Annotated in this window: 51 protein-coding genes and 3 pseudogenes (1 of these 54 running past the window's edge); 41 read left to right on the forward strand and 13 right to left on the reverse strand. The window is 35.9% G+C overall.

Going from position 1 to position 57671, the window contains the following annotated elements:
* Positions 1 to 116 precede the first annotated feature (116 nt).
* The 5 genes from H3U49_RS01540 to H3U49_RS01560 all read left to right on the forward strand — a co-directional run bounded on the left by H3U49_RS01540 (position 117) and on the right by H3U49_RS01560 (position 6912).
* Entirely contained in the window at positions 117 to 1901 is a 1785-nt protein-coding gene (locus tag H3U49_RS01540; RefSeq protein ID WP_198179574.1) for an FAD-binding protein, read from the forward strand.
* 12 nt (positions 1902 to 1913) lie between these two features.
* Entirely contained in the window at positions 1914 to 3749 is a 1836-nt protein-coding gene (locus H3U49_RS01545; protein ID WP_198179127.1) for an FAD-binding protein, read from the forward strand.
* Between the two features lie 4 nt (positions 3750 to 3753).
* Positions 3754 to 5169 carry a DASS family sodium-coupled anion symporter gene (locus tag H3U49_RS01550; RefSeq protein ID WP_198179129.1) on the forward strand — a complete coding sequence of 472 codons (1416 nt, stop codon included), beginning with the start codon at positions 3754 to 3756 and terminating at the stop codon, positions 5167 to 5169.
* 126 nt (positions 5170 to 5295) lie between these two features.
* Complete coding sequence (locus H3U49_RS01555; RefSeq protein WP_198179131.1) at positions 5296 to 6261, forward strand: N(4)-(beta-N-acetylglucosaminyl)-L-asparaginase; 966 nt, start codon at positions 5296 to 5298, stop codon at positions 6259 to 6261.
* A gap of 15 nt (positions 6262 to 6276) precedes the next feature.
* Positions 6277 to 6912 carry a copper homeostasis protein CutC gene (locus H3U49_RS01560; RefSeq protein ID WP_198179133.1) on the forward strand — a complete coding sequence of 212 codons (636 nt, stop codon included), beginning with the start codon at positions 6277 to 6279 and terminating at the stop codon, positions 6910 to 6912.
* Positions 6913 to 7124: 212 nt separating this feature from the next.
* On the opposite strand, the gene H3U49_RS01565 is transcribed toward H3U49_RS01560, so the two are convergent.
* Positions 7125 to 8939, reverse strand: a complete 1815-nt coding sequence (locus H3U49_RS01565) for an FAD-dependent oxidoreductase (protein ID WP_198179135.1) — start codon at positions 8937 to 8939, stop codon at positions 7125 to 7127.
* 133 nt (positions 8940 to 9072) lie between these two features.
* On the opposite strand from H3U49_RS01565, the gene H3U49_RS01570 reads away from it, so the two are divergent.
* The 14 genes from H3U49_RS01570 to citX all read left to right on the forward strand — a co-directional run bounded on the left by H3U49_RS01570 (position 9073) and on the right by citX (position 25430).
* Positions 9073 to 9969, forward strand: coding sequence for a LysR family transcriptional regulator (locus H3U49_RS01570; RefSeq protein ID WP_198179137.1), 897 nt, complete (start codon positions 9073 to 9075; stop codon positions 9967 to 9969).
* Positions 9970 to 10340: 371 nt separating this feature from the next.
* Positions 10341 to 11732 (forward strand): branched-chain amino acid transport system II carrier protein, encoded by a 1392-nt coding sequence (gene brnQ / locus H3U49_RS01575; protein WP_198179139.1) that lies wholly within the window; start codon positions 10341 to 10343, stop codon positions 11730 to 11732.
* 104 nt (positions 11733 to 11836) lie between these two features.
* Entirely contained in the window at positions 11837 to 13870 is a 2034-nt protein-coding gene (locus tag H3U49_RS01580) for a copper-translocating P-type ATPase (protein WP_198179576.1), read from the forward strand.
* Between the two features lie 183 nt (positions 13871 to 14053).
* On the forward strand, positions 14054 to 15457 hold the full coding sequence (locus H3U49_RS01585; RefSeq protein ID WP_198179141.1) for a class II fumarate hydratase: 1404 nt from the start codon (positions 14054 to 14056) through the stop codon (positions 15455 to 15457).
* 28 nt (positions 15458 to 15485) lie between these two features.
* Positions 15486 to 16883, forward strand: coding sequence for a flavocytochrome c (locus H3U49_RS01590; protein WP_198179143.1), 1398 nt, complete (start codon positions 15486 to 15488; stop codon positions 16881 to 16883).
* 180 nt (positions 16884 to 17063) lie between these two features.
* Positions 17064 to 17993, forward strand: coding sequence for an L-lactate dehydrogenase (locus H3U49_RS01595; RefSeq protein ID WP_198179145.1), 930 nt, complete (start codon positions 17064 to 17066; stop codon positions 17991 to 17993).
* Between the two features lie 19 nt (positions 17994 to 18012).
* Positions 18013 to 18723 carry an RraA family protein gene (locus H3U49_RS01600; RefSeq protein ID WP_198179147.1) on the forward strand — a complete coding sequence of 237 codons (711 nt, stop codon included), beginning with the start codon at positions 18013 to 18015 and terminating at the stop codon, positions 18721 to 18723.
* Positions 18724 to 18728: 5 nt separating this feature from the next.
* Positions 18729 to 20195 (forward strand): DASS family sodium-coupled anion symporter, encoded by a 1467-nt coding sequence (locus tag H3U49_RS01605; RefSeq protein ID WP_198179149.1) that lies wholly within the window; start codon positions 18729 to 18731, stop codon positions 20193 to 20195.
* Positions 20196 to 20990: an alpha/beta fold hydrolase gene (locus H3U49_RS01610; RefSeq protein ID WP_198179151.1), complete on the forward strand. Its 795-nt coding sequence runs from the start codon at positions 20196 to 20198 to the stop codon at positions 20988 to 20990. It abuts the gene before it with no gap.
* Positions 20991 to 21011: 21 nt separating this feature from the next.
* Positions 21012 to 22067 carry a [citrate (pro-3S)-lyase] ligase gene (gene citC / locus H3U49_RS01615; RefSeq protein ID WP_198179153.1) on the forward strand — a complete coding sequence of 352 codons (1056 nt, stop codon included), beginning with the start codon at positions 21012 to 21014 and terminating at the stop codon, positions 22065 to 22067.
* Positions 22057 to 22353, forward strand: a complete 297-nt coding sequence (gene citD, locus H3U49_RS01620; protein ID WP_034979687.1) for a citrate lyase acyl carrier protein — start codon at positions 22057 to 22059, stop codon at positions 22351 to 22353. The genes citC and citD overlap by 11 nt, the downstream gene beginning before the upstream one ends.
* Positions 22354 to 23268 carry an aldolase/citrate lyase family protein gene (locus H3U49_RS01625; protein ID WP_109586341.1) on the forward strand — a complete coding sequence of 305 codons (915 nt, stop codon included), beginning with the start codon at positions 22354 to 22356 and terminating at the stop codon, positions 23266 to 23268.
* Positions 23258 to 24796 carry a citrate lyase subunit alpha gene (gene citF, locus H3U49_RS01630; RefSeq protein ID WP_305067085.1) on the forward strand — a complete coding sequence of 513 codons (1539 nt, stop codon included), beginning with the start codon at positions 23258 to 23260 and terminating at the stop codon, positions 24794 to 24796. Before H3U49_RS01625 ends, citF begins: the two co-directional genes overlap by 11 nt.
* An 85-nt stretch (positions 24797 to 24881) precedes the next feature.
* Entirely contained in the window at positions 24882 to 25430 is a 549-nt protein-coding gene (citX, locus tag H3U49_RS01635; protein ID WP_198179157.1) for a citrate lyase holo-[acyl-carrier protein] synthase, read from the forward strand.
* Positions 25431 to 25432: 2 nt separating this feature from the next.
* Here the strand turns inward: citX and H3U49_RS01640 are convergent, their stop codons facing one another.
* Both H3U49_RS01640 and ybaK read right to left on the reverse strand, forming a co-directional pair.
* Complete coding sequence (locus H3U49_RS01640; RefSeq protein WP_198179159.1) at positions 25433 to 26377, reverse strand: sugar-binding transcriptional regulator; 945 nt, start codon at positions 26375 to 26377, stop codon at positions 25433 to 25435.
* 125 nt (positions 26378 to 26502) lie between these two features.
* Complete coding sequence (ybaK, locus tag H3U49_RS01645) at positions 26503 to 27003, reverse strand: Cys-tRNA(Pro) deacylase (RefSeq protein WP_198179161.1); 501 nt, start codon at positions 27001 to 27003, stop codon at positions 26503 to 26505.
* A 62-nt stretch (positions 27004 to 27065) separates the two neighbouring features.
* Between ybaK and prmA the strand changes: the two genes are divergently transcribed.
* The 6 genes from prmA to H3U49_RS01675 all read left to right on the forward strand — a co-directional run bounded on the left by prmA (position 27066) and on the right by H3U49_RS01675 (position 35116).
* Positions 27066 to 28010, forward strand: coding sequence for a 50S ribosomal protein L11 methyltransferase (gene prmA, locus H3U49_RS01650; RefSeq protein WP_198179163.1), 945 nt, complete (start codon positions 27066 to 27068; stop codon positions 28008 to 28010).
* A 418-nt stretch (positions 28011 to 28428) separates the two neighbouring features.
* Positions 28429 to 30669, forward strand: coding sequence for a bifunctional (p)ppGpp synthetase/guanosine-3',5'-bis(diphosphate) 3'-pyrophosphohydrolase (locus tag H3U49_RS01655; RefSeq protein ID WP_198179164.1), 2241 nt, complete (start codon positions 28429 to 28431; stop codon positions 30667 to 30669).
* Positions 30669 to 31106, forward strand: a complete 438-nt coding sequence (dtd, locus tag H3U49_RS01660; protein ID WP_198179165.1) for a D-aminoacyl-tRNA deacylase — start codon at positions 30669 to 30671, stop codon at positions 31104 to 31106. The genes H3U49_RS01655 and dtd overlap by 1 nt, the downstream gene beginning before the upstream one ends.
* 271 nt (positions 31107 to 31377) lie before the next feature.
* The gene (gene hisS / locus H3U49_RS01665; RefSeq protein WP_198179166.1) at positions 31378 to 32664 is read left to right on the forward strand and encodes a histidine--tRNA ligase; all 1287 of its coding nucleotides are present in this window, start codon (positions 31378 to 31380) and stop codon (positions 32662 to 32664) included.
* A 2-nt stretch (positions 32665 to 32666) separates the two neighbouring features.
* Entirely contained in the window at positions 32667 to 34517 is a 1851-nt protein-coding gene (gene aspS / locus H3U49_RS01670; RefSeq protein ID WP_198179167.1) for an aspartate--tRNA ligase, read from the forward strand.
* 98 nt (positions 34518 to 34615) lie between these two features.
* Complete coding sequence (locus tag H3U49_RS01675; RefSeq protein WP_198179168.1) at positions 34616 to 35116, forward strand: NUDIX hydrolase; 501 nt, start codon at positions 34616 to 34618, stop codon at positions 35114 to 35116.
* 49 nt (positions 35117 to 35165) lie between these two features.
* Here the strand turns inward: H3U49_RS01675 and tpx are convergent, their stop codons facing one another.
* Entirely contained in the window at positions 35166 to 35660 is a 495-nt protein-coding gene (tpx, locus tag H3U49_RS01680; RefSeq protein WP_198179169.1) for a thiol peroxidase, read from the reverse strand.
* Positions 35661 to 35749: 89 nt separating this feature from the next.
* The gene (locus H3U49_RS01685; protein ID WP_198179170.1) at positions 35750 to 36934 is read right to left on the reverse strand and encodes a pyridoxal phosphate-dependent aminotransferase; all 1185 of its coding nucleotides are present in this window, start codon (positions 36932 to 36934) and stop codon (positions 35750 to 35752) included.
* A gap of 153 nt (positions 36935 to 37087) precedes the next feature.
* Here H3U49_RS01685 and msrB point away from each other — a divergent pair, with 153 nt between their 5' ends.
* Positions 37088 to 37519 (forward strand): peptide-methionine (R)-S-oxide reductase MsrB, encoded by a 432-nt coding sequence (msrB, locus tag H3U49_RS01690; protein ID WP_198179171.1) that lies wholly within the window; start codon positions 37088 to 37090, stop codon positions 37517 to 37519.
* Positions 37520 to 37574: 55 nt separating this feature from the next.
* On the opposite strand, the gene H3U49_RS01695 is transcribed toward msrB, so the two are convergent.
* The 3 genes from H3U49_RS01695 to H3U49_RS01705 form a co-directional block, all read right to left on the reverse strand.
* Positions 37575 to 38453, reverse strand: a complete 879-nt coding sequence (locus H3U49_RS01695; RefSeq protein ID WP_198179172.1) for a YitT family protein — start codon at positions 38451 to 38453, stop codon at positions 37575 to 37577.
* Between the two features lie 139 nt (positions 38454 to 38592).
* Entirely contained in the window at positions 38593 to 39135 is a 543-nt protein-coding gene (gene msrA, locus H3U49_RS01700; protein WP_198179173.1) for a peptide-methionine (S)-S-oxide reductase MsrA, read from the reverse strand.
* 62 nt (positions 39136 to 39197) lie between these two features.
* Positions 39198 to 40025: a pyruvate, water dikinase regulatory protein gene (locus tag H3U49_RS01705; protein WP_198179174.1), complete on the reverse strand. Its 828-nt coding sequence runs from the start codon at positions 40023 to 40025 to the stop codon at positions 39198 to 39200.
* Positions 40026 to 40201: 176 nt separating this feature from the next.
* On the opposite strand from H3U49_RS01705, the gene rpsU reads away from it, so the two are divergent.
* The 10 genes from rpsU to rpoD all read left to right on the forward strand — a co-directional run bounded on the left by rpsU (position 40202) and on the right by rpoD (position 50308).
* Positions 40202 to 40378 carry a 30S ribosomal protein S21 gene (rpsU, locus tag H3U49_RS01710; protein WP_009560161.1) on the forward strand — a complete coding sequence of 59 codons (177 nt, stop codon included), beginning with the start codon at positions 40202 to 40204 and terminating at the stop codon, positions 40376 to 40378.
* 138 nt (positions 40379 to 40516) lie between these two features.
* Positions 40517 to 40960, forward strand: coding sequence for a GatB/YqeY domain-containing protein (locus tag H3U49_RS01715; RefSeq protein ID WP_122052427.1), 444 nt, complete (start codon positions 40517 to 40519; stop codon positions 40958 to 40960).
* Positions 40961 to 40984: 24 nt separating this feature from the next.
* Positions 40985 to 41935: a PhoH family protein gene (locus H3U49_RS01720; protein WP_198179175.1), complete on the forward strand. Its 951-nt coding sequence runs from the start codon at positions 40985 to 40987 to the stop codon at positions 41933 to 41935.
* Positions 41936 to 41940: 5 nt separating this feature from the next.
* Positions 41941 to 42462 (forward strand): rRNA maturation RNase YbeY, encoded by a 522-nt coding sequence (gene ybeY, locus H3U49_RS01725; protein ID WP_198179177.1) that lies wholly within the window; start codon positions 41941 to 41943, stop codon positions 42460 to 42462.
* A 6-nt stretch (positions 42463 to 42468) separates the two neighbouring features.
* A complete protein-coding gene (gene era, locus H3U49_RS01730; RefSeq protein ID WP_198179179.1) occupies positions 42469 to 43377 on the forward strand; it encodes a GTPase Era in 909 nt (302 codons plus the stop codon).
* Positions 43377 to 44132, forward strand: coding sequence for a DNA repair protein RecO (gene recO, locus H3U49_RS01735; protein ID WP_198179181.1), 756 nt, complete (start codon positions 43377 to 43379; stop codon positions 44130 to 44132). Before era ends, recO begins: the two co-directional genes overlap by 1 nt.
* Before the next feature lie 241 nt (positions 44133 to 44373).
* Positions 44374 to 45291 (forward strand): glycine--tRNA ligase subunit alpha, encoded by a 918-nt coding sequence (gene glyQ, locus H3U49_RS01740; protein ID WP_198179183.1) that lies wholly within the window; start codon positions 44374 to 44376, stop codon positions 45289 to 45291.
* Positions 45284 to 47350 carry a glycine--tRNA ligase subunit beta gene (gene glyS, locus H3U49_RS01745; RefSeq protein ID WP_198179185.1) on the forward strand — a complete coding sequence of 689 codons (2067 nt, stop codon included), beginning with the start codon at positions 45284 to 45286 and terminating at the stop codon, positions 47348 to 47350. Before glyQ ends, glyS begins: the two co-directional genes overlap by 8 nt.
* 14 nt (positions 47351 to 47364) lie before the next feature.
* Positions 47365 to 49173 (forward strand): DNA primase, encoded by a 1809-nt coding sequence (gene dnaG / locus H3U49_RS01750; protein ID WP_198179187.1) that lies wholly within the window; start codon positions 47365 to 47367, stop codon positions 49171 to 49173.
* 13 nt (positions 49174 to 49186) lie between these two features.
* Positions 49187 to 50308 (forward strand): RNA polymerase sigma factor RpoD, encoded by a 1122-nt coding sequence (gene rpoD, locus H3U49_RS01755; protein ID WP_198179189.1) that lies wholly within the window; start codon positions 49187 to 49189, stop codon positions 50306 to 50308.
* A gap of 96 nt (positions 50309 to 50404) precedes the next feature.
* On the opposite strand, the pseudogene H3U49_RS09990 reads toward rpoD, so the two are convergent.
* From H3U49_RS09990 to H3U49_RS01770, 3 genes and pseudogenes are all read right to left on the reverse strand, one after another.
* Positions 50405 to 50572: pseudogene (locus H3U49_RS09990) on the reverse strand (transposase); the annotation flags it as partial.
* Between the two features lie 150 nt (positions 50573 to 50722).
* Entirely contained in the window at positions 50723 to 50902 is a 180-nt protein-coding gene (locus tag H3U49_RS01765; RefSeq protein WP_198179190.1) for a hypothetical protein, read from the reverse strand.
* A 170-nt stretch (positions 50903 to 51072) separates the two neighbouring features.
* Positions 51073 to 51249 (reverse strand): annotated as a pseudogene (locus H3U49_RS01770) (tyrosine-type recombinase/integrase); the annotation flags it as partial.
* Positions 51250 to 51269: 20 nt separating this feature from the next.
* Between H3U49_RS01770 and H3U49_RS09855 the strand changes: the two are divergent.
* Positions 51270 to 51449 (forward strand): annotated as a pseudogene (locus H3U49_RS09855) (IS30 family transposase); the annotation flags it as partial.
* Between the two features lie 96 nt (positions 51450 to 51545).
* On the opposite strand, the gene H3U49_RS01775 reads toward H3U49_RS09855, so the two are convergent.
* On the reverse strand, positions 51546 to 52187 hold the full coding sequence (locus tag H3U49_RS01775; protein WP_198179191.1) for a hypothetical protein: 642 nt from the start codon (positions 52185 to 52187) through the stop codon (positions 51546 to 51548).
* Positions 52188 to 52716: 529 nt separating this feature from the next.
* Positions 52717 to 53157 carry an 8-oxo-dGTP diphosphatase gene (locus tag H3U49_RS01780; RefSeq protein ID WP_198179192.1) on the reverse strand — a complete coding sequence of 147 codons (441 nt, stop codon included), beginning with the start codon at positions 53155 to 53157 and terminating at the stop codon, positions 52717 to 52719.
* A 180-nt stretch (positions 53158 to 53337) separates the two neighbouring features.
* Here H3U49_RS01780 and H3U49_RS01785 point away from each other — a divergent pair, with 180 nt between their 5' ends.
* The 4 genes from H3U49_RS01785 to pepT form a co-directional block, all read left to right on the forward strand.
* Positions 53338 to 54921: an ABC transporter ATP-binding protein gene (locus H3U49_RS01785; protein ID WP_198179193.1), complete on the forward strand. Its 1584-nt coding sequence runs from the start codon at positions 53338 to 53340 to the stop codon at positions 54919 to 54921.
* Positions 54922 to 54993: 72 nt separating this feature from the next.
* Positions 54994 to 55677, forward strand: coding sequence for a class I SAM-dependent methyltransferase (locus H3U49_RS01790; RefSeq protein WP_034979800.1), 684 nt, complete (start codon positions 54994 to 54996; stop codon positions 55675 to 55677).
* Complete coding sequence (locus H3U49_RS01795) at positions 55670 to 56467, forward strand: Nif3-like dinuclear metal center hexameric protein (protein ID WP_198179194.1); 798 nt, start codon at positions 55670 to 55672, stop codon at positions 56465 to 56467. The genes H3U49_RS01790 and H3U49_RS01795 overlap by 8 nt, the downstream gene beginning before the upstream one ends.
* A gap of 13 nt (positions 56468 to 56480) precedes the next feature.
* Positions 56481 to 57671: the 5' portion of a peptidase T gene (gene pepT, locus H3U49_RS01800; RefSeq protein ID WP_198179196.1), read on the forward strand. It continues 51 nt past the right edge of the window; 1191 of the gene's 1242 nt are visible here — the first part of the coding sequence; the start codon lies at positions 56481 to 56483; the stop codon falls past the right edge of the window.

Below are 57671 nucleotides of genomic sequence, written 5' to 3' on the forward strand. Positions count from 1 at the left end.
TAGCATTTTGTATTATGAAAATAAAATATTTTTTTAAAAAATTTAATTAGACTTAAAAAGATGGTCAAGATATATTTACGTTAAGAATAGTTTATAAGAAAGTGATGGTGAAAAATTTGATCTACGATTCAACTCTCAAATGGGACGCCGTTTACGACGTAATTGTAGTCGGATTCGGCGGAGCTGGAGCCGGTGCAGCAAGATTCGCAGCAGATAATAATGCGCACGTTCTGCTCATTGACTCAGCCCCTGAAGGTCATGAAGGTGGCAATACCAGGTATGCTGGTGGTGCTTTTGCTTGGAGCGATAATTTTGCTGATCTGCGTGAATATTATAAGCAAACTTATTATCCCTTTAAGTATGATCCAAAAGATTTAGACGCTTTTGTCAATAATGTTTTGAAGATGAAGGAGTACTCTCAAAAATATTTTGGCATTGAAGCACAATACACCGGCAGAAGACCTCAAGGAGAATATCCGGAATACAAGCATGCAGAAACTATGCGCTCACAAAGCATGACTGCTGGTATGTATAATGGCGGATTCTGGAAATTATTACGTAAAAAAGTTTACGAGCGTTTAGACAAAATTGATGTTTGGTTTGAAAGTCCTGCACAACATTTAATTCAGGACCCCAACACTAAAACCATTTTAGGTGTGCAAATTAAACATCAAGGTATAAATAGAAATGTGGCTGCCAGAAACGGTGTAGTTCTATCATGTGGTGGCTTTGAAAATAACCAAGATATGGTTCAAACATTTTTAGGTCAAGGTTCTTTAGCTCCAATTGGTACTTTATATAATCAAGGTAAAGGAATTGATTTAGCAGTTGAAGCTGGCGCTAGACTGTGGCATATGTCCAACTATGATTCACATGGTTTTTCTTTAAGAGAAGGTCAGCCAAGAGAAAAATTTGCTTACATGATCAACTGGAAGAGCTTGTTTAATGGCAGTATTTTCGTTGCTGGCGATGATGGCACCCGGTATTACCGTGAAGACGAAGAGGACCGTCATGGATACAAATATAACCACGGCAACTGGATTATGCAGCCTAATCAAAATCATCCACATATCATCATGGATCAAAGGCAATTTGAGCAACTAGCTAATGACGATTCAGATAAGGCTGAACAAATTAAGAGCCTGATCACCTATGCCATAAAAGCTGAAACTATTGCCGAATTAGCTGACAAGATTGCCGCACCAAAATTGGCTGAAGCTGTCAGTGATTTTAACTTTTTAGTTAATGAAAAAAAGCGCGATATGTTTTTAAATCGCAAAATTGAAACAATGCGTGCTTTTGGCGCAGGACCATATTATGCTATCCCAATTCGCCACAACATTCTGCACACGCATGGTGGCGCTCGTCGTAATGAAAATTGCGAAGTTTTGGACATGGAGAATAATGTTATTCCTCATTTATATGAAGCTGGTGAATTAGGAGATATTTTTGCTACCAAATATGTTGGTGCAAACAGTATTGCTGATTTGTTAATTTCTGGCAAAATTGCGGGAGAAAATGCTGCATGGCCAAAAAGAAAAATGGCTGAAGTTGATGTAGTTACAGGTGCTTCAGAAAACCCTGATCTAAAATCTGACGCTCATGCTTCTTCAACTGATTTTGAAGCTGGACCCAATCAGGGAATCGGAATTAGTGAAAATGGCATTAATGATGTTCCAATTGTAGTACGCGTCACGATGTCAGGTGATAAGATTTCTCAAATTGAAACACTGCAAGAAAAGGAAACTCCTTATTTGGGAGGCAAAGCAATTCCCGTTCTAACTAATGAAATGATTGAAAAGCAAACTACAGAGGTTGATGCGGTCAGTGGCGCAAGTACAACTAGTGCTGCTTTTAAAGAAGCGGTCAACCAAGCAATTGAGAACGCTGAAAAGCAGTAAAGAAGTGCAAAAATGAAAATCAACGAAAAAACTAAGTGGAATGGTGTGTATGATGTAGTCGTTTTAGGTTTCGGTGGAGCCGGAGGCACGGCAGCTCGTTTTGCGGCAGAAAATGGTGCTCAAGTCTTATTAGTTGACGCTGCTCCTTATGGTCATGAGGGTGGTAACACCCGTTATTCAGCACAGCATGTTGCTATGGCACATGATAGAAAGAAGATTGCTGAATATTATGAGCAGCTGGCAGCGCCATATAATTTTGATCAGAAAACAATGGCTGCTTATCTTGATGGCTTTGTTAATATGCCGCAATACTTTAAAAAGTATTTTGGTATTGATCCTTTTATCTGGTCACGTGATAATCAACCGGGTGACCATTTAGCAAAGAAAAAGAATTTATGTGAGTATCCTGAATATCGCGGCTCTGAAACCTTTGATTTTGCCCTGGTTCATAACCAAGACTTTGATGCTGAACTATGGAAAGTAATTCGTGCTCAAGTCGTCAAAAATGCTGCCAACATTGATGTCTGGCTTAATTCTAAAGCAGAGCATTTATTGCAGGACGAGGCAACTGGTGAAATAGCTGGAGTAACTATTAATCGTAACAAGAAACAATATTATATTCATGCTCGCAAAGGAGTAATTGTTGCTACAGGTGGCTTTGAAAATAATAAACAGATGCAGCAGGATTACCTGCACGTCACTAAATTAACCCCGCTGGGTACTCTCTATAATAAGGGTGATGGGATTAAAATGACTAGTGAAGTTGGAGCAAAAATGTGGCACATGAGCAATTATGAATCATTGGGCATCGTTCCCAGCTATGTAATTGCTGAAGGTGAAAATGAGCGTGGTCGGCAGGTTAGCGGCTGGCAAAATGTCAAATCAGGTGCAATTTTTGCGGTGGCAGACGACGGCACCCGCTTTATGCGCGAAGACGCTAAATTCAGACATGGTCATATAGCTGAACACGGGGACTATTTATTGCCTCACGCTTACGACAATGCATGGCTAGTCTTTGATAATCAGCAATATCAAAAGTTTGTCTTAGAACAAAAGCAAGGAAAGCTCAAGTACGGTAAGTTCTTTGACAAGGTTGTTAGTGCCGGTTCACTGACTGAATTAGCCCAAAAGATGAATGTACCAGCCGCAAATCTGGAAAATACTGTTTTGCAATTTAACGAGTTTGCCACTAACGGCAAGGATTTGGAATTTGGTCGTGCACCTGAGTCAATGACTAGTTTCGATTTAAAAGATGACGTCCATGCAGTTAAATTGGCTCCTGCAGTGCTTAATACCCAGGGTGGACCAGAACATGATGAGTTTGCCCGTGTACTTGATGTCAACAATCAATCAATCAAACGTCTCTACACAGCTGGTGAGCTTGGCGGAATGTGCGTCAATCGTTATCAGGGCGGTGGCAACTTAGCTGAATGCTTGATTTTTGGCAAAATTGCTGGAGAAAATGCTGCCAAGTTAGAGTCAATTGAGTATTCGATTAATTTAACGGGGAAGTTGCCGCGAATTAATGATCTTTTGGATGGTGAAAAGGACGATCAAATTGAGTTGGGACAAAATCAGTTTTTAGGATCTTCTGAAGCAGGTATTGGCGGCAGGATTTTGGTTCGTGTTACTTATTTTGATAATAAAATCAAAAAAATCGAAGTACTGGAAAATCATGAAACGGAAGGAATTGGAGCTGTAGCCATTGACCGTATACCCCAAGAAATGGTAAGCAATAATTCTACGGATGTTGATGCAGTTTCAGGAGCTTCTACCACAACTAATGCTTTAAAGGAAGCCGTGAATGTGGCGATTAAGAAAGCACAAAATAGCTCTAAAGGAGAATAAAGAAATGTTAGATAAAATACAATGGAAAAAGTGGGTTTTGCCACTAGCTATTGGCATTGGCTTATGGCTGTTAACTCCATTAAAACCAGCGGCAATTAACGTTCAAGCTTGGCATCTTTTCGCCATATTTATTGCAACTATAATTGCCTGTGTAACTAAACCATTACCAATGATGGCAACTACTATAATAGCGGTAGTGATTGCTACATTAACCGGTATTTTTAAGATGGAAGAAGTCACTGCCGGTTTTGGTAATTCCACGGCATGGATGGTCGCTATGTGTATGTTTATGGCGGCCGGCTTTATTAAATCAGGTCTTGGTAAAAGAATTGCCTACTTCTTTGTCAAAACTTTTGGCAAGAGAACTTTAGGTTTGGCTTATGCCTTATCGTTAGTGGAAACTGTTTTGGCAATCGGCATCCCAAGTAACAACGCTCGTGTTAACGGTATTATGTACCCAATTATTGATAATTTATCAAGAGAAATGGGTTCAGATCCTAAAAAAGGAACTGAGCGTGACATGGGTTCATTCCTGGTCTTTACAGAATACGAAGTTAACATCGTTACTTCCACAATGTTTCTAACTGGTTTAGCCGGTAACATGGTGGCATTAGGAATAGCAAAGACCCAAAACGTTACTATTTCCTGGATGCAATGGTTTGTAGCTGCAATCGTACCGGGCATAATTTCATTAATATTAGTACCTTTTATTCTATATAAAATTTACCCGCCTAAGATCAAAGAAACACCTAATGCTCATGCTTGGGCAGACAAAAAATTACAAGAATTAGGCAAAATGACAGCTGCAGAAAAAATTATGGGTGTGGTTTTTGTCCTGTCAGTTGCATTATGGCTAATAGGTTCTAAGTTTGGCATTGACGCTACTTTAGTCAGCTTTATTGCAGTTGCATTACTATTGGTATTTGGCGTCATCAATGTTAAGGATATTTTAGGTCAGAGTTTTGCTTGGAACATCTTAACTTGGCTTTCAATTATCATGTTGATGTCTCAAAAATTAATGACTTTGGGCTTTTTCCCTTGGTTCTCAAAGACTTTAGGTAGTGCACTTCATGGTATGAACTGGGTTTTAGTACTGGTAATCTTATTCTTGGTTTACTTCTACCTCCACTATTTATTCCCAAGTGTTTCTACACAAATTTCTGCTCTATATGCAGGATTTCTCTCGATTGCGATTGGTGCTGGAGTGCCACCTATGATGGCAGCGTTAATGCTAGCTCTGGACGGTTCTTTATACTTGTCAACTTCAAGCTATTCGGCAGGTCCTGCCGCTTTGCTTTCTTCAACAGGCTACGTTTCTAATAAAGATTGGTGGAAACTAAGCGCCATAATTGGTGTTGTACTTAACATTATCTGGTTAGTCGGCGGTCTGGTTTGGACTAAAGTTATCGGCATGTGGTAATCAAAAGGGCTTTGATCTTGACTCAAGGCCTTTTTGTTATTCTCTAAATTTTTAGCGTTAGGTAGTTGTTAGTTGAGCGGCTCTAGTTTAATATTATTACTATATTTAAGAAAAAGGACGAACAGAATGAAAAATTGGGCTGCAATATCTACTTGGAGTATGTCATATGATGGGCTGGTAAAGGCCGGTAATCTGCTTAAAAAAGGCGCAAATGCTGGTGATGCTGTTGAAAATTTGATTATGGAAGTAGAATCATATCCCTTATATAAATCTGTAGGTTATGGCGGTTTGCCGAATGAGAATGGTGTCGTCCAAATGGACGCGGCTTTTATGAATGGAGATACCTTGTCTCAAGGTTCAGTAGCAGCAATTGAAAATGTCAAACACGCTGTTTCAGTAGCTAGAAAGTTAAGTTTAAATAAGACTAACAGCTTTTTAGTAGGAGAAGGAGCTACAAAGTTTGCGATGAAAAATGGTTTTGAAATGACCAATATGCTGACAGAAAGAGCAAAGGCAATTTGGCAAGAAAAAGTCAAAGAGCAGGCTCAGCCTGGACTGCACCCTTATGATGGTCATGATACTGTTGGGGCAATAACACTTGATCAAAATAATTCAATGGCTGCAGCCACTTCAACTTCAGGTTTATTTATGAAAAAAGAGGGTCGCATTGGTGATTCGCCTTTGTCAGGGTCAGGTTTTTATGCAGATAGCAATATTGGTGCAGCTGCAGCCACTGGTTTAGGTGAAGATATAATGAAAGGGTGCCTTTCATATGAAATTGTGCGAAAAATGTCAGAAGGTATGTCTCCACAGCAAGCTTGTGATGCTGCGCTTTATCCTTTTTGCCATAATTTAAAACACCGCTATGGTCAGGTAGGAGAAATTTCTTTAATCGCCTTAAATAACAAAGGTGAATGGGGAGTAGCAACCAATGTTGAATTTCCATTTTGCGTTGCCTGTAATGACCAGGATGCAAAGATTTTAATGGCTAATCCTGGTAAAAACAATAAAACCCAAATTGAGCCTATATCGCAAACATGGCTGGATAATTATCAAAAAGAAATCAATGCTCCAGTCGGTGAAAAATTTTAAGAGATGGTTTTTTAGATGCTTAAAGAAGTATGTGTAGAGAATTTTACTAATATTCCGCATGTTATTGAAAATGGTGCTGACAGGATAGAATTGAACAACGACCTTTCATTAGGTGGAACTACACCAACATTTGGTGTCATAAAAAGGTCAATAATTTGTGCTAACAGGGTAAAAATTCCAGTAATTGTGATGATTAGACCTAGAGGCGGCAATTTTATTTATAATGAAGATGAAATTGCTATTATGGCTGATGATATGGCTGTTGCAGCTAAATTAGGCGCTCGAGGAGTTGCTTTTGGCTGTTTAACTGATCAGAATCAGTTAAATCGAGCTCAAATGGAACAGTTAATTGTTTTAGCTCATTCCTTAAATCTTACTGTGGTGATGCATATGGCTTTTGACCAAATATCTGAAACAAGACAAAGAGATGAACTAAACTGGCTAATTGAGCAAAAAGTAGCAAGGATTTTGACACATGGGGGAGATTTGAAATTTCCCATTGAAGCCACAATTACTCACCTTAAGCAGATCCTTGACTGGTCAAACGGAAGGATAGAAATTTTACCAGGTGGCGGTATTACGACTAAAAATAGGGATAAAATAGCTGAAGCATTGCATGTTAATCAACTTCATGGGTCAAAAATTGTCTAGATTGGCCCTGAGAAATAATAAAGTTTAATAGAGTATACTAAAGCACTCTGACCTGTGGTATAATTTTGGCGCATTTAAATTGGTCTCCGATCTATTTGAGCTTGGTAAATAATATCAAGTCTAAGACAAAATTTATACGAAAAAAGGCGTTGAATTCAACGTCTTTTTTGGTCTGGAAATACTTTTTTTCCAGACTTATTCTATAGATATTTTTAAAGATTTTGGATATATTTCTCTGCGTTTTTAGCTGCTTGGCGTCCTGAATTGACGTTGTGTGCACAGGCTGAACCACCTAAAGTTATTGTGTAAACATCTCTATACTGCATGGTTGAATCCATACCGGAAGCATATAAACCAGGAATTTTTTCAAAATCATTGTTTATGACTTCGAATTTTCTGTTAGAACCAATGCCTCCTAGACCAATCAAGTTGGAAGGATCTAATCGAGCAATATAATACGGGCCTTCTTTCATCGAAATAAGCATATCTTGATCTTTATTAAACTCTAGGTCTTTACCATTGTCACAAAACGAATTATAATCATTCACTGTTTTTACTAATACATCTGAAGGAAGATTTACTTTTTCAGCTAATTCTGCTATTGAATTTGCTTTAAATAATGAATTACCTTCGTTTTCTTTTAGTGCTTTAGCTAAAATTTCATCGGCTTTTGCAACATTCTGGGTTAGTTTGTCAAAAATTTCTTGTGTAAATATTTCATATGATACTTTGGTAGCTTTAATTGCCATTCTTTGATAAAGCAAATTATATTTTTTAACATTTTCATTTACAAAACGTCTACCATCTTGATTGACAAAAATTACTGGTCCTCCTGATGGCAAAGACATGAATCCGTTTATTGGATCTAGATACAAATGAACTCCTTCATGTGGGAAAGCTTGAATATAGTTCATCATGAATTCTGGTGATTCTTTTAGCATGTCTTTTGCACCGACTGACATAGCCATTTGATAACCATCACCAGTGTTGCTAGGCATTGAACAGTAATGAATATTCTTTGTTGACCAACCCTGTTGTTCCAAAAGATCAGGGTTATGACCAACACCTCCAGTATCCAATAGGGTTGCCTTTGCATTGATTTTTATATATCCATTTGGTGTTTTGGCATATACTCCTTTAATAGACCCGTTTTCTTCAATAATGCTCGTAGCTGATGTTTCCAGCAGAAATTTTACATTTAGCTCATCAGCCTTCTTTTTCATATAAGGTACGTATCCAACAGATGCAAAACCACCTTTAAACCAATGAAAAGTAGGAAACATGCAAGTACCATGATAATCGTCAACCTTTGTCAATTGCACTCCCAGATTAACCAGCCAATCGATATTAGCAGCAGAATTATTGATTAAATCAACCCAAAACGAACCATCAGCTCTATATTGTCCCAGTTCAGCTTCTTTGGCAATTATGTCTTCTTTTTCAGCGTGTATGCCCGCTGCTTGTTGCATTTTAGTATTAATTCCAAAAATACCTTCAACGCCGCCACCGTTTCCAGCTACAAAACCATTTTTGTCAATAACAATTGTATCCATTTTGAGTTGGCGAGCTTGAACTGCAGCAGCTAATCCAGATATGCCGGCACCGACAATTAAAAAGTCCGTACTATATTCTTTAATAATATGATTTGGCTTTTTTCGCCAAAATGAATAGCTATTATCTAAACGCTTTTTTGTGTTTACCTTTAGTGGTACAACTTTTTGATCAGCTTCAGTTTTAAAATCTTGGGGATTTCCTCCAGCTTGCTCAATTACCTTTTCGACTGCATCTAGTAAACCGTTAACTGAATGTGTTGCTCCTGAGATAGCATCAACTGATAAGCTCTGCTCATTTATAATTTCCTTAGGAATTTTTGTAAATACTGTTTCTTCCAAACTTCCTGGAATCATTGCTTTTTGAGTCTTAATTTTACTAATTTTGTTATTACTTATTTCTACCTTTATTGGCATTTGCTCATTTTCATATTCATGAGCAACAACTTGATAAGTACCTGATGTTAGATTTTTCACTTTAAATAACCCCTTTCAATAATCTATTTAAGCTAATATCTACAAAATTAAATATAACATTGTTCATTTGTTTACAAATAATCTAAAATATGATTGATTATCAGTTTCACTTATTAAAGAAAGAGAATAAAAAATGAATCTTGAACACTTAGAAGTATTCGTAAATTTAGCGGAGACTTTAAATTTTTCTCGAACGGCCATTGAAATGAACCTTTCACAATCAGCAGTATCACAAATAATTTCATCAATGGAAAAAGAGCTTGACTTTTTATTATTTAAAAGAAGCAGAAAGCAAGTGGATTTAACAGAGAGTGGCAAAGAGTTTTACTATTCTATAAAACCGCTATTAAGCGTTTATGATAAGTCGGTACAAAAGGCAAAATCAGCTGCAGCTAAAAAAAGAAATAATTTAACTATCGGTTATAGCGGAACGCCATATGAAATTTCAATATTACCAAAGATAATTAAATATTATGAAAGAACTCATAAAGAAAATGCCTTATCTATTTTTTTAGAAAATTACGCACACAATGAATTAAAAGACAGACTAATTAATGGTGATTGTGACATTATATTTACGATGCCGGATATCATAGCCAAAATGGAAAACGTTAAGTATATAAATCTAGTTACGGGGCAGTATTGTGTTAACTTTTATAAGCCTGTTTTTGATAAACAGAACTGCTTTAAAATTTCAGGATTAAGCAATTTTAGGTTAGTTTTTTCTGATAGTAAGTGGTGTCCACCGTCACAAAATGCTTTACAGAAATATATCATTGCCATGAATGAGAATGTTAATATTGCATATGCCAATAATATTTTAAGTGCTTATTTGATGGTTAAAGCAGGGCTGGGAATTGGCATTTGGGCAGATTTTGTCAATGCTTATCATGATGAAACAATTGTTAGTGTTCCTTTAAAATATGCTATTAAGCCCAATTATGGAATTGCTATGCTAAATTATGGTGAACCAATAAGTGCTAAACGTTTTGCCAATTGGCTCACACAAAACTTTTCAAATTTTTGTTGACATGAAATAAGACATTGATTAAAATGTTATTAATATTGATAAAGCGATGAAAAGATAAGTAAACTTGCAGGTAGCGTCAAAGAGAGTCCTGTAGCTGTGAATGGACCGTGATGGCAAGTTGAAAGTAACTTTGAGCTATGTAGTGAATGAAGTAGCTATAATTGGTGACACCCATTATCGTGTTAGCGTATCGCATATTTGCCGTACGTGAAGCGACTGCAGTTATTTTAAGTAACCAAAGCAGTAATTTAGGTGGTACCGTGCCAAAGCACCCTTGATTTATTTCAAGGGTGCTTTTTTATTCCCTTAATAATGACCAGAGTTTTTTATCAATTTTAATTTATGCTTTATTTCATTTAGGAGGAATTAGAATGAAAGAAAATGAACAGGATCTTAATACTAAACCATTATCATGGAAACAGTATTTAATAGTTGCATCATTGTTATTTGGATTGTTTTTTGGTGCTGGTAACTTAATTTTTCCAATTCATTTGGGGCAATTATCCGGGGCAAACTGGGGAATGGCTACATTTGGCTTTTTAGTAACTGCCGTTCTCTTACCTTTGCTTGCTGTTTTGGCAATAAGTGCCAGCCATGCCAAAGGCGTTTATGATATCGGCACTCCACTAGGAAATAAATTTGCCCTTGTTTTTATGGTACTAATTCACTTAACCTTAGGGCCCTTGTTTGCGACACCAAGAACAGCAAGCATTTCCTTTTCGGTTGGCTTGCAGCCAGTGCTGCCTAAAGCTGCCGCTAAACCTGCATTACTGATTTTTTCAGCAATATTTTTTATCTTAGCTTTTATTATTTCTTACGAGCAGTCGACAATTTTGGATAGTATTGGACGAATATTGAATCCTTTATTTTTATTATTATTGTTTTCTGTGTTTTTATTAGCTGCTATCTCACCGATGGGTGCTGCTAAAGATCAAACTGTTACTGCGGCTTATCAGAGTGCTTCCTTTTTTAACGGCTTTTTAGAGGGCTATAACACAATGGATGCTCTAGCAGGATTGGCCTTTGGATATACTATTGTTTCAGCTGTCAGGCAACTAGGAAAAACTTCAGCTAAAAGTAATGCAAAAGTTACTGCAAGAGCTGGGGTCTTGGCAACGGGTGCAATTGGAATTATTTATATTGGTTTAATCTGGCTAGGAGCAACAACACTAAATCATTTTAAAATTTCGCAAGAGGGTGGCACAGTTTTCAACCAAATTGTTACCTATTATCTGGGCGATTTTGGTCATGCTTTACTTGCCACACTAGTTACTCTTACTTGTTTAACAACTGCAGTTGGTCTAATAGCGGCTTTTGCTCAGGACTTTCATCGTAGTTTTAACAAAATAAGTTATCATGGCTGGTTGACTATCATGACTATTGTTTCCTTTATCACCGCTAATTTTGGCTTAGATACAATTATTTCCTGGTCAACGCCAATGCTCATGTTTTTATATCCAATTGCCATGGTTTTGATTATTTTGTCAATTTCTGGTTCTTTGTTCGACCGTGACGCAATCGTTTATTTTTGTGGGATACTTTTTACAATTGTACCGGCTATATTAGATATGATAGCTTCTTTTCCACCTATAATTAGTCACCAATCTTGGGCTTTACAGTTAAAAGCATTCCAACTAAAATTTTTGCCTTTTGCTGATATCGGTATGGATTGGGTTATTCCTGCGGTTATCGGCTTAGTTATCGGTTTGATTATTCATTTTATGAAAAAGCAAGGAGCAAAAGCTAATATCAATATATTCTAGCTATTTCAGTTAAATTTTTTGACAACCTCTATTTATAAAAGTAGATTAAAGAAAAGAGCAATCTTGAGTATTATAAATAGATGGGACTGAGTAATTTGAATAATATGAACATGAACCATAATGGAAATATGAATCACTCAATGGATAACACATCGTCAATGAATATGGGTGGTCAGGATATGATGATGCATGGCGGACATATGATGCATATGGGAAACCTGAAGAAAAAATTTTGGGTATCAGTCGTTTTATCCTTGCCAATCATATTTTTATCACCAGCAATGGGTGTACATTTACCATTCCAATTTTCTTTTTCCGGTTCAGAATGGGTAGTTGCACTTTTTGCTACAATTCTCTATTTTTATGGTGGACAACCATTTTTATCTGGTGCTTATTATGAAATTAAGGCTAAAAAGCCTGAAATGATGACACTGATTTCTTTAGGCATTACTACAGCATATATTTACAGTCTATATGCTTTTATTAAAAATGATTTATTAAACAGCAAAGTTCATGTCATGGATTTCTTCTGGGAATTAGCTACTTTAATTTTAATTATGTTACTAGGTCATCTGATTGAAATGAATTCGGTAATGAATGCCAATAGTTCAGTGCATGACTTAGCCAAACTTTTACCCGATAAGGTTCACGTACAACATAATGGTCAAACAATGGACATGGCAATAAACGATGTTCAAAAAGATGCAGTAATTCTAGTCAAAGCAGGAGAAAGTATTCCTCTTGATGGTGTCATTCTAAATGGTTCCAGTCAGGTTAATGAATCTTTGGTTACTGGTGAATCGCGCGAAGTAACGCGGCAAAAAGACGATAAGGTTATTGGGGGTTCAATTAACGGCTCTGGAACACTAACAGTTAAGGTTACTAATTCTGCTAATTCAGGCTTTTTAGCCAGTGTTAATAAACTAGTTCAGTCATCCCAGATGAATAAGTCTAAACTACAAAATTTGGCAGATCGGGTTTCCAGCTGGTTATTTTATGCAGCGCTAATTTTTGGTATTATTGCTTTACTCGTTTGGACAAGTTTACGTGGTATAGCTGATGGTCTCGAAAGAATGGTGACAGTGTTGGTAATAGCTTGTCCCCATGCTCTGGGTTTAGCTATTCCATTAGTAAATGCTAAAAGCACATCAATTGGTGCCCAAAATGGCTTACTAATTAGAAATCGTAATGTTATTAGCATTAGTTCTAAAATCAATTATTTGCTCTTAGATAAGACCGGAACTTTGACGCAAGGTAAGTTTCAGGTGCGCAAGTATAATACTTTAAGTAAATCCTACAATGCGGATGAAGTTATTAAACTAATTGCATCATTAGAACAAGATTCCAATCATCCGATTGCACAAAGCATTTTACAATTTACTAAGGAAAATAAGATTGAATTATATGCTTTATCCGACAGTAAAACATTGGCTGGAAAGGGCGTTTCAGGAACAATAAATGGACAAGAATATCAATTAGTAAATGAAAAAACTGCCAGAGAAATAGTTAAAAACTTTCCTCAGGTTGATTCCTTAAATTATACTTCAAGTTACTTGATTAAAGGCAATGAGCTTTTGGGCTATGTTGCCGTTGGTGATGAAATTAAAAAGAATGCAGCATCGTTAATTAAACAGATTAAGGCTCTCAACATTACACCGGTAATGTTGACTGGTGATAACGAAAAGGTAGCGCAAAACATTGCCCAGAAGTTAGGTATTACAGAAGTGCATTCTGGTCTGATGCCAGCAGATAAGCAAAAAATCGTAGCTACTTTGGAAAATCAAGGTAATAAGGTGATGATGGTCGGCGATGGCATTAATGATGCACCTAGTTTGGCCAAAGCCGACATTGGAGTTGCCATTGGAGCTGGAACAGATGTGGCGGTGGACTCTGCGGATGTCATTTTGGTTAATAGTGAACCTTTAGATATCATTAGTTTTTTAAAATTGGCCCAGCACACCCAAAGAAAAACAGTCCAAAATCTCTGGTGGGGAGCTGGCTACAATATTGTGGCTTTACCTCTAGCTGCCGGTATTCTGGCTCCTGTGGGAATTTTGCTTTCACCTGCAGTTGGAGCAATTCTAATGTCATTTTCTACTATAATAGTTGCTATTAATGCAGAAACTTTAAAAATATAATACTTTTGTTTGAGCACTCATAAGGAGTGCTTTTTATATTTTTTAATAAAGTTTAAATTTTTAAAATGATAGCCCTTTTATTTAAAAATATTGAAAAAAGTCTGGAAAAACTGTATTATGAATGAAAGAGTAATATAAAAGTTATTGTCAGAGAAATGTCAGCATTAAATAAGGAGACAGAACATGAGCAAAAAAGAATACCGTGTTGAAAGTGATACCATTGGCCCAGTAAAAATACCCAAAGAAGCTTTATGGGGACCCCAAACTGAACGCAGTCGCAATAATTTTCCTAGTGGCGAATTAATGCCTCTTGCAATTATCCGAGCATTTTTGCATTTGAAGAAAGCTGCAGCTGAATCAAATGTCGAAGTGGGGGATGAAACAGCTGATAAAGGTGCGGCAATTGAAGAAGCTATTGACCAGTTGTTAAAATTGAATGATAGCGAGCTTCGTAAAGATTTTCCGCTTCATGTCTTGCAAACAGGATCGGGAACCCAAAGTAATATGAACGTTAATGAAGTCGTTGCTAATTTAGCTAATAGACTTCATCCAGATTTAAACATTTTACCAAATGATGATGTCAATCGGGGACAATCTTCAAATGATACTTATCCTACTGCTATGAATATTGTAGCTGTTGAAGCACTGGATAAACTTGAACCGGCGGTACAACATCTTATTGATGAACTTAAAATTAAACAAAATAAATATTGGAAAACTGTCAAGGTAGGCCGTACTCACTTGCAAGATGCTACGCCTATTACTTTTGGTCAAGAAATTTCGGGCTATATTTCCGCGTTAAAGCACGACTTGAATTATATTCAAGAACTCAAGCCAACATTGTATGAACTGGCAATAGGAGGGACAGCTGTTGGTACAGGACTTAATGCTGCGCCTGGAATGACTGCCAAAATTGCCAGTAAATTGTCTCAAGTATATGGACATGATTTTAAAGTTAATACCAATAAGTTCTGGGGCCTAGCTCATCATTCTGGTTTAGACGTTGTTCATGGTGCTTTAAAAACTTTAGCTGCTGATATGTTTAAAATTGCTCAAGACATCAGGTTTTTGGCTTCTGGCCCAAGAGCTGGCTATCATGAGCTTAATATACCAGCTAATGAACCCGGGTCTTCAATTATGCCTGGTAAAGTCAACCCCACGCAAGCTGAAGCTGTAACCATGGCAGCCGCAAAAGTTTTTGGTAATGATACTACTATTACTTTTGCGTGTTCACAAGGCAATTTTGAAATGAATGTCTATAAAACAGTAATGATTACAGCTTTTCTTGATTCTTGTGATATTTTAACTGGTACTATTACGGGGTTTGCTGATAAAATGATTGCTGGCTTAACAGTTAATGCAGAGAAGATGGATGATCTGCTTGAAAGCTCATTAATGACAGTTACGGCATTATCGCCTCATATAGGTTACCATGCAGCTGCGAAAATTGCTCAAACTGCAGATAAGGAAGGAACCACTCTTAAGGAAGCAGCGCTTAAAAGTGGTAAATTAACCAAAGAAGAATATGATAAATGGATGGATTATATGGCGATGACCAATATATCACAAACTAATCCTGAAAAATAATTTTTTAACATTTTAGAGGAGAAATTAAATGGGAAAATTTGTTTTTAGGCCTAACGGCAGTGCAGAAATTAAAGACCGTTATGATGCAGTAATCGTTGGAGCCGGTGGCGCCGGTTTAACGGCCGCAATTCAAGCAAAAGAACTAGGCTTGAATGTCGCAGTTTTTGAAAAAAATGCTGACCTTGGTGGAAATACTAACAGGGCTTCATCGGGCATGAATGCTTCTGAGAGTCTGGTTCAGCTTAATGAAGGAATTATAGATAATAAGGAAGACTTTTACCAGGAAACTTTAAAGGGTGGAGGCAAACTAAATGACCGCGACCTTTTGAGATATTTTGTTGACCACTCTGCAGTAGCAATTGACTGGTTGATGAATCATGGCATCGAGTTAACAAATTTAACGATAACTGGTGGTATGAGTAAAAAAAGGGCTCACCGTCCTGCCTCAATGGCACCAGTTGGCAGTTATTTAGTAACAGGAGCTTTGAAGCAAATTCAAGAAAAAAATATTCCGGTTTTTAATAATTCTCGTGTAATTAGTTTATTACAAGATGAGCAGAAAAAAGTTGTAGGAATTGAAGTTGAAACTGATTCAGGAATTAAAAAGGTTCAAGCTACAGCAATTTTACTTGCCTCTGGTGGCTTTGGCTCTTCAAAAGATTTAATACAAAAATACCGTCCAGACCTGGCGAATTACAAAACAACTAATCAACCCGGAGCTACAGGTGATGGTTTAATGTTAGCTGCCAAAATAGACGCTCAATTAGAGCAAATGGAATTTATTCAGGTTCACCCTACTGCTCAAACAGATACTGATCACGTCTATTTAATAGGTGAAGGTTTACGTGGCGAAGGTGCAATTTTAGTTAATAAATCTGGTCAGAGATTTGTTAATGAGCTTAATACCCGAAAAATTGTATCGGATGCCATCACTGGTTTAGACGAAGATGGCGCATACCTCCTGTTCGACCAAACAATTCGTAATAATTTTACTGCTGTTGAATTTTATGATCACGTAGGATTAGTTAGCCAAGGTTCTTCTATTGAGAAGTTGGCGGAAAACATCGGTGTGAATAGTGATAACCTTAAGGAAACAATCGCAAAATGGAATGAGGCTGTGAAAAGCAAAAATGATAGTGAATTTCAGCGTACTACTGGGATGGATCGCACTATCAAGCAAGGTCCTTTTTTTGCTATTCATATTAATCCAGCTATTCATTATACTATGGGTGGAATTCATATAACTCCAAAAACTGAAGTTTTGGATTCAGACGGAAATATTATTTCAGGACTCTATGCCGCAGGAGAAGTTTCAGGAGGATTGCATGGCAATAATAGAATCGGAGGAAACTCAATTGCTGAAACAGTGGTATTTGGAAGGCAGGCCGGAATACAAATGGCAGAGTTTACTAGACAATATAAATAAATATTTAAAATGCTTAGAATTTCTAAGCATTTTTTATAATTTTAAAAATTAAAGTAATTTTATATTTTTAAAAAATTAAAATTTAAATTATTTATTTTAAATATTGAAAAACACTATAATAAATTTTATAATTATAAATGTAAAGGATTACATTTTTAAAAATTGAAAGGAAATGACGTTATGAATAAAAAGGTTTTACTAGTTGGTGATGGAGCAGTAGGTTCAACTTTTGCCAATGATTTATTACAACATACCAGAGTTGACGAGCTGGTTATTTGCGATGTGGTAAAAAAACGCCCACTGGGTGATTCAATGGACTTAGAGGATATACTGCCTTTTACCGGAGAATGTGATATTCATTCCGGAGAATACTCTGATGCAAAAGATGCTGATGTTGTTGTGATCACAGCTGGTGTTCCCCGCAAGCCGGGAGAAAGCCGTCTGGATCTGGTTAATAAAAACGTTAATATTTTAAAGAGTATTATTCAACCTGTAGTTGAATCTGGGTTTTCTGGCATTTTTGTTGTCTCTGCTAATCCAGTTGATATTTTAACAACGCTGACTCAGAAATTATCTGGTTTTCCTAAAAATAAAGTAATTGGAACGGGTACTTCCCTTGATTCAGCACGTTTAAAGGTTGACTTAGCCAGAAGACTACATGTTCCTGTTGCTGAAGTAAATTCAATGGTTTTAGGAGAACATGGTGATACTTCTTTTGAAAACTTTGATGAGTCAACAGTTAGTGGCAAGCCACTTAAAGATTTTGACGGTATTGACAACTCTGTGCTGGATCAAGTAGAATCAGGTATTCGTAAAAAGGGAGGAAAAATAATTGAAAATAAAGGTGCTACATTTTATGGCATTGCGATGATGTTGACCCAGATAGTTACTGCTATATTAACTAATCAATCAATTGCCTTGCCTTTATCAGCACCAATTAAAGGTGAATATGAAATTAAAAATGAGCTTTATCTAGGAACACCTACTGTAATAAATGGTGTTGGAATTAGTCAGGTGCTTGAGACTAAGCTTTCTGAAGCTGAAAAAACTAAGATGCTGAACTCTGCTTCCAAAATGCAGGAAGTACTAGATAATATTACTTTAGATTAACCAAAAGAAGGCATGACGAATGCAGGTTGGAAAAAGAATTTTTTTAAAAAGAAACCTTCCACAAAAAGAGGTAATAGATGCATACAAAAAATTGCCATCGTCAAATGTGGCTGATTGTATGAATAGAACAGGCGCAATGGCACCGAGAATTAAGCTTATGTCCAATCCTCATGAGGAAATGTGTGGGCCAGCTTTTACAGTTCATAATCGTCCAGGTGATAATCTGACCATTTATGCAGCTTTAAAATATTGTCATGAAGGCGATATCGTTGTCATTGACAATGAGAATGACAATACCAGGGCCGTTATTGGCGAAGTGATGATGACCTGGCTTCGCGACCAAAGACATATTGCTGGAGTCGTAGTTGATGGGCCAATACGTGACATAGATAGTTTGCGTGATTGGGACTTGCCCATTTATGCGGTTAGCACGACACCTGACGGCCCATATAAAGAGGGCCCAGGAGAAATAAATGTTCCAATTTCTTGTGGGAATGTGAGTGTTAATCCTGGTGACGTGATTTTAGGTGATGCAGATGGTGTTATAAAAATTGCTTTAGAAGAAGCAAGTGAATTACTTCCAGCTGTCCAGGATTTTCACAAAAAAGATGATGCCAAAGCAGCAAGTTTTCATGATGGCACAGGAAATATAAATTGGCTTGATGAAGAACTGAAGAATAAAAATTATGAAATTATCGACGATTTTTATCGCCCGGAAAATTACAGGTAATTAAAATGAAAACACTAGAAAAAGTTAATTACAAGGGATTTATCTTACCCCTGGCTGTTGGTGTTATACTCTGGTGCATCACGCCTTTGCGTCCTGCAGGTTTATCAGCTCCAGACTGGGAGATGTTTGCTATTTTCGTAGCAACTATCGTTGGATGTATCACTAAACCTTTGCCAATAGGCGGCACCACTTTAATCGGACTTATAGTAACGGTTTTAGTTGGTTTAGCCCCAATCAAGGACATTGCAGATCCTAAAACAGGTAAAGTAACAACAGGAATTCTCAGTGCCTTTAGTAATTCAGCTTCTTGGCTAATTGCTATGGCTTTCATCATGGCCTATGGTATTAGTAAAACTGGTTTGGGCAATCGAATAGCCTATTGGATGATTAAACGTTTCGGAAAGAAGTCCATTGGTATCGGCTATGCCATTACTGGATTGGAATTAGTTTTAGGAGCTTTGATTCCATCAAACAGTGCCAGAACTGGAGGAGTCGTTTGGCCGGTAACCGAATCAATATCTAAAGATTATGATTCATATCCTAATGATCCTTCCCGCAAGAAAATCGGTGCCTACCTCAGCTTTATGGCCTTTCATGCCAATATTCTTTCAACTGCCCTCTTTATTACCGGCGCGGCACCGAATATGGTTGCTTCACAAATGGCAGCACAGAAAAATTATAACATGACCTGGATTAGCTGGTTTTCAGCAGCTGTAGTTCCTGTTCTGGTTGCGACTATAGTTATTCCACTTGTAATTTATAAAATTTTTCCACCTGAAATAAAAGAAACACCTAATGCTGAAAAATGGGCTACTGATCATTTAAAGGACATGGGGCCAGTTACAAAACCAGAAAAAATTATGTCAATGGTGTTTTTACTAGCCATAATTTTATGGGTTTTATCTGGCGTTTTTGATATTCCTCAATTAGATTCAACTTTCGTTGCTTTTCTAGCGGTTGGTTTGTTGCTGTTAACTGGTGTTTTAACCATGAAAGACGCCTTAAACCAAACTGGTGCTTGGAATATTTTGATTTGGCTGTCAATTTTAATTTTTATGGCAAGTAAACTTATTTCATTTGGCTTTATTGACTGGTTCTCAAAGACTATTCAAACAAGTCTTCACGGCATCAGCTGGCAAATAGTATTAGTGGTTTTGGTAATATTGATGTTTTATACTCACTATTTCTTTGCTAGTGGAACCGCTCATATGACCGCCTTATATTTGCCATTCTTGTCAGTGGCAGTAGCTACTGGTGCTCCTTTGGGACTTTCTGCAATGCTGCTTGCATTTACAGGTGCTTTCAATGCTTCAACCACTCACTACGCCAATGGACCAGCTTCAATTTTAGCTACTACAGGTTACATTAAACAAGGTGAATGGTGGAAATACAACTTTATTTTAGGAATTATCTATTTACTGATTTTTGGTGTAATTGGAACTTTATGGATGAAAGTTATCGGAATCTGGTAAATGCTTAATGAGAAGAGTTTTATCACTAATGATAATATACGAATAGCATATTATGATACTGAAAAAGATAAACAGCCTGTATTGGCAGTTCCCGGTATAGGAAGCACCGCAATATTATGGGAAGAAGTTGCTAAACTCTTTGCATCTGATTATCGTTTTATTGTAATAGATCCGCGTAATCAGGGACGGTCACAAAGAACATTTAAAGGACAGCGTATCAGTCGTCATGCAGCTGATTTAGAGGAACTGATTACCAAGTTAAACTTGAAAGGAATTGTTGCTATTGGAAATTCAATGGGTGCAGCAAATATTTGGGCTTATGTTTCATTGTTTGGCTATGACAGACTAAAGGCAATTATCGATTTGGATCAGCCTCCTAAAATGATTCGTGATAGCTCTTGGCAATATGGCTTTAAAGATTTAACTTGGCAGAATTACCCGGATTATTTGAAGGCGGATCTTGGCAATGGCATTTATGCTCATATTAATTATGAGATGTTTAAAAAGGCCAAAATGGAAACTCAAAAATATCCATATAATGCTGAAGAGAATTATCTTTGTCGTGTAGATCATGCTGAGCAGGATTGGAGAGATGTTTTAATTAATTTAAAAATCCCAATGCTGGTTTTAGCAGGACAGAATTCTCCCTTTTTTGACTATCACTTCGCCTTTGCCATGGAAAAGTTAAATGCAATAATTAGCGCAAAAGTTATTAAAAATTGTGGACACTTAATTCAGGCTGAACAGCCTCCTAGCATGTATAAAGAAGTTACGAATTTCTTAAAAAAGATTTAACTCAAAGTGAGAATGAAACAAATGGATAAAACCGTAGAACTTTTTTTAACCTTGCCGGAAACCAAAAAAAGGTGGCAAAAATTCCTGATTAGTCAAGGAATTAATAATTTTAGCTCTCGTGAAGTTGCTGTGATTGATCATACAGTTGGCCTAATTGATGAAGATGGTCAGTTAGTAGGCACAGGTAGCATTGCTGGAAATGTTCTCAAATATATTGCGGTTTCAAATAATGAATCTGTTCAAGGAGCAAGATTTAATCAAATAGTTTCAGCACTACAAGAATATCTTTTTAGTCAAAGAATTTATCATTCGTTTGTATTCACTAAGTCAAAATATTCATCCAGTTTTTCTCATTTAAACTTTAAGGAACTAGCTCATACCGATGAGGCTGCTTTTTTAGAGAGTGGAACACCAAATATTCAGGATTTTTTGGCAAAAATTCCCATAATAAAAGACCAAAATCATAAAAAAGTTGCAGCAATTGTCATGAACGCTAATCCATTTACTTTAGGTCATCAAGGGCTGGTAAAACTTGCTAGTAGCGAGAATGATCTGGTATATGTGTTTGTTGTTGCTACGGATGCTTCGTTATTTAAAACGAATGAAAGAATGGAACTTGTAAAAAAAGGAACCTCTGAATACAAAAATGTGTTAGTAGTTAGTGGTGGAGACTATTTAGTTTCTCAATCAACTTTTCCGGCATACTTTTTAAAATCACCTGATGAACTGATCGCTACGCAAACAGAAATTGATGCATTAATTTTTAAAAATAAAATTGCACCGAAACTGGCAATAAAAAAGCGTTATTTAGGTACTGAACCATTTTCAAGAACAACTAATTTCTATAATCAAAGCTTAAAAAACACACTTAGTCCCAAAATTGACGTTGAAATTGTTAAGCGCTTTTGCAATAACGATCAAATAATTACAGCTACACGAGTCCGTCAGCTGATCAAAAGTAATAATTTAAAAGACATTTCAAATTTAGTTCCACCAACTACTTTTGATTTTATTAATAAAAACTATCAAATTTTACAAGAAAGAATAGAGAAAGGAATGAACATCAATGGAAATTAAGACTGTTGGAGTGGCAGGAACTTTAGAATCTTCAGATATTCAAATAATGGTATCAGCTGGTCAAAATGGCGTTGAAATTGATTTGGAATCCGAAGTAGCCAAATCTTACGGGGATCAGATCAAAAAAGTAATAACAGATGTACTTAAAAAATTCGGAATTGAAAATGCAAAGGTTAAAGCAACTGATAAAGGCGCTCTTGACTGCGTAATTGCTGCACGTACATTGGCTGCAGCTCAAAGAGCAACCGAAACTACTGATAAACCAAGATTGGAGGTACTACAATAAATGACTTACGTAAAAAATCGTTTGCGTCGAACTATGATGTTTGTGCCGGGGAATAATCCAGCTATGGTTAAGGATGCCGGTATCTATGGTGCTGACTCCATTATGTTAGATTTGGAAGATGCAGTTTCTCTAACTGAAAAAGATGCAGCGAGAATGTTAGTATTTAATGCCATTAAAACCGTTGATTTTGGTGGTGCAGAAGTAGTTGTCAGAATTAATGGTCAAGATACGCCTTTTTATGACGAAGATGTAAAGGCAATGGTTCGAGCAGGAGTCGATGTTATTCGTCTGCCAAAAACTGAATCAGCTGCAATGATTAAAAAATTAGTAGCTGATATGGAAAAGGCAGAAGAAGAATATGGCGTTGAAAAAGGTTCTATTGGCGTAATGGCTGCAATTGAAAGTGCTAAAGGTGTTCTTAATGCACCTGAAATTGCAACGGCCACACCATTAATGATGGGTTTGGCAGTTTCTGGCGAAGATTATACTGCTGATATGCACACTCACCGGTATCCTGACGGACGTGAACTTGAATTTGCTCGTAATATGGTTTTACAAGCTGCTAGAGCTGCAGATGTTTATGCCTTCGATACAGTTTTTTCAAATATGAACGACACCGAGGGATTTTACCGCGAGACAAAATATATTTATGAACTTGGGTATGATGGTAAGTCTTTGGTCAATCCACGGCAAATTCCAATGGTTAATAAAGTATTCAATCCTACTAAAGACGAAATTGAAAATGCACTTGCTGTGCAAAATGCAATTCAGGAAGCAAAAGCAAAAGGTTCTGGAGTAATTTCGATGAACGGTAAGATGGTTGACAAACCTGTAGTTGAAAAAGCTGATCGTGTTATTGAAACAGCAAAAGCTTCGAATTTAATTGATGAGGAGGGTAATTACATTGGAGAATAAAGTAAAGCGCAATTTGCCGGATGATTTGATGACTGATATGAATCTTAAACCATTTAAGTCTGTTGTAGTTGGCAATCCTGAAGTAAAGAGAGTTGCACCCAAAGTACAAGTTACCACCGGTGAATCAAAAGTGGTCGATTCTTTAGAAGAAGTTATCAAAAAGACGCTAAAAGATGGTATGACTATCTCGTTTCACCATCACTTTAGAAATGGCGATTTTGCTTTTAATAAAGTAATGGATTTAATTATTAAAATGGGTTATCAAAATCTGACTTTAGCTCCTTCTTCTTTGACTGGTGTTATGAATGACAAAGTAATTGAAGCAATTAAAAAGGGTGTCATTACCAATATTACTTCTTCTGGAATGAGAGGCAGCTTAGGAGATTTTGTTTCCCATGGTGGACTGAAGAATCCGGTAATTTTCCGTTCTCACGGCAATAGGGCTCGTTCAATTGAAGAAGGAGAAATCAAAATTGATGTTGCTTTTTTAGGTGTCCCCAATTCTGATCCCGCAGGAAATGCTAATGGTCAAGAAGGAGATGCTGTATTCGGTTCTTTAGGTTACGCATTGATTGACTCTCAATATGCGGATAAAGTAGTTTTATTGACAGACAACATTGTTGATTATCCAAATACTCCTGCTTCTATTAAACAAACTCAGGTCGATTACGTTGTTAAGGTTGATCAAATAGGTGATGCGGATAAAATTGGTTCAGGAGCGACTCGTTTTACTAAAGATCCAAAAGAGCTGAAGATTGCGCAAACCGTTAATCAGGTAATTACTAATTCACCTTATTATAAGCAAGGATTTTCTTTTCAGACAGGATCTGGCGGAGCTGCTCTTGCTGTGACCAGATATTTAAGAGAATCAATGTTAAAAGATGGCATCACAGCATCGTTTGCTCTAGGTGGCATTACCAAGCCCACAACCGACCTACTTGAGGAAGGCCTGGTCAAAAAAATTATGGATGTGCAGGATTTTGATAAAGGTGCTGCAGCATCAATGGCCAAGAATAAAAACCAACAAGAAATTGATGCCTCTTGGTATGCTGATCCTCACAACAAAGGGGCAGTAGTTAATAATTTAGATGTTGCTATTCTTTCGGCTTTACAGATTGATACAGATTTCAACGTTAACGTAATGACCGGTTCTGATGGTGTTATCCGTGGTGCTATTGGTGGTCACCAAGATGCAGCTGCAGCCAAAATGACTATTATTACTGCTCCATTGGTACGCGGACGAAATGCGACTGTTGTTCCAGCAGTTGAAACAGTTGTAACTCCTGGTGATTCAATTGATGTTTTGGTAACTGAAAGAGGAATTGCAATTAATCCACGTCGTAAGGATCTCATAGATGCTTTTGCCAAAGTGCCTGAACTTAATGTAGTTGATATTAAGGAACTTCAAAAAATGGCTCAACAACAAGTTGGAGTTCCAAAACCACTGGCATATACTGATCGGACTGTTGCTCTTATTCAGTATCGGGATGGCACAATTATCGATACAATTAAGCAAGTAAAAGACTAATTATTTATTTTAAAAAAAGTGTGAGAATGAGCTTTAACTTGTTCTCACATTTTTTGGCTATAATATAAAAAGAGGAGGATGTCAGATGTTAAAAACAATTTTTGCTGAAGGTAAGCCTCAGAGTATAGCTGAAGTACTGGAAAATAAAGATGAACGAGTTAAGCTTCAACAAGAAATTTTGCAAAAGTTTCCAGAGGCTACATTATTAGATGTTAAATTGAATATTCCCGGGCCTATTAAAAACAATTGTTATTTAGAAAAAATATTTGCCGAAGGTATTTTTGATTTAGAAAAAGTTTTTCAAAGCAATAATTTGCCTTTTATTCTCTATGAACATTGGGAAAAAGTAACGGGTCCAGAAAATTTTTACCTTGTTAATAGTAACTACAGAGTTGTAAAAGAAAAAGCAGTTGAATTTGAAGAACATCAAAAACTAAATCGACTTTTTGATGCTGATGTTTTGATTAATAAGCAAAAACAGGCTATATCCCGCAAAGAACTGGGTATGCCTGTTCGCAAATGTTTTTTATGTTCAAGACCTGCCAAAGAATGTGCTCGTTCAAGAAGACATTCAGTCTCAGAATTACAAAATTATATCACTAATTTGTACAGGCAGGAGATAACGTCTGATTAAAACTAAAGAGTGTCATTCTTATGCAAAACTCTTTCTGCTATTCCACTAGTAGTGATCAAGTGAGTTATTACGCCTGTCCTTAACGCTCCCAAAAGAGCATCTTCTTTAAAGCGATTTCTAACAATTACAAAGCGATCAGGAATTGCAAAAATATTAGAAAGGCTGATACCAGATATATGTGGCTCTATGGGACTATAAAAACGTCCTTTAATATCATAAGGCCTGCCAAAAACAATTCCTGCTAATTGATTTTTCTCTAATCCCGTAAATAGTTTGTCTGCATAATGATCCATAAAGAATTGACCTGATTCTAACGACTGGAATGTTCCGATACTTGCAAACACTAAGTCGAGTTGTGAAAAATATTTTTCTATGTATTCATAATATGGTTCTTTATGAACCTTTTTTACTAAAGTGGGATCGATCGCATAAAGAGGGGCAGGAAAAGTTAGACATTTTGCGCTGAACTTATTCGCAGCATGTTGAATTAATGGTAGTTTACGCTTGCTTGCATTAACCACTTGACCTAACAACTGCACAAAAGTCAAATCATCACGCGTTTCTGCTGAAAAATTATCAATAATGTCTCTTAAGAGAGTTCCCCAAGTTAAGCCGACAACATGAGCTGAATTAATATAATTCTGTATTTGTTTAGCTGCAAAGTTAACAATCATTTCATTATCTTGGTTTTTAGTCTCTTTATCTTCTAAAATATAGACTTCCTTTAAATCAAAAAATCTTTGAAATTCACGCTCAAGTTTTTGTGATCGTTTAGGGCTTTGATAAATACTAATTTTTACAATTCCCTTATCTTCGGCTTCTTCTATTGCCTTAGCTATCAGATAACGAGAGAGATTATACTTTTTCGAGATTTCTGCAATGTTCAGCTTGCTCAAAAAATAGTCATGTGCGATATTCGCAAGTTGTTCATCTGTTAACAATGTCATTTGCTTTTTCCTATTCTTTATACTTTTTATTTGTTTTAATTATATTAGAAAAAACGTTTTAATACTATAACTTAAGCAACTTTTTAGAAGAAAAATTTTCAGAAGACGAAATTTATATTCTGTTTTTATTCCAGTAAATCACAAAATTTTGCATGTGTAATTTTTTGCAAATCTTGAGGATCTAGAAACACGCTACGCCCGATTTTGCCACTGGAAACAGCAATTTCTTTTTCGCTGACCATGCTATTATCAAGAAAAATGGGAAAATGATGTTTAAAATAGATGCCGATGGGAGTATTTGCCCCATGTACATAACCGGTGGTTTTTTCTAAATCTTTTAAGGGTAACATTTCGCATTTTTTATTACCTGAATTTTTTGCTAATTTTTTCATGCTCAAATGCTCGGTTACTGGTATTACAGCTACTAAAGTAGGCGTATTATTTCCACAGCACACCAAAGTTTTATAGACCAAATGTTCATTCTCGTTTAAAATGGATGTATCCATTTTTGCCACACCACCCGAGTCTTCATGTGTAGCAAACTCTGCTTGCCGATATGAGATTTTATCCCTATCTAATATTTTTTCGACAAGCGTCTTTTCAATCTTATTTTTCTTTTTTGACATAATGATCACCTTTTTAATGATAGCATTGATAAAAGGGAAAATAAAAGGGAGTTAAAAAAATAATGAAATTGTTAATTATTAAAATAGAAACTAGTCATGAAGTTGAAGATGCATTAAATATATATAGTCAGGATGTACTGCACTGTTTGGGCACAGAAACGCGGAAGCGTTCAGACTTCGAACAAGCAGGTTGGGAATCTGATTCAACAATTGTTAAACTTGACGAAATAAAAGACTTACCTGAAGATTTGGAATTTTTAGCATATTTTGATATGGAACAAGATAAGGCAGAATTAGTTAAAAAGTACCAAAAAAAGTTGTCTGAATTAAAAAGCTATGGTTTGAAAATAGGCCAGGCTGAAGTGAGTGCCTCTTATATCAAAGATGAAGACTGGAATACAGTGTGGCAAAAATTTTATCATCCAATTGACTTTTCCAGGCACCTGGCTATAGTTCCTGAATGGGAACAATATAAGCCGGCTTTTAAAGACCAAAACATAATTAAACTTGATCCCGGTTTGGCATTTGGCACTGGTTCACATAAGACTACTCAACTAGCATTGTTAGGACTGGAACAGATTTTAATCAAGCCAGAGACTGTTTGTGATGTTGGCACTGGTTCTGGAATCTTAGCAATTGCTTCGTCTATTTTAGGAGCGAGATCAGTTTTAGCGACAGATATATCTGATGAGGCAATAACTGCTGCTAATGAGAATATATCTTTAAATAATTTAACTAATATAAAAGTGCAGAAAACGAACTTATTAAATAAAGTTAAAGATAAGTATGATATTATTGTAGCAAATATTTTGGCTGAAATTTTACTTGATTTAATTCCAGAGTTGGATGAGCACTTGACTTCTAACGGAAAAGTGATTTTTTCTGGAATAGATTGTGATCAGATAGAAAAAATCAAGAAAGCTTTGACTGCAAATGGATTCCAAATTATATTATCAATGCAACAAGGACGTTGGATTGGGTTAATTATTGAAAGAAAAGATAACTAAATAGAGTTATAATAGATAATTAAATTAGTAAGGAACTGACAAGTTGATTGATAAACTAAAAAATATTCCTTTTTTTAAAAAGTTAAATAGCTATAAAATTACACCTGTAATTAGCTGGAGTATGTTAGTCATGGTTTTGCCACTCATATTTAGCCTTTTTTCAATAAGGACTATTTATCGCGTGGGACTGTTATTTATAATGCTCAACAGCATAATCAGCTATCACATTGGCAAATTGATTAAAGCACTTAATTTAAGGCACTATTGGCTCTTGTTTATGCCAGGCTGTTTTTGCTTAATTGTTTTATTGAAATATGCTAATTATAACTTTTTGTTTGCGTTAATTTATCTCATTTTGGAAATATTTGGTTTAATGGATAATCAAATTTACGGTTAGTGCTAGAAGGGGCGATATTATATGTCAAAGTACATCGAAATGACACATGAACAGGTGATAGATACCTGTAAAAAATATATGAATGATGATCAAATTGCGTTTGTTGAAAAAGCATATAAATTTGCTGCAAATGCCCATAAAGACCAAAAAAGAGCCTCCGGACAGCCATATATCGTTCATCCCACCCAAGTTGCTGGTACTCTTGCAAAATTGAGTCTTGACCCTGATACAATTGCAGCAGGATTCTTACATGATACGGTAGAAGATACACCAGTTACCAATGATGATATCAAGGAAAAGTTTGGCAAAGATGTTGCTTTTATAGTTGATGGCGTTACTAAATTAAATAAATACCAGTATAAATCACACCAAGAATTTTTGGCTGAAAATCACAGAAAAATGTTAATTGCAATGGCAAAAGATATTCGAGTGATTATGGTCAAATTAGCTGACAGACTGCATAATATGCATACTTTAGAGCATTTGCGCCCTGATAAGCAGCGCCGAATTGCATCCGAGACTATGGATATTTATGCTCCCTTAGCTGACCGTTTGGGTATCGGAACAATTAAATGGGAACTCGAAGATATGAGTTTTCATTATTTGAACCCAAAAGCATATTACCGGATTGTTAATTTAATGAGTCTTAAACGCAGCCAAAGGGAAAAATATATCCAAGATGCAATCAAGACACTTAAGGAGAGTTTGGATAGTCTGGGCATTAAGTACGAAATATACGGTCGGCCAAAGCATATTTATTCTATTTATAAAAAAATGGTCAACAAGCATAAAGATTTTAATGAAATTTATGACTTGTTGGCAGTACGCGTAATTGTTAAAACAGTAAAAGACTGTTATGCAGTTTTAGGAGCAGTCCATACTAAGTGGAAACCGATGCCTGGCCGGTTCAAGGACTATATTGCTGTTCCTAAGGTCAACGGCTACCAGTCACTTCATACCACTATTATCGGTCCTGGGGGCAGACCCCTGGAAATACAAATCAGAACCGAACAAATGCATGAAGTTGCGGAATACGGTGTCGCTGCTCACTGGGCATATAAGAGAGGCAATTTTAAAGGTGTAGAGCAAACCAGTTCAAATGAAAAATTGGACATGGTACGTGAAATTTTAGAGTTAAAAGATGAAACATCAGACGCTGATGAATTCATGAAAAGCGTTAAAAGCGAAATCTTCTCTGATCGCGTTTATGTTTTTACTCCTAAAGGTGAAGTTTATGAACTGCCAAAAGGGTCAGTGACCTTGGATTTTGCTTATGAAATCCATACTCAAGTGGGTAGCCATGCGGTCGGAGCCAAAGTCAATGGTAAGTTAGTACCTCTTGATTATAAATTGAAAAATGGTGATGTCATCGAAATAATGACGCAGTCAAACGCAAGCCCATCACGCGACTGGGTCGATTTAGTTAAGACCTCGCGCGCACGAAACAAAATTCGCAGATACTTTAGAAATCTTGATCGTGACCATAGTATTGAGCAGGGCGAGCAAATGGTTGCCGACAAACTGCGTGAGCAAGGACTTTCACCCAAAGTATTTATGTCAAAAGAACATATTGAGCCACTATTGGAGCAAATAAATTATCACACAGCAGATGAAATGTATGCTTCAATTGGTTTTGGTGATCTCTCCGCGATTGGTGTGGTCAACAGATTAACTGCAGATATACGGCACGAGAATGAAAAGAAGAAACAAAAACAGCTTGAAGAAGAAATTCTGAATTCAGGACAAAAAGCAGTTTCGGAAAATCCACCAAGTAAAAAAGATTCTAAGGCAATGAAGATCAAGCACAAAAATGGTGTCATGATTCAGGGCATAAGTGACTTGATGCTTCATTTGGCCAAGTGTTGCAATCCAGTTCCAGGAGACGACATTGTCGGCTATGTTACTAAAGGCCGGGGCGTGACAATTCATCGAACAGACTGTCGCAATATAGTAAATAATGACGAAAGTAAGGGCAGGCTGATTGAAGTTCAATGGGAGAATGTTGCAGAAAACAGTGCCCAAGCATTTAATGCTAATATTGAAGTTTTCGGTTACAACCGGGGCAAATTACTCACTGATGTCATTACAAAGTTGAATACGTTAACCCCAAATATTAATAATATCTCAGGCAAAGTCAACGAAAATAATATTGCACATATATATGCTACAGTGGCGGTGAACAATTCAGCAAAACTAGATGATATTTTAACCAAGTTAAGAGATATACCAGATGTATATCAGACAAGGAGAGCTGATAATTAATGCGGATTGTAATCCAAAGAGTAAATCGAGCTAGTGTCAAAATTGCTGGAAATATAGTAGGACAGATCTCCAAGGGTTTGTTATTGCTGGTTGGGTTAAAAGAAGGCGATGAAGCCGATATTGTTAAAAAGGCAGCTGCTAAAATTGCCAAAATGCGTATCTTTGAAGATAAAAAGGGTAAAACTAATTTGGCAATTAAAGATGTTGGCGGACAAATATTAAGTGTTAGTCAGTTTACTTTACTAGCAGATACCAAAAAGGGTAATCGACCAAGTTTTATCAAAGCTATGAGGCCACCGAAATCAAAAGAGTTATGGGAACAATTTAATAAAGAATTGAAAAATTTAGGATTAACCGTAGCGACAGGTGAATTTGGTGCTGACATGCAGGTTGATTTAGAAAATGATGGACCTTTCACAATCGTGTTGGATCTGTAAATATCGTGCATAAATAGTACTACAGGTTGACTTTTAACTGTGAAAACTATATTCTAAAAAAGAATTATCAATGACAAAGACTGAAGTTTGGTATTTTTATTCAGAGACCGCCTATTTTTGGTGAAAAGGTGGAAAAAAACTAACTGTGACCCCTTTACCAGATAATAATCGCATCGCGAGCGTTATTCGCAGCAGGTAAAAGGTGGTACCGTGCTAAATCAGAGCGCCCTTGATTTATTCAAGGACGTTTTTTTATTAAAAGGATGATTAAATGAGAGTTCAAAGACCTAAAGGAACAGTTGACATTTTGCCAGATGAATCTGGTTCATGGGAAAAAGTCGAACAAATATTACGCGACTTTTTTAAAGGGGCAAATTACCGCGAGATTCGGACACCCAGTTTTGAAAACTACAATGTTTTTTCACGTTCGAGTGGTGAAACTTCTGATGTTGTTGAAAAAGAAATGTATGACTTTAATGATAAAGGCGGCAGACATATTGCTTTAAGGCCTGAAGGAACAGCGGGGGTAGTGCGAGCTTACGTTGAGGATAAACTTTATGCACCAGAAATTGTTAAGCCTTTAAATGTTTATTATATTGAATCGACATTTCGCTATGAAAGGCCCCAAGCAGGGCGTCAAAGAGAGTTTCACCAAATTGGCATTGAGAGTTTTGGTTCCGCAAATCCTTTGGCTGACGTGGAAACAATAGTTCTGGCTCATGATTTACTGGCCAAGCTAGGTGTGAAAAATTATGAATTGCATATCAATACATTAGGAAATTCACAAGTACGGCAAGATTATCATGATGCACTAGTTAATTATTTTAAACCAGTTAGAGACCAGCTTTCTGATGATTCAAAAAGACGGTTAGAAAAGAATCCTTTGCGTATTCTGGATTCCAAAGATGAACAGGATAAGCAATTTTTACCGAATGCACCTAAAATAGTTGATTATTTGGATCATGAATCAAAGGAAAATTTTGACCAAATTTTAAAGATGCTGGATCAATTAAAGATTAATTATGTGATCGATAATGATTTAGTTCGTGGACTGGACTACTATACTGGTGTAATTTTTGAATTCATGGTCGAAGATAAAAGCATTTGGGAATCTGCTTCAACAATTCTTGGCGGCGGTCGTTACGATAACTTAGTAGAGGAATTTGACGGACCAAGTACTCCAGCAGTTGGTTTTGGCATTGGAGAAGAACGCTTGATGCTGGTATTGCACAAACAAAATCCGGAACTTTTTGCAGATCAGGGCATTGATTTCTTTATAGCCAATATCGGTCAAGAAACAGAAGTAAAAACAGTTGAAATTGCACGTTTATTGCGTAAGCAAGGGCTGAAAGCTCAATATGATGTTGAGCAAAAAAAGTTAAAAGCTCAATTCAAAAAAGCGGATAGAGCAAAAGCAAAGTTCGTTATTACACTTGGCGGTAAAGAATTAGCTGACAAAGTTTTAAATGTTAAAAGACTTGCTGATGCTAAAACTTTTAAGTTTAGTTTTAATGATCTCGAAAATATGAATGCGGTAATGGAACAATTAAAGGAATAAAAATGAAAAAAATGGAAAAAAGAACTGACTATTGTGGCAATATCACTCAGGACTACCTTAATCGGGATGTAAATTTATATGGCTGGGTTCAGAGAGTGCGTAATCTGGGTAATTTGGTTTTTATCGATTTACGCGATCGTGAAGGCCTTGTCCAAGTAGTAGTTAACCATGATTCAGGTCAAGAATTAATGGCTATTGCAGATTCACTAGGAAATGAATATGTAATTCAAGTCAAAGGAAAAGTAGTCAAACGTTCAAGTATTAATCCTGATATGAAAACGGGAGAGGTCGAAGTTGAGGCTGAGGAAATAATCATTTTAAATGAGTCTAAGAACCCACCATTTGAAATTAAAGATGACGTTGAGGTTGCTGAACAAACCAGACTAAAGTATCGCTATTTGGATTTGCGTAGACCAAACTTACAAAATGCTATCATTTTACGGTCAAAAATATTACGAGCCACACACGAATTTTTTGATCAAAATGGTTTCATTGACATTGAAACACCAATTTTAGGAAAGTCTTCACCTGAAGGTGCACGTGATTATCTAGTTCCATCCAGAATTTATCCTGGCAGTTTTTACGCTCTGCCACAATCTCCCCAATTATTCAAGCAATTATTAATGGGAGCGGGCTTTGATAAATATTACCAGTTAGCTAGATGCTTTAGGGATGAAGACTTGCGGGGTGACAGACAGCCTGAGTTTACGCAGATTGATATGGAAACCTCTTTTACTGATGAGCAGCAAGTACAGGACTACACAGAAGGCTTGCTCAAGAAAATCATGAAAGACGTAATGGGAATTGATCTAAGAACTCCAATTGACCGCATTTCTTGGACAGATTCAATGAATAATTACGGAACAGATAAGCCAGACACCCGTTTCGGCATGTTAATTCATGATCTAAGTGCAATCTTTAAAGATAGTTCTTTTAAAGTGTTCTCTAATGCCATTGCAGATGGTGGTTTTGTTAAAGGGATTGCAGTTAAAGATGGTGCTCAAAGATACTCTCGCAAACAAATTGAGAAAAAGCAGGACTATATTAAGCGTTATCACGCAAAAGGTTTGGCTTGGGTCAAATTTGAAGATAGTGAATTCTCCGGTCCCGTTTCTCGTTTCTTAACTGATGAAAATAAAGCTGCTTTAATTAATGAATTTAACTTGCAAGGCGGCGAATTAGTCGTATTTATTGCTGACAAATGGAAAGTTTGCTGCGACTCACTTGACCATTTGCGTCGTGAATTCGCTAAAGAAACAAATATTATTCCAAAACATGTATTCAACTTTGTGTGGGTGGTTGATTGGCCATTATTTGAATATGATGAAGGATTCGGTAGATGGATTGCAGCACACCATCCATTCACTATGCCCGATGATGAAGGTATTAAATTATTGGATACTGAGCCGCACAAGGCTCATGCTCGCAGCTATGATATAGTTATGAACGGTGATGAATTGGGTGGAGGTTCAATACGTATTCACAAGCGTTCAATTCAGGAAAAAATGTTTAAGGCCCTTGGTTTTACCAAAAAACGTGCTTATGAACAGTTTGGCTACCTTCTTGAAGCTTTGGATATGGGCTTTCCACCACATGCAGGACTTGCTATCGGGCTTGACCGTTTTGCAATGCTGCTTGCTGAAAAAGATAATATCCGTGATGTATTGGCATTCCCGAAAAATGCCAATGCTTCAGAACCAATGATGCACGCGCCTGCTCCTGTATCTGAACAGCAATTAACTGATTTGGGTATTGAGGTCGAAGATAAGTATCAAGACGACGTAGCTAAAATTGAGGCAAACTTGAAAGCACAAGCCGAAAAAGATGCTGCACAAAATACCACTTGGGATTAAAGAGAAGACAAATATCAAAATAGCATGAAGAATTATGGTCTTCATGCTATTTTGTTCACTTATTGTTTAAAAAATGACCTGAATTAGGAGGAAATCATATGACTGACAGGTTTCATCGAGCCTTTGGCTGTTATGGCATTATTGGTGATCAACAAAATCTAGTTGTAATCAAAAAAGAGGGTGGACCTTATATAAATCGCTACGACTTACCAGGAGGTAGTTTAGAAGACGGGGAATCATTAAACCGTGCAGTTATGCGTGAAGTAAATGAAGAAACAGGTCTAATAGTTCAAGATTACAGGCAAATTGGTGTTACTTCATTTAAATACCCTTGGGATTACAAACAATGGCATTTGAATCAACATATTTGTGTTTTTTATGAAATAAAGAAAGCAGTTGGCAAGGTTCAAGGAGAAGTTAAACAATTTACCGGTCAAGACTCATTAGGAGCAGTCACGATACCATTAGCAAAAATAAGTATTGCAAACTCTTCGCCTTTGGTAGTTAAAGCCAAGGAATTTTTATTAAACCCAGACAAATTTGATTTAGCAGATCAAACATTTGATAAGTGGACTGTACTTGATAAACCTGTTTTTTAAAGAAAAAAAGCGGTTAAGGAAATCATTTCCTTAACCGCTTTTAACTGGTTTATTTTAAATTTTGTAAAAAATCTAAAGCCTTATCATAATTAGGCTCGTTAGTTAATTCCTGAATAAGTTCTTGATACAAAACTTTTTTATCTGCATCAACGATCCAAACGCTCCTGGAATCTAATTTATTAGCTTCAATATATAAACCCATACTTTTACCAAAATCAAAAGAATCATCTGACAAAAGTTTCATTTTAGAAACGCCTTCTGCTGCACACCAGTTTTTTTGCTCTTCTGGAGTATTGGTAGAAATAGTATAGAAATTGATACCGTTAAACTTATCAACTTCACCATTAAACTTTTTAGTAGAAATACTGCAGACACTGGTATTAATATTAGGTACCACACTGATTAAAGTAGGCTTGTCAACTAATTTTTCCATTGAAACAACAGAACCGTCTGCCTGTTTTACCTTGAAACTTGGCAATTGTTCGCCCACTTTTGGTGGTTCACCATTCGTTGACAGAGGTTCATTTTTCATTGTTACTTGCATAATCTTAACCCTTTCTCTTGTTAAAAATATAAACGACTACTCTTTAAATTTTAAACTACTAGAGTTGAAAATCCCAAGAAATTAGCTTTTTAGTTATTATTAGTATAATCAGTTATGCGCTTGATAGCCTCTTTGAGCTTCTCTTCAGAAGATGCATATGAAAAGCGAACATACCCATGACCACCTGCACCAAAAAAACTGCCAGGGGTTACTCCAACTTTGGCTTTTTCAGCTAAATCTTTGGCAAAGGCGACATCGTCACAGCCGAATTTAGTTGGTATTTTAGCAAAAATATAAAAAGCTCCTTCTGGTGTAGCCATAGTATAGCCATTCTTCTTTAGACCATCTTGAAGAAGATACAAACGCTTTTGGTATTTTTCCCTGGCTTCAATATAGTCTTGATCACCGTGTTCTAATGCCTCTGATGCCGCAATCTGAACATTATCAGTTACAGAAGAAATCAAAAATGAATGTATTTTGATCATTGATTTCATTAGCTCGGCAGGCCCCGCGATATAACCAATTCTCCAACCTGTCATTGCAACGCTTTTTGATAACCCTGATAACAAAACAGTTCTTTCCGGAATAATCTGTGTCAGAGAGTAATGCTTTTTTTCACCGTAAATTAATTCCGCATAAATTTCATCACTTACTGCAAATATATCATATTTAGTGATAACCTCTGCTAACTCTTGTAAGTTTTGCTTTGAGTATACTCGACCTGTTGGGTTAGAGGGGTCAGTAATGATAACAGCTTTTGCTCCCTTGCCTTCATTTTCAAGTGTTTCAGTCAGTTTTTTGGCTGTCAAAAGAAAATTATCCGCAGAAGTATCAACTTGTACAGGTATACCACCAGCCATTTTTATAATACCAAAATAAACTTCCCAAACCGGAGTAGGAACAATGATTTTCTCTCCCGGATTTAGCAAAGCCATGGCGGCAATATTTAGTCCCTCTGAGACACCTACAATAGCACAAATTTCACTTTTAGGATCATAGCTTACACCCAAACTCTTTTTTAAATATTTGCTGACGGAGCTTAAGTATTTTTCCTTACCAGCTTCTGGAGCATAATGGGAGTCGTTACTATTAATATCATCAATTGCCGCTCGTTTTATATGCTCAGGAGTATTTAAATCAGGCTCACCAATTGTTAATTTTATTATCCCGGGAATTTGAGAAATTTTTTGACTAAAAGATCTGATTTCAGAATTAGGCAAGTTTCTAATTCTAGAATTTATTTTTGCAGATAAGTTTTTTGCTAAATGTGGCATAATAAGATCCTTCCTATTTTTCTTGAAACCATATTATAACCCAGCCTGACCATAAATAAAATTAAGAAAAAGTATTATTTTAGTGAGTTTATAGTTAGTCCATGCTATTTATTTTTGTTATATTGAATATATCAAGTAAGGAGTGTGTGATTTATGGATCAAAATGAAAAAAATAAGAGATTGAAGCAGTTAACTCCGGATCAGTACCAAGTGACTCAGCAAGCTGCAACTGATTATCCATTCAAAGGCAAATACGATGATTTCTATCAAAAAGGAATTTATGTTGATATTGTATCAGGTGAACCATTATTTTCGAGTGAAGACAAATATGATGCAGGGTGTGGCTGGCCAAGTTTTACACGACCTATTAAAAAATTAGTCTACCACCGTGATCAGTCTCATAATATGGAGAGAACAGAAGTCAAAAGTCCTGATGGTGACTCTCATTTAGGACACGTTTTTGATGATGGGCCATCAGATAAAGGGGGACTTAGATATTGCATTAATTCTTCGGCTTTAGAGTTCATCCCTTATGAGCAATTAGAGCAAAAAGGTTATGGAGAATATAAAAAGCTCTTTAAATAATAAAAATTATGTAAAAAAGAACATGGCACTTAGTCATGTTCTTTTTGAGTTCTTATTAAACTATTTCTTGTTCCTTAAAACTGCCGTAAACCCGTTCTACTTCTGTTACACTCATAAAAGCGTAAGGGTCGCTTTTTTTAACAATATGTAATATGTCATACATATCATAGCGGTCAATCACAGTGATCAGTACTTTTTTCTCATTATGACTGTAAGCCCCTTCAACATCATGGAAAATTGTAATGCCGCGGTGCATTTTTTCCTGAATGCCATCAATAATAGCATGAGGTTGTTCAGTAACAATAGTCACCTGCAGCTTTTGGTGTTGAGTATAAACAGCATCTATTACGCGGCCGTTGATAAAAATTGTCAGAGCAGAGTATAATGCACGTGTCCATCCAAAAGCAAATCCAGCAGCAGCTATAATTATCAAATTTATTAAAATACTGATTTTACCGTAACTCGTCCCTGTTTTTCTTTGAATGACAATGCCTATGATGTCAAGTCCACCTGTAGATATACCGTTCTTAAGCGCAAAACCTGTTCCCAGGCCATTGATCATACCACCAAAAATTGCACAGACAAGTGGATCCAGATGCATGTTTAGTGGTTGAACTACCCGCATCATAATTGATCCCAGTATGACCGTAATGATGGTAAAAAACGTAAATTTATGTCCAATCTTTATCCAGGCAAGCAAAAGCAGAGGCAAGTTCAATACGAAATACAAAGCAGAAGTTGATAGAGTAACGGGTAAAAAGCGCTCACTCATGGTATTAATTAATTGGGCAAAACCGGTTATTCCTGAGGAATACATGTGTCCTGGAGTCCAAAAGAAGTTTAGAGCTACAGCTACGGCTAGCGAATAGAAAAATGAGGCAGAAATTTTAGAGAGTAGGTTATACCGTCGATTGAATGCGTCAAGCTGATCCATTATTTAATTATTCCTTTGCGAAAAATTGCTAATTAAAAATAATAAATACTAGCTTCTATATAAAAATAAAAACTAGTATTTTTCTTAAGTATACTAACACATTTCCGTGAAATTTAAAGAGTTTTTAATCTATCTTCGACTAATTTTGCCAATGTTTTTTGATGAAATCTTCTCTACCACCAGATTCTTCAAGACTATAACGTAGGGGATTTTTTTTGTAAAAATCCTGATGATAATCTTCAGCAGGATAAAATGGCTTGGCTGGTTCAATTTTTGTAACTATTGGATCATCAAACCTGCCACTATTTTGGAGAGCTGTTTTTGACTTTTCCGCAGCTTCTTTTTGAGCAGGAGAATTGTAAAAAATTACGGGACGATAGTTATCTCCGCGATCTTGAAATTGTCCTGAAGCATCTGTTGGATCAGTTACTTGCCAATAATAGTTAAGCAAGTTTTCATAAGGCATAACCTCGGGATCATAAGTGATTTCGACAGCCTCAGTATGTCTTGTCGTTCCTGTACATACTTGTTCATAGGTTGGGTTGGGCACATGTCCACCGGTATAACCCGAAATTACTTTTTTAATTCCAGGTAGGGAATCAAACGGTTTAACCATGCACCAAAAACAACCTCCTGCAAATATTGCAGTATCTAAATTAGCCATTTTTTCATTTTTACTCATTTATTACACCTCTTTAATTTTTATTTAAACATAAATACCATAATTAGATGCCTTATTTGCTTTTAGCTTTGAACACCTAAATGATTCATAATAATTGCTGCAGTCTCTTCGATCGAGCGGTGAGCAACGTTTATTACAAAACAACCGAGTTGATCATAAAGCTTTTGGGCTGAATCCAATTCTTTTTTTATGGCATCGATATTAGAGTAAGAGGTATCGGGATTTAGACCATAAGAAATCATTCTTTCACGTCTGATTTCATTTAAGACAGAGAGGTCATTTGTCAAACCAATAATTTTTTTAGGATCAATTTGATAAATTTCTTTAGGAATATGGGTATCAGGTACCAAAGGTAAATTAGCTACTTTTAAATTTTTGTTTGCTAAAAAAAGCGACAAGGGGGTTTTGGATGTTCTTGAAACTCCTAAAAGTACCACATCGGCTTCTAAAAAGCCCTTGGGATCTTTACCATCGTCATACATAACTGCAAATTCCATGGCTGAAATGCGATCAAAATATTTTTGATTCATTTTATGTTGGGCACCAATTCTTTGTTGCGGCTTAAGACCAGTCAATTTTTGAATCGATTCGATTGCTGGTGATAAAATATCCACACTTTGAATATGATGTTCTCTAACAAAACGAATAACCGGAATCTGCATTTCATCTTTTACCAAGCTATAAATAAGCAGTAAATTTTGATATTGTATTATTTCTGCAAAAGTATCTTCTAATTTCTCTTTATTAATAATGAATGGATATCTCCTGTAATTAATCTGCGCATCAGGAAACTGGGCGGCTGCGGCAACAGCATTGTTAAAAGCAGTATCACCGGCAGAATCTGAAATTATTATTATGTTAACTTCTTTTTTTGGTGTTTCTTCAGCCATTATTTACTCCTTTTTTTCTTTAATTATACAATTTAACCAAAATCATTAACAGATTAAGTTTTTCCTGTGAAAAATTTGAAAAATATTGTTCGTTTGTATTGACCCACCGGTGATGTTTGATATAATTTAGTTAAATGTATGACGGTAACGTCAAGAAATGGAAGGAGGGATCACATATGGCCAAGACAGTCGTTCACGAAAACGAGTCTATTGATGATGCTCTTCGTCGTTTTAAACGTTCCGTTTCTAGAAGTGGTACTTTACAGGAATACCGCAAGCGCGAGTTTTATGAAAAACCTAGCGTTCGTAGGAAGCTGAAATCCGAAGCTGCTCGGAAACGCAGACATTATTAATTTAAAAGCGACTTTTATCAAGCTGATAGAAGTCGTTTTTTATTAACAATAATTAAAGTTTAATGATTTATTTAATTTAAACTAGGGTGTAAATTTGTTATAATTTAGCTAGATTTTGTGAAGAAAGAGGGAATTCATTTGAGTTTATCTGAGCAAATAATGTCAGATATGAAAGAAGCGATGAAAGCTCGTGACAAAGTTAGACTGAACACTGTGCGCATGATAAAATCCGCATTGATGAATGAAAAAATTAAAGCTGGTCACGATTTAACCGCCGAAGAAGAACTGACGGTCCTTAGCCGAGAAAAAAAGCAGCGTGAAGAATCAATTGCAGAATTTACCAAGGCTGATCGTAAAGACCTGGCAGATGAAACTAAACAGGAACTAGCGATTGTTGAAAGCTATTTGCCTAAGCAAATGACCCCTGAAGAGCTCGATCAAGCTGTTTCTTCAGCAATTGCAGAAGTGAATGCTCAAGGTAAGTCAGATTTTGGAAAAGTAATGAAAGTATTAATGCCTAAAATCAAAGGTAAAGCTGATGGCAAAGAAGCTTCTGCAGTCGTGCGCAAACAACTGAATTAGGCATAAGAAAAGGAGCAGAGTTATTTGGCCCAAACCAATTTTATTCCTAAAAATCCTGAGAATATCCAGAAATTAGTTGGTATTAACGATAACAATTTAAGCCTTTTATCTACCGGTTATAATGCTAGTGTAGTTGATACTGGCAATAGTATAGCTATTCAAGGTAATGACAATGACATCCAAAAAGTTTCAGCTGTCCTGAAAGCTTTAGACAACGTTGTTAATGCTAATATTAACATTGGTCCAGCTGACGTTGTTAGTGCGATGAAAATGGCAGATAAAGGAACAACAGAATATTTTCCTGATCTATATAAAAAGATTTTGATTCGGGATGCTAAAGGCAAGCCGATTAGAGTCAAAAATATGGGGCAGAAAAAATATGTCGAAGCCATTGAAAAAAATGATGTTGTATTTGGGATCGGTCCTGCTGGTACCGGTAAGACATTTATTGCCGTTGTTTGTGCTGTTGCTGCTTTTAAAAAGGGCGAAGTATCCAGGATTATTTTGACTAGGCCTGCAGTTGAAGCTGGAGAGTCACTGGGATTTTTACCTGGTGATCTCAAAGAAAAAGTTGATCCTTACTTAAGGCCCATTTATGATTCGCTTTATGCAATTTTAGGCAACAATACTACCGATCATTTAATGGAACGCGGTGTTATTGAGGTCGCTCCATTGGCGTACATGCGTGGACGTACATTGGATGATGCGTTTGTTATCCTTGATGAAGCACAAAATACTACTGACGCGCAGATGAAAATGTTTTTAACCAGGCTTGGCTTTAATTCGAAAATGATCGTTAATGGTGATATGACGCAGGTTGATCTTCCCGGTAAACAACGCAGTGGTTTAATAGATGCTGAACGTATTTTGAAGAAAATTGAACAAATTAAATTTATTTGGTTTTCAGCTAATGATGTTGTTCGCCACCCAGTTGTTGCTAAAATTATTAATGCCTACGAAAAGGAAGAAAAATAGATTTAATGGATTCAATAGACATTACTTTTAATGATGAAGTTGGTTTTCTTGACAATGAAAAACGTGATTGGCAAAAGTGGATTACCAATCTCCTTTTGCTTGCTAAAAAGGAAATAAATAAAAAGAACGACTTGGAAATGAGTATTAACTTTATTAATGAAAAACGCAGTAATGAAATTAATAAAAAATATCGCGGTAAAGATAGGCCAACTGATGTAATTTCTTTTGCTATTGAAGATGGGGAAGATCAAATTGATTTTAGCACATTTGATAATCCTGAATTCATTGAAGATATTGGTGACTTATTTATGTGTCCCAGCGTTATTATGCGACACAGTAAGGAATATGGTACCGGTTGGGACCGTGAATTTGGTTATACTCTAGTCCATGGCTTTTTGCATCTTAGCGGGTATGATCATATTGAACCAGGCGAAGCAAAAACCATGTTTAAAATACAAGGAAAGGTATTAGAAAAATATGGATTGCCCTTGTATCCCGATCAGTTAGATGAAGGCAGAGGTAAATAGTAAATAATGGTAGAAGAGAAGAAAATTAAGTCAGGCTTTGTTGCTCTGCTAGGAAGACCGAATGTTGGTAAGTCTACGCTCATGAATTATTTAGTGGGTCAAAAGGTAGCCATTACTTCTAGCAAACCGCAAACTACCCGTAATAAAATCTCTGGAATTTTAACAACTGGTGATATGCAGGCGATTTTTATTGATACTCCCGGTATATTTAAGCCGCACCTAGATTTAGATGATTACATGGATAAAGCCAGCTTGTCTAGCTTGAACGATGTTGATCTCATTTTGTTTATGGTTGAACCAGAAAAAATGGGCAAGGGTGATGCTTACATAGCAGAGTTATTGCAAAAAGCGACGGTTCCAGTTTTACTTCTAATTAATAAGGTAGATACAGTTAATCCCAACGAGCTTTTACCAATAATTGATCAATATCGTAAGCTAAACATTTTTAGGGAGTTTTTACCAGTTTCGGCAACTCAGGGAATTGGAATTAGTGATTTATTTCAGGTTTTACACCAGTATTTGCCTGAAGGGCCCAAGTATTATGGCACTGATCAAATTACGGATCGACCAGAATACTTTATGGTTGCAGAATTAATTCGTGAACAAATTTTAAAGCTTACAGCTGAAGAGGTGCCCCATGCTACCGCTGTTTGGGTGGAACAAATGAATAAGCATGAAAACAATAAATTGCAGATTGAAGCAACAATTTATGTTGAAAAAAATGGGCAAAAAGGCATAATTATTGGCAAAGGCGGTAAGATGCTCAAGCAAATTGGTATCAATTCCAGACTCCAAATAGAAGATTTATTAGGTGAAAAAGTTAATTTGCATCTTTGGGTAAAAGTACAGCACAATTGGCGTTCTGACCCGCAATTTTTAAGAAGAATAGGTTATAATCCAAAGGATCTAGCCTAATGGTTCGTGAACTCGAGGAAGTTAATGGCATAATTTTTAAAAGACAAAAGTATCATGAGGCTGATTTGCTGGCTAAAATTATGACTGAAAAAAATGGCATAATCACATTGCTTGCTCGTGGTGCACTAAAAGCAAAGTCTAAATTAGGTGCATCATTGCTTAATTTCTCTTATGGAACTTATGTCATTTATTCTTCTGGCCATGGCTTGAGTACTTTAAGGACATACAAAAATGTAAAACAATTTGATGGATTATATGACGATTTAATTAAAAATGCTTACGCTTCTTTTATTCTTGACCTGATAGATCACGCATTTATTGAATATCAAAATTTAGGCAGGTATTACGATCTAGCAAATTTTGCTTTGCAAAAAATTAACTCTGGTACTGATCCTGAAATGATAACTCAGATAGTACAAATGCAATTGTTAGCAGCTTACGGAGTAGAGCCAGAACTGAGAAGCTGTGTGATCTGTGGAGAAAAGCAGGGAGAGTTTGATTATTCAATCAGAAAAGGCGGTATTTTATGCAGTAAGCATTTTTATGCTGATCCAGCTCGTTTACATTTGAAACCAAAAGAAACAGCTGTTTTGAGAACTATTTTTTTACTCCCCTTTAACAGATTAGGTGATATTAAAATTAATTCTATTACCAAAAAAGCTACGCGCAGAGCTATTGATCGTATTTATCAGGAAACGATTGATCTCAATCTCAAAACTAAAAAGTTTTTGGATGAGCTGAAATTAACTGACTAGCTCTTCTGATTGAATACTTTTTATGATAAAATAATAATATGTATTAGCTATAATGAGGATAAAAAAGTACCAGTTAAGCGAGTGTTGAAGGTGAAAGAGCACCTGGGAAAAGGCACCTCTAGCTAAATTAATTAAGAGCAGGAACTATTTCCTGAATTAGGGTGGAACCGCGACTAAATCTCGTCCCTATGCATGTTTTGCATAGGCTTTTTTTATGGTCTTATGCAGGAAGGAAATATAAATGGCAAAGAAAAAATTAACTATTCAAGATATGATTTTTAAATTAGAAAAGTTTTGGTCTTCTAAAGGATGCATGGTAATGCCTTCTTATGATGTTGAAAAGGGTGCAGGAACTATGAGTCCTTATACTTTTTTGCGTGCTGTTGGACCGGAGCCCTGGGCAGCTTGTTATGTAGAGCCTTCAAGACGTCCAGCTGACGGCAGATATGGGGAAAATCCTAATCGTTTGTTTCAACACCATCAATTCCAAGTAGTAATTAAGCCAGCACCAGAAAATATTCAGCAGTATTATTTGGATAGTTTGAAGGAACTTGGGATAAATCCTTTAGAGCATGATATTCGCTTTGTCGAAGACAACTGGGAAAATCCTTCGATGGGCTGCGCTGGTGTTGGTTGGGAAGTTTGGCTTGATGGCATGGAAGTAAGTCAATTTACATACTTTCAAACTGTCGGCGAACTCGATGTTAAGCCAACAATGAGTGAAATAACTTATGGTGTTGAACGACTAGCTTCTTATATACAGGATGTTAATTCTGTTTTTGACCTTGAATGGGGAGATGGGGTTCTTTATCGCGACATATTTAAAGAAGCTGAGTATGAGAACTCTAAATATGCTTTTGAAGAATCAAACCAGGAAGATCTCTTAAAGTTTTTTGACACTTATGAAAGAACAGCCCAGGAATTAATTGGACTTAATTTGGTGCAGCCTGCTTATGACTATATTTTGAAATGTTCACATACTTTCAATTTGCTCGATGCTCGTGGAGCTGTATCAGTTACTGAAAGAGCAGGATATTTGGCCAGAATTAGAAATATGGCACATGAAGTAGCTGTATGTTTTGTAAAAGAACGTGAAAAAAGAGGTTTTCCTTTGTTAAAAAATGCAGAAGATAAGAAGGCAGGACTAGAAAATGGCTAAAGATTATTTATTTGAAATTGGTACTGAAGAAATGCCGGCCCATGTCGTTGAAAGGAGTGTTAAGCAGTTAGCTGAAAAAACCAGCAAGTTTCTTAAAGAAAACGGACTCAAATTTAAAAGCATTAAAACATTTTCAACACCTCGAAGGCTAACTATTTTAGTAGAGGAGCTTTCTGAAAAACAGGCCGATATTGATGAAATAAAAAAGGGGCCTGCCAAAAAAATTGCACTGGATCAGGATAAAAATTGGACTAGAGCTGCTCAAGGATTTGCTCGTGGTCAAGGAATGACTACTGATGATATTTATTTTGAGGAATTAAAAGGTACTGAATATGCTTATGTGCATGTTCAAAAAGAAGGTAAAAAAGCCACTGATATTCTTTTAGGTATGAGCGACATTGTCAAAGCTATGACTTTTCCAACCAAGATGCGGTGGGATTCTCATGATTTTGAGTTTGTTCGCCCTATTCATTGGCTAGTCTCACTTTATGGCAATGAAGTAGTACCAGTCAAAATTTTAGATATCACAGCTGGACGAAAAACTGAAGGTCATCGTTTTTTAGGAGACAGTGTTGTTCTAGCTAACTCTAGTGACTATGAAGATGCCTTAAAAGATCAGTTTGTAATTGTTGACTCAACAAAACGTCGCACAATGATAGTTGATCAAATGAACAAATTGGTTAAAAAGAATAATTGGCAAATTAAGCCAGATAAAAGTTTACTTGAAGAAGTAACAAATTTGGTTGAATATCCTACAGTTTTCACCGGCTCTTTTGACAAAAAATATCTGGAAATGCCTAAAGAAGTTTTAATAACATCCATGAAGGACAATCAACGTTACTTTGAAGTTTATGATCAAGATGATAAATTAATCAATCATTTTATAGCTGTACGAAATGGTAATAAAGACTATTTGGAAAATGTTGTTTCAGGTAATGAAAAAGTGCTAGTAGCACGGCTTGATGACGCGCAATTCTTTTACGATGAAGACCGTAAATACCCTCTGAGCCATTTTGTTCAAAAACTGGATAATGTTTCGTTTCACGATAAAATTGGATCAATGTCAGAAAAGATGAAACGCGTTCGGATTATAGGTGACTTCTTGGCTAACAAATGGCAACTAAATGACCAAGTGGTCAAAGATTTTGATCGTGCCAGTCAGCTTTACAAGTTTGATTTAGTTACCCAAATGGTGGGAGAATTTGCTGAACTTCAAGGAGTAATGGGAAAGCACTATGCCAAATTAGCGGGTGAAAAGGATGATGTTGCCGATGCCATTGAAGAGCATTACATGCCAACTACCTCTGAAGGAGAATTACCTCAAACAACGGTAGGTTCATTATTATCCGTTGCTGATAAATTAGATACTATTATTACTTTCTTTGCTGCTGGTATGATTCCTACTTCTTCAAATGATCCCTATGCACTTCGTCGCTATGCCTACGGCATCGTGCGCATTTTATTGAATCAAAAATGGTCATTACCATTTAACGAATTTCTACCGGAAATTGTTTCAGCTCTTGAAAATAAAACACCAGCTAAACTGCCTAAAAAAGCTGAACAGGAAGAGGAAATTTCATCCTTTATTCGTGATCGCATTAAACAGTATTTACAGAAAAATAACTATAAATATGACATCATTGATGCGGTTCTGGCTTCAAGTCAACAAGATCCCATCCAAATTTTGGCTGCAGCAAAAGTTTTGCAATTACATCATGATGATGATAAATTCAAACCAGTTGTTGAAAGCTTAATCAGAATAAATAATATTTTGCAAAAAGCTAAGTACAAGGGCCAAAACATAGTAAAAACGGAATTGTTTGAAAACGATACTGAAACTGAACTTGCTGATGGAGTTAGCAGCTTGAGCAAAGTTAATGATCTCTCAAAACTTTATGATGGCTTTGTAAAGCTGCAACCTATCATTGATGTTTACTTTGAGACAAATATGATTATGGATAAGAATGAAGCTATTAAAAATAACCGTTTAGCACAGCTTAATGGGATAGCACAACTTGCAAAACGGCTCGGTGATCTAAGCAAATTAGTTATTAAATAAAAGTAGGTGGAAAGATGGCTGGTCTTATACCTGAAGATACAATTGCTAAAGTTCGTAATAATGTCAATATTGTCAATGTCATAAGTCAGTATGTTTCACTTGAAAAGAAGGGCAAAGATTTTGTCGGTCTCTGTCCTTTTCATGAAGAAAAAACGCCTTCATTTACCGTTAGCGAAGGAAAACAATTTTTTAAGTGCTTTGGTTGCGGTAAAGGTGGCAATGTTTTTTCATTTCTGATGTATAAGGAAAATTTAACTTTTCCGGAAAGTGTTCAAAAAGTAGCTGATTTTGCTCATATTGATATTGGAGAATATTCCAGTCAAAAGCCAAAATTTTCTAATGTACTTATCAAAATAAATGAAGAAGCAGCCGACTTTTATCACAGAGTACTAATTTCTACTAACGCAGGAAAACCAGGGTATAGTTACGCAGAAAAACGTGGCCTTAATCAAGACATAATTAATCATTTCCGGATTGGTTATGCTCCCAAACAAAATAATTTACTTTTAACTTACCTTCGGGGACAAGATTTTAAAGATGAGGATCTGATCAAAAGCGGTCTGTTTGTTCAATCGCAAAATGGAGAATTATTCGATCGTTTTAGGGAAAGGTTAATGTTTCCGCTTAGTAACGAAGGAGACTATGTCGTTGGTTTTTCTGGCAGAAGGCTTTCTAATGATAAAACGGAAGCTAAATATATTAATAGTCCAGAAACCGAAATATTTACCAAATCAAAGACTCTGTTCCATTTTGCGGAAGCAAAAAAGGAAGCTCGAAGTGAAAAGCATTTAATTTTGTATGAAGGCTATATGGATGTAATTGCAGCATATAAAGCCGGAATAAAGTCTGGCATTGCTTCAATGGGGACCAGTTTGACAGATCAACAAGTATATATGTTACGCAGGATTACTAAAAATATCATTATCAATTATGACGGCGATGATCCGGGAATACATGCTGAAGAACGAGCAACTAGAATGTTTAATCAAGTTGGGGGCTTTAACTTAGGAATTGTTGTTTTGCCTGAAAAACTTGATCCTGATGAATATGTCAAAAAATATGGTGCTGCAAAATACCAAGACGAAGTCAAAGGTGCGTTGACACCGACAGATTTTTTCCTTAAAAGTCTAAAGCAGAAATACAATCTGGCAAATGATAGAGAGAAATTGGCTTACTTGGATGAGGCTATGAAAGAAATAGCTCAGTTATCAAATCCAGTTGAACAAGATTTATATTTGAACAAAATTGCCAAAGAACAAGGTGTGGCGCAAGATTCACTGAAAGTGAACTTGACAAAATACCGCAGGCAGCAAAACAAAGCAAAGAGGCATCAAGGCTATCCAGCTTCGAAAGAGCATGAGTCCTTTAATAGTTATGCTAATGCACCTATAGCTAAGGTTCAAAAAGAGGAGGTCAGCGATCCTATTCAAACACGCTTATTATATTTATTTATTCATTCAAAGCATGCTCAAGAATATTTACTTTCCCATCAATTTTTATTTCCAGATTCCAAATTTCAAAGATTAGCGGAATTATGGTTAAATTTTAGTGAAAATCAAGAAAATCCGACAGTTAATAGTTTCTTAGATTTTATTCCCAGCGAACTTCAAGGTATAATAGTTAATGCTGAAATGACAAACATGCCCCAGGATTTTTCAGACCGCGAAATTGATGAGCAAATAAACGCATTAAATATGCGCAAGATTAATATTAAACTGCAACATTTAATGAATGATTTACAAGACGCAAAACGAAAAACTGACACAGACGAAATATTAGATATTACTCGCAAAATTTTGCAGTTAAAAAGAATTCAGGGTTAAAGGGGGGCTTATTGTGGCAGATAAGGAAAAAGCAGCTAGCAACGAAAAATTGTCTTTAGACAAGATGGTTAAAAAGGTTGTTAAAGATGTTAAAAAAGATAAATCTATTACGGAAAAGGACTTTGTTGCTCAATTGATAAAGCCCTATAAACTACAGGGAAAAGCAGTTGACCAATTAGTTCAAGAATTTGAGGATAACGGCATCAGTATTGTTGATGAAAAAGGTAACCCATCGAGATTAGCCTTGAAAAAGCAAAAAGATGTTGAAAAAGCTGAATTAAAAGATATGTCAGCACCTTCAAGCGTTAGGATGAATGATCCGGTCAGAATGTATCTGAAAGAAATAGGTCGGGTACCCCTACTGAATGCAGATCAGGAAATTTCTTTAGCAAAAAGGATTGAAAAAGGTGATGAAGAAGCTAAGCAGGAGCTGGCAGAAGCTAACTTGCGTTTAGTTGTTTCTATTGCCAAACGTTATGTAGGTCGTGGGATGTCTTTTCTTGATCTCATTCAAGAAGGAAATATGGGGCTGATGAAAGCTGTAGACAAATTTGATTACAGCCTGGGTTTCAAGTTTTCAACTTATGCAACTTGGTGGATCAGGCAGGCAATAACTCGTGCGATTGCGGACCAGGCTAGAACCATTAGAATTCCAGTTCACATGGTAGAAACTATTAATAAGTTAATCAGGATTCAAAGACAATTACTGCAAGACTTAGGACGTGAACCAACTCCAGAAGAAATAGGAGCAGAAATGGACATGCCTACGTCTAAAGTTCGTGATATCTTAAAGATAGCTCAAGAGCCGGTTTCCTTGGAAACTCCAATAGGTGAAGAAGATGATTCACATTTAGGAGATTTTATTAAGGATAAAGATGCAACTAGTCCAGAACAACATGCTTCTTATGAAATGCTCAAAGAGCAATTAGAAGAAGTGCTTGACACCTTAACAGACCGTGAAGAAAATGTTCTTCGCTTACGTTTTGGACTTGATGATGGTCGCACGAGAACTCTAGAAGAGGTTGGTAAAGTATTTGGAGTTACAAGAGAGCGAATTCGCCAAATTGAAGCTAAAGCTTTACGTAAATTACGGCATCCAAGCAGATCAAATCAATTACGTGATTTCTTAGATTAACAAGATAAAATAAAGGCTATTTGGCAAACATCCTAAAGTAGGAAGCAGATAGAAGTATGACGATACTTTTATGGCTATTTGGCAAATCCTGTTGAATTAGAAACAAGCAGCTAATAAACTGCTTGTTTCTTTTTCTTTTGCCTTGTTTTCTGCCAATCTAATCCTGGATAGCAGATTGGAAAAATTGGCGTAGCCAAAAGCTGTGCGCTCAATTTGTTTAATTTTACGATTAAATCCTTCTAAGCAGCCGTTGGAATAATTCGATGTTATCCCGTTGATCACTGTTTTTAGATTATGCTTAAAAATTAACAGTGTTTGATGCATTTGCCAGCCAACATATGAATGACTTCTATAATTGCCTGCGGATCTTTGGCGGCTAAAGCATCATAAAATGACTGCAGCAGGTTGTAGGCATTAGTGAGATCCGTGCTGCAGCTCCTGCGAGCCACAAAAGGGACAACTGGGCTGCAATAAGACAGCTTGGTAAACCTTCTGCTTATAGCCGTTAACCAAACGGAAGAAATAAACTTCAAAAACAATGTTTTGATCTTTAATATCAAGCGCAAATTTAATATAATTATTGAGAGAGGACAAAATTCAAACCTTCTATAAAAAAATATTGGGTGAAGTTAATATTTTATTACACGAAGCAAGAGGAAAATGTCTTCTTTTTTTATGCGATAAAAAACCCATTAACAGCTTATCACATGGATAAGTCATCAACAGGATAAATTATAGAGCCGAAAAAAGTTCGAAAAGATTATTTAAAGACCTAAATCGTTCATGTAAATTCTTACTTTATTTCTACCTTCTGGAGTTGAATGTGTATAATGTCTCGTCATTGAAACATTAGCATGTCCCATTACGGCTTGTACATCAGTCATATCTTCTCCTTTATTAAGGGTAGCATAAGTGTGTCTAAAGCCATGAACTGTAATATGTTTTTTTAATTGAGGGTTAGCGGCACAACCGGCTAATCCAGCGCTTCATTCCTAAAGGCAAGTGCATCAAGGATTATGACTTAAGGCAAATCTATGGCATTGAGGAATGGTGCAATAACCTGCCCCGCAAGATCTTAGCCTACCACACACCCGATGGATTATACGAAAGAAGATTAGATTGCATCTATCAGATCAAGTAGGTGTTCAACTTAAAATTGCAATTTTCGAATTTAAAAAATTGCAGTTTTTAAATTAAAAGTTTTGCTTAACTTAATGACATTGAACCCTTGTTTTGTCTAATTATACGTTGAAACGATAGATTGCCCCTCATCCGGAATTAATGTTTTGATGGCCGGACTAATCTTTTTACCTACTTGCTTTTGTTTAATAAAAATGTATTTTGAATCATTAGTAAGATTAAAATCTGAAAAAGCTACTGTCATGTCATGAGAATTTGTTTTATTCATTCTAGTTGTATAAATTTTCTTCCCATTATAATAAAAAATAAGAGTACTATTTTCATTGGCATTCACGTCAAAATAAATTGTACCATTTTTTTGTTCAATCTTATTGATCATCGGTTTAGGTGAAGCATAATTTTTACTGCTTAGTTTTCGTCTAGTTACTATTTCTTTACCAGACTTATTTAAACCACATAAGATAACATCTTTATAGCCACTAAATTTCAGATTTGAAGAAAAGCGTCCTTTTTTACTAATATTAACTGTTTTAATTACATTTCTATTATATAGTACCTTTAACTTTTTGATACCTTTAGCTTTACCTTTTAGTTTAGCTTCATTGTCATTCTTATTGAAAGTCAAAGTCGTTTTACTTATTTGAGGAACTGTTTTTGCATGAGATATTTGACTCCCAAAAATGCATAACCCTAAAAATATTATACATCCTAATACTAATTTTTCTTTGCTCAGTCGCATATTATTTTCAACTCCCTTCTGAAACCAACATAAAATTACGACTTTAAAAATGTCCTATAGTTAAATGCTTAATTAAGGGACAACGTGTGTAAAAGTAATTAAAAATCAATTAACCCATTACACTTACACTAACGATTGCTCTTTGGGACAATTTTCATATAAGTAATAACAGTTATAATATCTTCTGAATCTCTCACGGAGAATAGGGCAGATGTAGAATAGATTGCATTCATACCACGAACATCACAATCTTGAATACTATAAGATCTGTTAGCAGGGTTCACGTCACTATAGGCCTCTTTTTTGATCTGAAATTATTTTCAAATTACTTTTACAATCATATTTTAACACACTTATTATTATGCTATGAATAAAACCGGCAGAACTACTACTGCTCCAAGTCTACTCTTGGTTAGGGGGTTGATTTTGAAAAATAGCACAAGTGCCACAATAAGCAAAATTCTTGAACAATTATTTGTCCAGGGTGCCATCGTCTAATTAATTTATCAGAAAGCATTTCAAATACTCCTTAAAATAATTCGTCTCGCTCACCATCTAAGATATGCTCATCAATGTTTTCATTAAAATATACTAGCAAGTCGCGGTCAAAATTATATGCCAATTTATGTTTGAAAAGTTCTTCTTTAGTCATCCAGGTTAATTTACCTTCTCTTGAGGCCTTGACTTTACCGGTGAATTTAGTGGCAATATAAAAAAAGACAAGATAGCGGTGGTCGTTTTCATCATAAAATTGTTTAATTCCACAAAGACGAGGATTTTTAATATCTAAATTCGTTTCCTCCTTAACCTCGCGCACTACTGAGTCATAAAAAGATTCGTGATTTTCCACATGACCACCCGGAAAAGTCAATCCTGGCCAATAAGGGTCATTACGATCCAAAACTAAGATATTATCGTTTTTTTTAATCATGCACATATTTGTCAAAGTAACAGGTTCAGTTCTATCCATTAAGTCAAAAATCTCTTTCTTTTAAATCTTATTATCAATTATAAAATAGCAATTTAGAAAGAAAAAGAAAATTTTTCTCACTTTTTTGCCGGCAAATTAAAATTATACTAGGGATTTTGTGGCATTTATTAATTTGTTCCATTATACTTGTAATACTGTTTTAAGTTTTAGGAGGATAACATGGCTATCAAATATGCAAAGAAATGGAAACTTTTTCTTTTTCTAATTATTTCAATTCTTGATTCATTTCAGTCAGTATTTTTAGCTTATCTATTAAAAGTATTCATTTCCTTTGCTCAAAAGCCTACGGGAAATTTGCTCGGATTAACTTTATTCGCCATTAGCGGATTAATTATTTTCAGTATAATTGGAATACTTTTTCAGTATTCCTTTTTAAATTTGATCCATGATATTAACATCAAAATTAAAGAGATAGCAACTGATCATATCGTTAATATTAATGATCAAGCTAAACTTGATACTTCATTTATGACAAACGACCTTAAACAAATTGAGACTAGTAAAGTTGTTGCCGAATTAAAAATTTTTAATTACATCTTAAAATTTTTGACTGCTATTATCACTGCAGTGATTACATCTTGGTTTATTTCTTTGGTTTTTTTTATTGCAGCAATAATTCCAGCCTTAGTTCAAAATTTTGCCGGTAAAAAAATTTCTGCAAATTCTAAAAAATGGGAAAGGGCAAATAGTAATTATACCGCTACCGTTACGGAAACGATTAACGGCACAACCATTTTTTCTTTATATAATTCAGAAAATTCTATTGCTAAACGCTTACTAAAAAGCGCTCGCAAAATGGAGGATGCCTTACAATCAACGAATTTGTCCAAGGGCATTGCAAACGAATTAACCTCTTTTGCCGCATATTGTTTTGGCATGATTATTCCATTTAGTGTTGGAGTTTATTTGATAACTAAAGGAAATATTGCTTTGAGTACTTTTATGATGATTGTGCAGCTATCGAATAATTTCGTGAATCCGATAGTTAATATTTTTATGTGCGTTAATGATATTAAAACAACCACTCCCATTTGGACTAAATTTATAAAAATACAAAAGTATAAAAGACAAGCAAGCGATAATAGTTCAATCCCTGTTTTCAATAATTTGAGTTTAAGTAATGCCACAATCTATTTTGATAAACAAACTATTTTTCAAAAAGTAAATTTGGTAATCAAAAAGGGGGAAAAAATATTATTACAGGCTCCTTCAGGTTGGGGAAAATCAACTTTGCTCAAAGTCTTGATAGGAAAATATAAGCTGGATTTAGGCTCTTACCTGATAAATGGAGAAAAGGCTAGTGGTAATTGGAATAAAGACCATGAACTATTTGCTTTAATCAATCAACAACCTTTTATTTTAAATGACACGATTGAATACAATATTACTTTAGGACAAAAGGCTACCAAACAAGAACTGAATAGGGCCGTTTCTAAAGCAGGCCTAGAAGAACTGGTAAGAAAAAAAGGGTATCAGTATCAAGTTGGTCTTGGAGGCAAAAATTTGTCAGGAGGACAAAATCAGCGCATAGAAATTGCCCGCGCATTACTCAAGAAAAGGCAAATTTTGTTAGCAGACGAAGCTACTTCCTCATTGGACACAAAATTATCTCGAAGAATTCACGCTACTTTTTTAAAAGAATTTTCCGGAACAGTAATCGAGGTTGCTCATCATATATCTACAGATGAAGCAAGCATGTTTGATCGTAAGATCGATTTAGAAGCTAATAAAAAAAGTATTTAAAATCGTTATTTTATCTTTATCTAACAAAAATTCATTATGCTAAAATTTTATTATGAAGAAAGTAGGATATAAATGAACTTAAGATTGAACTCATTGGCACAAATGGTTGACCAGAGTGCACGCATTGCAGATATTGGTACAGATCATGCCTATTTACCAATTCAACTAGTGAAAGAAAATAAGATTCAGTTTGCTATTGCTAGTGATGTTGCAGCTGGACCATTGGAGAATGCGAAAAAAGACATAGCAGCTGCTGGTTTAGATGGGAATATTGAAACTAGGCTTGGGGCAGGACTTGATACTATTAATTCTGCTGATCAAATTGATACAGTAATTATTGCCGGAATGGGCGGCAAGTTAATAACGCAGATTTTAAATGATGCTTGGCTAAAAGATTCTATTTTCAAAACTTTAATCCTTGAGCCAAATATAGGTGAGCCCGGTGTCCGAAACTGGTTAATGAATCATAATTATCAAATAAAAAGAGAAAAAATTATTGCTGAAGCAGGACACACATACGAACTAATTAAGGCAGAAAAAACTAATAAAATTGTCAAATTGACAGAAAAAGAATTATTTTTTGGTCCAGAAATCTTAACAGAAAAAAATGAAGTTTTTTATCAAAAATGGCGAGGTCAACTTGCATATCACAAGAAATTACTGCTTAATTTAAATAAGGCTAAAGAAAAAGATTTGGTCTATATGCACAAAATTGAGTCAGAAATAAAAATGATCGAGGAAGAAATAAATGACTAAAGTAGAAGATATAATAGCTGTTTTACAGCAACATTTTCCAGAAGAAATAGCTAGTAAAGGTGATCCAGTTGGTCTTCAAATCGGCTCGATGAAGCAAAAAGTGACCAAGGTTCTAACTACCTTAGATGTCAGACCTCAGGTAGTTGACGAAGCAATACAAAAAGGGGCAAATTTAATCATTAGTCATCATCCGTTAATGTTTCGTCCAGCTCAAAATCTTGATTTTGCTAATCCCCAATATGCGATGTATGGCAAAATTATTGCTCATGGAATTACCGTCTATTCTATTCATACTAATTCTGATAAAGCAGAAGATGGGTCAAGCGACTGGCAAGCTGAAGAACTGGGATTAAAAGATGTTGAACCATTTTGTCCTGATGAAGATGGCATAGCTATAGGGCGTAAGGGTAGACTAGCCCAGCCTCTTTCTGCTAGAGAATTTGCTTATTATGTCAAAGACAAAATGCACGTAAAAATGGTAAGATTAATTACTGCTGATAATGAGCAACTGATTTCTTCTGTCTGCTTTATTTGTGGTGACGGCGGAAAATATTGGCATCAAGCAGTAGAAGAAAAAATAGATGCATTTATCACAGGCGATGTATACTACCATACGGGACATGATATGATTTCAGCAGGTTTGACAGTAGTTGATCCAGGGCACTATACTGAAAAAATATTTAAACAAAAAATTTTTCAAAAGTTGCTTAAATGGAACAAAGAAAATTCATGGGATGTTGATGTCACAGAATCAAAAGTTTCTACAAACCCATTTCAAGATTTATTTTAATTAAGGAGAGACAATGAAATATCCAAATTTATTACCTAGATTTTTAAAATATGTCAAAGTTAATTCACGCTCTGATGAGCACTCTGATCGTTTTCCTTCGACAAAGCGACAAGAAATTTTTCAAAAAGAATATATTCTGCCTGACCTGGAAAAATTGGGTTTATCTGATGTGCATTATAATCAAAAATCAGGCTGCGTCATTGCTGAAATACCGGCAAATGTTGATTATGATGTTCCAGTAATGGGACTTTTAGCGCACTGCGATACTGCAGACTTTAATGCGGAAAATGTTAAGCCGCAAGTTCATGAAAATTATGATGGCAAATCTAAAATTCAATTAGGCGACTCTAATTTTTATCTGGATCCTGCCGAGTTTCCTAACTTAAAGAAATATGCGGGACAAACTATTATTACAGCTTCCGGAGACACACTGCTTGGCGGCGATGATAAGTGTGGAGTAGCAGAATTAGTTACTGTAGCAGAATACTTGTTGAAGCACCCAGAAATCAAACACGGCAAGATTCGCTTTGGTTTTACTCCTGATGAAGAAATCGGTATGGGTGCTCAGCATTTTGATATCGAAGAATTTGGAGCTGATTTTGCTTTCACTGTCGATGGCGGGGCTCCAGGTAAGTTAGATTGGGGTACCTTTTCTGCTGCAACCTTTACCCTTGATATTCAAGGGGTTAATGTTCATCCATCTGTGGCAAAAGATCAAATGATTAATGCAATTCAGATTGGTATTAACTTTCAAAATCAGCTTCCGCAAAATGAGGTTCCTGAAAAAACAGCTGGACGAGAAGGATTTTACCATTTAACCCATTTTGCTGGTACGGTTGACAATGCGCAAATGGAATACATTGTTCGTGACTTTGAAAGAGACGGTCTTGAAAATCGCAAAAATAAGGTTAAAACAATCGTTAACCAAATGAATAAGGAATTTGGCACCGAAAGAATTAAACTCGAAATGAGGGATCAGTATTATAACATGGCTGATGTGCTAAAAGACCGTATGGAAATTGTTAACTTAGCTAGAAAAGCATATGAGGCTGAAGGACTTACGATCAACGAGGACCCTGTCAGAGGTGGCACTGATGGTTCACTTTTAACTTACAGAGGTCTACCTTGTCCAGATCTTTTTTCCGGACAAGAAAATATGCACGGACGCTTTGAATATACCGTGCTTGAATCTATGGCAAAAGCA

This window comes from Lactobacillus sp. W8174 (genome assembly GCF_016100975.1).
Lineage (GTDB): Bacteria > Bacillota > Bacilli > Lactobacillales > Lactobacillaceae > Lactobacillus > Lactobacillus juensis.

What these genes read in the sequence shown, in the direction of transcription:
- H3U49_RS01545 (WP_198179127.1), top strand. Translation starts at nt 1,914, where the DNA reads ATGAAAATCAACGAAAAAACTAAGTGGAATGGTGTGTATGATGTAGTC.
- H3U49_RS01550 (WP_198179129.1), top strand. Translation starts at nt 3,754, where the DNA reads ATGTTAGATAAAATACAATGGAAAAAGTGGGTTTTGCCACTAGCTATT.
- H3U49_RS01555 (WP_198179131.1), top strand. Translation starts at nt 5,296, where the DNA reads ATGAAAAATTGGGCTGCAATATCTACTTGGAGTATGTCATATGATGGG.
- H3U49_RS01560 (WP_198179133.1), top strand. Translation starts at nt 6,277, where the DNA reads ATGCTTAAAGAAGTATGTGTAGAGAATTTTACTAATATTCCGCATGTT.
- H3U49_RS01570 (WP_198179137.1), top strand. Translation starts at nt 9,073, where the DNA reads ATGAATCTTGAACACTTAGAAGTATTCGTAAATTTAGCGGAGACTTTA.
- brnQ (WP_198179139.1), top strand. Translation starts at nt 10,341, where the DNA reads ATGAAAGAAAATGAACAGGATCTTAATACTAAACCATTATCATGGAAA.
- H3U49_RS01580 (WP_198179576.1), top strand. Translation starts at nt 11,837, where the DNA reads ATGAACATGAACCATAATGGAAATATGAATCACTCAATGGATAACACA.
- H3U49_RS01585 (WP_198179141.1), top strand. Translation starts at nt 14,054, where the DNA reads ATGAGCAAAAAAGAATACCGTGTTGAAAGTGATACCATTGGCCCAGTA.
- H3U49_RS01590 (WP_198179143.1), top strand. Translation starts at nt 15,486, where the DNA reads ATGGGAAAATTTGTTTTTAGGCCTAACGGCAGTGCAGAAATTAAAGAC.
- H3U49_RS01595 (WP_198179145.1), top strand. Translation starts at nt 17,064, where the DNA reads ATGAATAAAAAGGTTTTACTAGTTGGTGATGGAGCAGTAGGTTCAACT.
- H3U49_RS01600 (WP_198179147.1), top strand. Translation starts at nt 18,013, where the DNA reads ATGCAGGTTGGAAAAAGAATTTTTTTAAAAAGAAACCTTCCACAAAAA.
- H3U49_RS01605 (WP_198179149.1), top strand. Translation starts at nt 18,729, where the DNA reads ATGAAAACACTAGAAAAAGTTAATTACAAGGGATTTATCTTACCCCTG.
- H3U49_RS01610 (WP_198179151.1), top strand. Translation starts at nt 20,196, where the DNA reads ATGCTTAATGAGAAGAGTTTTATCACTAATGATAATATACGAATAGCA.
- citC (WP_198179153.1), top strand. Translation starts at nt 21,012, where the DNA reads ATGGATAAAACCGTAGAACTTTTTTTAACCTTGCCGGAAACCAAAAAA.
- citD (WP_034979687.1), top strand. Translation starts at nt 22,057, where the DNA reads ATGGAAATTAAGACTGTTGGAGTGGCAGGAACTTTAGAATCTTCAGAT.
- H3U49_RS01625 (WP_109586341.1), top strand. Translation starts at nt 22,354, where the DNA reads ATGACTTACGTAAAAAATCGTTTGCGTCGAACTATGATGTTTGTGCCG.
- citX (WP_198179157.1), top strand. Translation starts at nt 24,882, where the DNA reads ATGTTAAAAACAATTTTTGCTGAAGGTAAGCCTCAGAGTATAGCTGAA.
- H3U49_RS01640 (WP_198179159.1), bottom strand. Translation starts at nt 26,377, where the DNA reads ATGACATTGTTAACAGATGAACAACTTGCGAATATCGCACATGACTAT.
- ybaK (WP_198179161.1), bottom strand. Translation starts at nt 27,003, where the DNA reads ATGTCAAAAAAGAAAAATAAGATTGAAAAGACGCTTGTCGAAAAAATA.
- prmA (WP_198179163.1), top strand. Translation starts at nt 27,066, where the DNA reads ATGAAATTGTTAATTATTAAAATAGAAACTAGTCATGAAGTTGAAGAT.
- H3U49_RS01655 (WP_198179164.1), top strand. Translation starts at nt 28,429, where the DNA reads ATGTCAAAGTACATCGAAATGACACATGAACAGGTGATAGATACCTGT.
- dtd (WP_198179165.1), top strand. Translation starts at nt 30,669, where the DNA reads ATGCGGATTGTAATCCAAAGAGTAAATCGAGCTAGTGTCAAAATTGCT.
- hisS (WP_198179166.1), top strand. Translation starts at nt 31,378, where the DNA reads ATGAGAGTTCAAAGACCTAAAGGAACAGTTGACATTTTGCCAGATGAA.
- aspS (WP_198179167.1), top strand. Translation starts at nt 32,667, where the DNA reads ATGAAAAAAATGGAAAAAAGAACTGACTATTGTGGCAATATCACTCAG.
- H3U49_RS01675 (WP_198179168.1), top strand. Translation starts at nt 34,616, where the DNA reads ATGACTGACAGGTTTCATCGAGCCTTTGGCTGTTATGGCATTATTGGT.
- tpx (WP_198179169.1), bottom strand. Translation starts at nt 35,660, where the DNA reads ATGCAAGTAACAATGAAAAATGAACCTCTGTCAACGAATGGTGAACCA.
- H3U49_RS01685 (WP_198179170.1), bottom strand. Translation starts at nt 36,934, where the DNA reads ATGCCACATTTAGCAAAAAACTTATCTGCAAAAATAAATTCTAGAATT.
- msrB (WP_198179171.1), top strand. Translation starts at nt 37,088, where the DNA reads ATGGATCAAAATGAAAAAAATAAGAGATTGAAGCAGTTAACTCCGGAT.
- H3U49_RS01695 (WP_198179172.1), bottom strand. Translation starts at nt 38,453, where the DNA reads ATGGATCAGCTTGACGCATTCAATCGACGGTATAACCTACTCTCTAAA.
- msrA (WP_198179173.1), bottom strand. Translation starts at nt 39,135, where the DNA reads ATGAGTAAAAATGAAAAAATGGCTAATTTAGATACTGCAATATTTGCA.
- H3U49_RS01705 (WP_198179174.1), bottom strand. Translation starts at nt 40,025, where the DNA reads ATGGCTGAAGAAACACCAAAAAAAGAAGTTAACATAATAATAATTTCA.
- rpsU (WP_009560161.1), top strand. Translation starts at nt 40,202, where the DNA reads ATGGCCAAGACAGTCGTTCACGAAAACGAGTCTATTGATGATGCTCTT.
- ybeY (WP_198179177.1), top strand. Translation starts at nt 41,941, where the DNA reads ATGGATTCAATAGACATTACTTTTAATGATGAAGTTGGTTTTCTTGAC.
- era (WP_198179179.1), top strand. Translation starts at nt 42,469, where the DNA reads ATGGTAGAAGAGAAGAAAATTAAGTCAGGCTTTGTTGCTCTGCTAGGA.
- recO (WP_198179181.1), top strand. Translation starts at nt 43,377, where the DNA reads ATGGTTCGTGAACTCGAGGAAGTTAATGGCATAATTTTTAAAAGACAA.
- glyQ (WP_198179183.1), top strand. Translation starts at nt 44,374, where the DNA reads ATGGCAAAGAAAAAATTAACTATTCAAGATATGATTTTTAAATTAGAA.
- glyS (WP_198179185.1), top strand. Translation starts at nt 45,284, where the DNA reads ATGGCTAAAGATTATTTATTTGAAATTGGTACTGAAGAAATGCCGGCC.
- dnaG (WP_198179187.1), top strand. Translation starts at nt 47,365, where the DNA reads ATGGCTGGTCTTATACCTGAAGATACAATTGCTAAAGTTCGTAATAAT.
- H3U49_RS01775 (WP_198179191.1), bottom strand. Translation starts at nt 52,187, where the DNA reads ATGCGACTGAGCAAAGAAAAATTAGTATTAGGATGTATAATATTTTTA.
- H3U49_RS01780 (WP_198179192.1), bottom strand. Translation starts at nt 53,157, where the DNA reads ATGGATAGAACTGAACCTGTTACTTTGACAAATATGTGCATGATTAAA.
- H3U49_RS01785 (WP_198179193.1), top strand. Translation starts at nt 53,338, where the DNA reads ATGGCTATCAAATATGCAAAGAAATGGAAACTTTTTCTTTTTCTAATT.
- H3U49_RS01790 (WP_034979800.1), top strand. Translation starts at nt 54,994, where the DNA reads ATGAACTTAAGATTGAACTCATTGGCACAAATGGTTGACCAGAGTGCA.
- H3U49_RS01795 (WP_198179194.1), top strand. Translation starts at nt 55,670, where the DNA reads ATGACTAAAGTAGAAGATATAATAGCTGTTTTACAGCAACATTTTCCA.